The sequence below is a fragment of the Leptotrichia trevisanii DSM 22070 genome (genome assembly GCF_000482505.1).
GTDB lineage: Bacteria > Fusobacteriota > Fusobacteriia > Fusobacteriales > Leptotrichiaceae > Leptotrichia > Leptotrichia trevisanii.
This window is the reverse complement of record NZ_AXVL01000018.1, coordinates 1-55541: the sequence shown is the minus strand read 5'-3', so window position 1 is coordinate 55541 and position 55541 is coordinate 1. Positions and strand designations below refer to the sequence as shown.

The window sequence follows — 55541 nt, the reverse complement described above, 5'->3', positions numbered from 1 at the left end:
AATCATTGTAGAAGCTCTTACAGATAACAAAAACAGAACTGCTTCATCTGTAAAAATGGCTTTTGATAGAAATGGCGGAAACCTTGGAGTTTCTGGATCAGTTTCATATATGTTCGGAAGAAAAGGCGAAATCATTATTGAAAAAACTGATGATATTGATGAAGAAGCACTAATGGAAGTGGCACTTGAAGCTGGAATGGAAGATATGGAAACTCTAGAAGATAGTTATTATATCACAACTGAAACAGCGAACTTTGACGCAGTAGCAGATGCTTTAAGAAACGCAGGATACACTTTGCTTGAAGCAGATATTCAATATTTGCCATCTATCGAAGTTGACACTCTTGGTGAAGAAGACTTGCAAAAATTAAGAAAATTAATTGACACTCTGGAAAATGACGATGATGTCCAAAAAGTTCATCACAACTACGCTGGAGAACTATAAAAAATATTTATAAATTTTAATTGCGGAATTAATTTCCGCATTTATTTTTATCATAAATTGGAATATTAAAAATGCAACATTTAAAAAAATTTAGTATAAAAAAAGGAGCTACATTTTATGAAAAAAACTGGAGAAGAAACAATCACTCCAATAAAAAATATGAAAATCATTCAGCGAAACGACTTTCAAAACTTCACGCTTGATTCTGTTTTACTTTCTGATTTTGTAAAAATTAACCGGAAAACTAAAAAAATTCTTGATATTGGCACTGGCAGCGGAATTATCGCATTACTTCTGGCACAACGCTCAAAAGCACAAATCACAGGTATAGAATTACAAGAAACAATGGCAGAAATTGCAAAAAGAAATATTGAAAATAACAACTTTGAAAATCAGATTCAGATAATAAATGAGGATGTTAAAAATTACAAAAATATTTTTTCTCGTGATGAATTTGATACAATCATTACAAACCCTCCGTATTTTGAATTTACTGGCGACATTTCCCAGACAAACGATTTAGAGCAGCTAGCAAATGCAAGGCATAATATCAATTTGACACTTGAAGAAATAATAAAAATTTCTTCTTACTTATTAAAAAATATGGGTAGTTTCTCAATCGTATTCCGAAGTAAACGCCTAGCAGAAGTTCTATCACTTTTACAAAAATACAATTTAGAACCAAAACGAATGAAAAACTGCTATACAAAATGGAATGAAAATTCAAAAATTTGCCTTTTAGAAGCAATAAAAGACGCAAAGAAAGGATTTTCTATTGAAATGCCAATTTTTGTTTATGATGAAAATGGAAGAAGAAGTGAATATGTTGAGAATTTGTATAAATAAAAAACATCAAAATATATTTTTTTATTTTCTTTAATATTTAGATAAACAATTATTTTTTAGTTTTATAAAATGAATTATTATTAATGAATATTTTTCCAATAATTTATATATTTTTTCTTTTTTTTAAGCAAAGGGGAACAGTCGCCATCCCCTTTGCAAACCCGGCTTGTCTAAGCATTTTTTGAAAACAAAAATTAAACTCGCTTCGCTCAAACAGTAATTTTTATTTCCAAAAAATCACGACGTTGATAATTTAATTATAATAATTTCTTATACAATTCTTTTATATCTTCTAAATTTGTATCTCGTGGATTTCCACCTGTACAAACGTCATTTAATGCAGATTCAGCAATAAAGTCCAAATCCTTTATATCCATAATTCCTTTTAAGTTGTCTGGGATTCCAACATCGTTTGCCAGTTCCCTTACTTTATCAATCGCAGCTTTTCTATATTCTTCTGGCGACATTTTTCTTGTATGTTTTACACCAAATGCTTTTGCAATATCTCTAAATTTTTCTCCAGTAAATTCAGCATTGTATTCCATTACAGTTGGAAGAATTATCGCATTTGCAATTCCATGCGGAGTTCCATAAAATGCTCCCAATGGATGAGCCATAGAATGTACAATTCCAAGTCCCACATTTGAAAATCCCATTCCAGCTATATATGAAGCCAGTGCCATTTTTTCACGTCCTTCAGGTTCATTATTCACAGCACTTCTCAAATATTTTGCAATTAGTTCGATAGCTTTCAAATGGAACATATCCGTCATTTCCCAAGCCGCTTTTGTCGTAAAGCCTTCAATTGCATGAGTTAAAGCATCCAGTCCAGTCGCAGCAGTCAGTTCTTTTGGCATGCTCATCATCATCGCTGGATCAACAATTGCTATAATTGGTAAATCGTGGGGATCTACACAGACAAATTTTCTGTCTTTTTCAACATCTGTGATTACATAGTTAATTGTAACTTCTGCAGCAGTTCCCGCTGTTGTCGCAACAGCGATAATTGGTACGCATCTATTTTTAGTATCAGCAACACCCTCAAGGCTTCGTACATCTGCAAATTCAGGATTATTTATAATAATGGCAATCGCCTTTGCAGTATCCATTGGTGAACCTCCACCAATCGCAATAATATAGTCAGCACCTGAAGATTTGTATTTTTCAACACCATCTTTTACATTTTCAATAGTCGGATTCGGCTGAATATCAGAAAAAACTTCATATTCTAAATTTTCCTTATCCAGCAAATCTGTAATTTTTGACACTCCACCAAATTTTAAAAGCCCCTTATCTGTACATATAAACGCTTTTTTGAATTTATTTTTCTTCACTTCATCTCCAATATGGTTTATTGCTCCGAAACCATGATATGAAATTTCATTTAAAATAATTCTTTGTGCCATTTTTTCTACCTCTTTTCAAATTTATATTTTTTTAATAAACATTTCTACTTTAATTATACGACACTTTTTTCACTTTTCAAGTCTAAATGATGTATTTTATTTTAAATAATAGAAATTCTGGGTTGATACTAAACTCTATTTAAAAAATAGAAACAAAAAAAGTCCTCATAACTTTAAGGACTTTTAATGATTTTAAAATATTATATTCTATTAAATATCTAGTTTAACTCTTTCAATTTGAGCACCAACTGTATTTAATTTTAGTTCCAATTTATCATATCCTCTGTCTATATGGTAAACTCTGTTTACAATTGTTTCACCATCTGCTGCAAGTGCTGCTAAAACCAGTGCCGCTCCCGCTCTCAAGTCTGAAGACATCACTTCTGCACCTGTTAACGGAAGCCCTCCATTTATAAAGGCTACTCCATGTCTTATGGTAATATCTGCTCCCATTCTGTTAAATTCAGGCACGTGCATGAATCTATTTTCAAATACAGTTTCTTCCATTGAGCTTCCACCATTTACAAGGGTTTGAAGCAGCATCATTTGAGGCTGCATATCTGTTGGGAATCCAGGATGTGGCAATGTTTTTATTTTTGATGGTTTCAAGTCTTTTGCTTTTCCTATTACAGTCAAAATATCTCCATTTTGCTCAAATTTTACTCCCATAGCTTCCAATTCTGATTTGAAAACTCCCAAATCTTCAAGTCTTGCGTCCTGTATTTTTAAATCCCCTTCTGTTACTAATGAAGCAATTACATAAGTTCCTGCCTCAATTCTATCTGGCATAATTGAATATTCCACAGCGTGAAGTTCTTCAACTCCTTCAATTTCAATATTTGGTGTACCAAGTCCTGTAATTTTAGCTCCCATTTTATTCAAGAAGTTTCCTAAATCAACAATTTCAGGCTCTCTTGCCGCATTTGAAATAACAGTTTTTCCAGGTGTTTTTACCGCTGCCATCATAATATTCTGTGTAGCTCCAACACTTGGGAAACCTAAAGGAATTTCAGCACCTTTTAAATTATCTGATTTTGCGTGAATATATCCGTGAACCCTTGTAATCTCAGCACCTAACATTTCAAAACCTTTTAAATGTAAATCAACTGGACGTGAACCAATCGCACATCCTCCAGGCAACGAAACGACAGTTTCATCCAAATTCGCAATCATAGGCCCCATTACTAAAAATGATGCTCTCATTTGCTTTACAATTTCATAACTTGCTTCGTTTCTTTTAAATCCATTGTTTATTATTCTGTAAGTGTTATCATCTAGTTTTTCAGTTTGCATTCCCAAATCTTCAAGTAATCTCATTGTTACTCTTATATCACGTAAATTTGGAACATTTCTTAAAATATATTCTCCTTTGGCAACAAGTGTTGCGATAATTATTGGAAGGGCTGCATTTTTTGCTCCACTTACTTTAATTACACCGTTCAAAGGTGTCTTTCCTTTTATTCTAAATCCATCAACCACGTTTTTTTCCTCCTAATTTCTGACATATCGGACATCTTGATCCAAATAGTTTATCCATAAAAGTTAATTCTTTATAATTTTTTGCATATTCTGGCATTTCTTTATTTATAATATCCATATGAAAATCACAAATTGCACTTTCCATCGCCTCATAATATACATCCGGCAAATGTTTCAGATGGCACATCTCCAATTTTGATGTTACCACAATTTCATCTCCAGCTTCATGTGTAATTGCGTCCTTTGCCACCACTACAAGTGCTATTTGCCCTGAACAGACTAGATTATCTATCATTTTATATGGTATCTTCTTCTTTTTAGCTATTTCAATATATTTTTTTATATCATCAAAGTCTGCGTGACGTGAAATTACCATTTTTGCCACATCTTTATTTTCCAAAGCCTCTTCTATTTCATAATAAATCCCTTTTTCCTTTATCTCATCAAAAGTAAGAGCCTTTATAATTCGTTCTTTATATTCTCCAAGGAATAAACTTTTTTCAGCTTGTGCATTTACAGCTCTATCAGTTGCATCTTCCATACATTTCATAACGTCATCTGTTCCATAATTTCTATTAACGCTAATTTCCATTCTATTTCTCCAATTCTAAATATTCAAAATCTTTTTTTTAAATTCATTATATTTTGTCATTATACTACTTTTTTTTACATTTCTCAACTATTTTTTCTAACTTTTACATATTTTTAATAAAATAGTTTAAAAATGCTATTTCTAATGGTTTTTTTAGTGTTTTTTCAAAGAAATTTTTGTATAAGAAAAATTAAAAAATTAACATAGTCAATACAAAAACTACCTTAAATATAAGAAATATCTGAATAAATTTAGTTATTTTAGGTATTTCTTCTCTTCCTTCATCTTTTCTTACAGAAAAAAATAAAAGCGAAAAGAGGATTGCATATAAAACAGCACCTATAATAGAAATGTTAAATGTATACAAATAAATTACTTCCATTAAAAGAAAGGCATATATTTTAAAGGTTGTTCTTTTACTTGTAAAAAACATATTTATCAAATTATAGTTTGCATACATATATAATAAAATTAACATAATAATTCCTAAATATTCTGTTATTATATCCATTTTTTTTATTACTAGAAATACAAAATATGTTACTATTGTAATTAATAATACTCGTAATTTTTCATCCTTGTGTCGTTTTAATTCACGATTTTCCTTCATTTTGTCTAGTCATCTCCTAACTTTATGTTATCATAAATCATTTTCAGTTTGGACTTTTCCACATGTGTATAGATTTCAGTTGTTGTAATGTTGGCATGTCCTAATATTTCCTGAACGATACGCACGTCTGCACCATTTCCAAGTAAAATTGTCGCAAGTGAATGTCTAAAAATATGCGGATAAACATTTTTTTCAATTTTTGCATTTTTCGCAATCGTCTTCAAATCCTTCCAGAACTTTTCCCGTCGTGTATTTGGAAAAATCTTAAAACTTTCACTCGCATTTTTCAATTTTGGCCTGTAAATAGTCAAATAATTTTTTATTTCATTTTCAAGACTGTCATAAATCGGTATTATCCGGTATTTTGAACCTTTTCCAAGCACCTTTATAAATTCATAGTCCTGATTTTCCACATCCTTTACTTCCAGATTCAATGTTTCTGAAATTCTTGCTCCAGTTGCAATCAGAATTTTAATAATCAGCTTATTTTGCATTCCTTCAGGTGTATGTGGACAGTTATCCACGATTTGCTTCATTTCCTTTAATGTTAAAATTTCAGGAAGTCTCTGCTCACGTTTCAAAGTTTTTACCATTCCCGTCGGATCTTTTTCCACATCCTTATTCAAATAGCAGAATTTATAAAATGTCTTTAGTGCCGAAACTTTTCTCAAAACCGAATTTCTTCTCAATTTTTCATTCAATTTTTCTATATATTCAAAAATATCCCTTTCTTCAATTTCAAAAAAATTTTTTTGAACAAACAGAAAAAACTGTATCAAATCCCGATTATATCCAGTAACAGTGTTTTGGGAACTTCCCTTTTCAAATTCCAGAAAATCAAGAAATTCCCTGATCTGCATTTTATTTTCACGTGATATTTTTTTCTTTTTCCCTTTTATTTTTTCTTCTGAATTAGTTTCATTATTTTTTTCCTCAGTATTGGAAATGCTTTTGATTAAATCTAAATTTCCATTTTCCACATTTTCTATATCAATACTTTTTTGTCCCATAGCCCCATTATCTCCTTAGCGTGATTAACAGACGCTTCCGTAATGTTATCTCCTGAAATGATTCTTGCAATTTCCCTTACTCTTTCTTCTGTATTTAATTCCCGTACTTTTGTTTCTGTAAAGTTATTTTCAATTTCCTTTTTAATGAAAAACTGCTGCTGTGCCTTTCCAGCAATCTGTGGCGAATGCGTTACACAGATAATTTGCGTATTTCTTGAAAGCTCCCGTAATTTTTCAGCAACTCTTCTGACAGTTTCCCCAGAAATTCCAGTATCAATTTCATCAAAAATCAGGACAGAAATATTGTCAACCGTAGAAAATACCGTTTTAAGAGCCAGCATTATACGCGAAATTTCTCCGCCAGATGCTATTTTGGCAAGCGGCTTAAACGTTTCCCCAACATTTGTCGTGATTAGAAATTCCGCATTATTTATCCCATGAGCTGTAATTTCCTCCGTCTTTGTAATTTCCACTTTAAATTTTGCATTTTCCATATTTAAGTCGCTTAACTGAATGTCAATTGTATTCTGAAGGCTTTCTGAAATTTCCATACGAATCTCACTAAGTCTTTCGCTATCGACAAAATATTGGCTTACCAGATCTTTTTTCTGTGCTTTTAAGTCTTCCAGCTCCTCATTTTCAAATTCTACAAGTGATAAATCCTTTTCAATTTTATCCCGATATTCAAGAATCTCCGTAATTGTCGAACCATATTTCAATTTCAGTTTATTTATCGCATTAATTCTTTCTACAACTTTTTCCAACCTGTCATCATCCAACTCAACATCTCCAGCCAGATTGTCCACAGAATATGAAATATCTTCCACTTCATACAAAACTGACTCAATTTTATCATACAGTTCGCTATACGACTCAGACAAGTCTGAAAGCTGCTCCAGATTTCTTCTCGCTCTACCAAGTGCCGTTAAAATCGAAAATTCACCTTCTTTTAACAATTGTGAAGTTTCATCCAGCTTTTCATTTATTTTTCCGGCATTAAATAATATTTTATACTCTTCTTCCAGTTCCTCATCTTCATTTTCCTCTAATTCCAAACTCTCAATTTCATTGAACTGAAATTCCAAAATATCCTTCTTTTCAGCAATTTTTGCCTTTTCATCTTCGATATTTTTTATTTTTGCATTCAATTTTTTTATTTCACTTACATTTTCACGTATTTTTTTAGAAAGTTCCCTTCCTTCGTCATCCAGAAATCTGTCCAGAAGATGCAGATGATACTCATCATTTAATAAGAACTGATGTTCATGCTGTCCGACTAAATCAATAATATTTACCATAAGTTCCTTTAATCTTGATAAAGTCAACCTTGCCCCGTTCACTGTTATTTTCGACTTTGCATTCCTGTCAAAATATCTAGTTATAATAAGCTCGTCATCTTCAATTTCAAATCCAAGCTCATTCAGCCTTCTCTTCTGATTCTCATTCAACTCAAAGACACCTTCTGCAAAAAGGCTGTCTTCCCCATTTCTAATCATATCAGCATGACTTCTTTCACCGATTAATAGTGAAATTCCATCCAAAATAATTGATTTCCCGGCTCCTGTTTCTCCAGTCAACGCAATAAATTTCTCATTAAATTCCAAATCCAGATTTTTTATTATTGCTAGATTATTTAATCTTAATTCCCTTAGCATTTCTTTCCTTTCACTATTTTATTTTTTTTAACTTTATTTCCTAATTATTTCAGACAAATAATATTATAAATTTTAAAAAATTAACAAATAATTACAATACAGAATCTCCCCATTTTAGTTTTTGTCTTAAAATACTGTAATAATCGCTATTTGTCGGTTTTACTATTTTAATTTTTTTCTTTGATAATCTTGCAGACACTAAATCATTGGGCTGTATCTGAAACCACTGATTCCCGTCAATATTCAAATGAACTGAATCATCTCTTGAAGTTGCCTTAAAACTAAGAACTTCGCATCCGTCTACGATAATTGGACGGGCTGTCAAACTTTGTGGAGCCAGCGGCGTTATTGAAAGAGCATTTAGTCCAGGATGAACAATTGAGCCTCCCGCTGAAAGTGAATAGGCTGTTGAGCCTGTGGGAGTTGCCACAATTATTCCATCAGCCCTGTATTTGTTCACAAAAACATCATTTGAATACACCTCCACCTGTATCAGATGTGCCTCATGTCCGCCCTTTGTTATTACAAGTTCATTTAACGCATAAAAAGTATTATCCTCGTATTTTACTTCAAGAAAAGCCCTTTCTTCCAGCTTATAATTTCCATTTTCATAATCCTGCAACATTTTAACCGCATCCTGTGGTTTCACTTCCGCAAGATAACCAAGAGAGCCCATATTTATCGCAAGAACCGGGATATTTGTCGTAATTGCCTCTTTTGCCGCAACTAGCATTGTTCCATCTCCACCAAGTGAAATTATCAAATCTGCCTTCTCCACACCAAAAACTTCCTGAATCTCCCTTTCCTGTAAATAATCATAAAAATTTTTCAATAATTCTTCATTACCATATCCACTTTTTATAATTCTTACCTTTTTTACTTTATTTTTTTTATCCAAATTATCATTATTCTCCGTTTTTTCAAAATTTTCCATAATAAACCTTCTTTTTCTTTAATTAAAACATTCTAAAATTAAATACTAAATTTTAACATTTAAAAATTTTTACCTTTGTGAGTTATTGTATCATTTTTAAAGATTTTTTTCCATCAGTTTTAAAAAATATTTTTATTTTACATCAAAAAAATTATGAGTCAATATCATAAAAAATAAAAACTCATAATTTATAATCTTATATATTCTAAATAAACTTAATATTTATGTTATTTTAAAATTAAGTGTGTAAATTGCTATAATTACTCTCAACTCCTAATTTTTCTATAAATGTATACTTAATTATAAATATTATTTCAATTATTTTAAATAGAAATATTCATTTGGATTGTAATTTTTATGAGAAGATTTATAATACCCCAGTTTCTCTCCAAAAAACGTACTTTTTCCTTTTTTCAAATCATTTAAAAGAGATTTTGAATATTCCTTTCCTAAAATATGAATTGTTTTGATTTCGGCATTATCAGGTATTTGAGGATGATCCCAATTGATTTTCTTCTGCGGATTCACTTCTATGCAAGCTGCATAAATGTTTATATGGCTGAGATTAGAATCTTTATAAAAGGTTCTATAAGTTGATATAAGACATTGCTGATTTTTGATATAATTCATACTTCCATTTTTCATATCCTGTTCTATATTTTCCGGTAATTTCTCAAATGGAATTTTTTTTGTAAATAAAATACTATCAGCTTTAAATGAAGTGCTTTTAGCAAAAATATTAAACGAAACAAAAAACACACAAAGAGTAAATAACAGTTTTATACTATTTTTCTTCATAACCTCTCTCCTTACTTTATATAAAAAATATTTTAACACATATCAAACTACTTTAAAACCAAATTTGTATATGAATTTAGTTTATTTGGATATATTTTATCATTCCGTATTCATTTTTTCAATATATTTTCCTTTTATTCTCATGTGTGTTTTTGAAACTTTCTAACGTTTTTATAATATACACTGAAATCTCCTTAAAATAAAAACTATTATATTGATAATAAAAAAATTTGTAAATCAAATATTTTCACTTTACAAATAAAAGAATAAAAAGTATAATTGTATAACAAATTATAAACTAGGAGGAATTTTTTTATGAAAAAAATGGGAGTATTATTACTTATTGGAGCATTAGTGCTGATAAGTTGCGGAAAAAGCAATGGAGCAAAAGAAGATAACAAAGCTGGAACAACAGCTGGGCAGACTACTAATCAGGAAAAAACCGATTTGAGCAAAGAAACTGCTGAGTATAAGAAATATGTTGAAAATCAGATTGACATGCTTTTAAAGGACACAGAAAACTTTGCACAATTATTGAAGGATGGAAAATTGGATGAAGCTAAGAAAGTTTATCCATTAATTCGTATGGCTTATGAAAGATCTGAACCTATTGCTGAAAGTTTTGGAGAATCTGACATTAAGATAGATTACCGTCTTGTAGACTTCAAAGAGGAATTTAAAAAGGAAGACGGATGGAAAGGGTTCCACAGAATTGAAAAAATATTATGGGAACAAAATACTACAAAAGGTACTGAAAAATATGCAGATGATCTTGTAAACGACATTAAGGAACTAAAGGCAAAAATTGCTACAATTGAAGTAACGCCTGATTTAATGGTTACAGGAGCAATCGACTTATTAAATGAAGTTTCAACTCAAAAAATCACTGGAGAGGAAGAAGTATTCTCACATACTGATTTATACGACTTTAGAGCAAATATTGAAGGAGCTCAAAAGATATTTGAACTATTCAAACCTAAACTGGAGAAAAAAGATGCTAAACTTGTAGCAACTTTAGATTCTGAATTTAAAACAGTAAACGAACTTCTTGATAAATACATGACAGATGACAAGCATTACAAACTGTACACAGAATTGACAAAAGAAGATACAAAAGCTCTAGCAGAAGCTGTTACTAAACTTGGAGAACCTTTATCGCAAATGGGAATCGTAATAGACGCAACTCCTAAGAAATAATGTACTTATTCGGTAACTAATATGTTTAAGTATTATTAGATAAGGAGTTAATTCTCTTTGTTAAAATTAACGTTTAGATTATCGAACACATCTTAAAATAACTTACAGTATAAAAGAGGTAAAATAATGAGTGACGAAAATGATAAAAAATGGTTTGATAAAAAAATATCACGTCGTGATTTTCTTAAAAAAGCTGGAATGGTAGGAGCTGGAGCCGCAATTGGAGCAAGTGGAGCTGGTGCAATTTTTGCAAATATGTTTAGTGGCAAGACAAATCAAATTGTTGGAAATGAAGAGATTTCATTTTATGGAAAACATCAGCCAGGAATTGCTACCCCTGTTCAGAAAAATGTCTATTTTGCGGTATTAGATTTACATTCCACGGATAAGGAAGAGATAAAGCAGATGTTCAAGGACTGGACTGATTATTCTGAAAAACTTATGAAAGGTGAACTTATCGCACCCGAACTGAAAAATCACCTTGTCCCTCCTATTGATACAGGAGAAACAGTAGGATTAAATCCATATCGGCTAACAGTAACTTTTGGAATAAGTCCTTCTTTTCTTGATAAATTAAAGCTGGATAATAAAAAATTAGATGAATTTAAGGATTTACCACATTTTCCAAGAGATCAGATAAAAGATAAATATAAAGGTGGGGACATCTGTATTCAGGCATGTGCCGATGATGCACAAGTGGCATTTCATGCTGTGAGAAATCTCGTAAGAAAAGGACGTGCGTTGATTAACTTGAAATGGACTCAGGCTGGATTTCTACCCATTGGAAATGGAAGGGAAACTCCAAGAAATCTTTTTGGATTTAAAGATGGAACGGAAAATCCAAAAAATAATGACGATTTCAAGAATGTTGTATGGTATGATAAAAATAACTGGCTCAAAAACGGAACTTTCATGATAGTAAGACGTATTCAGATGCACCTTGAAACGTGGGACAGAACTAATTTACAAGAACAAGAAAACACATTTGGAAGATATAAGGAAAGCGGAGCTCCATTTGGAGAAACAGATGAATTTGCTACAATTGATATAAATAAAAAAGGCTCTGATGGAAAGCCAATTCTTCCGATTGATTCACACGTTTACCTTGCCAAAAAAGCTGATGTTAAAATAGCACGACGTGCTTTTTCATATTCTAACGGTATAGACGAAGTAAGCGGACAGTTTGATGCGGGACTTTTATTTATATGTTTTCAAAAACATCCTGAGCAATTTATAAAAATTCAAAACAGTCTTGGAAATGAGGACAAATTGAATGAGTATATTACTCACGTTGGAACAGGTATTTTTGCATGTTTCGGCGGAATAAAGAAAGGAGAATACATTGGGCAGAAATTATTTGAATAAAATAAGCATAATGCTATTTTTGTGCTTTATGATATTCTTCACAAATGCTATTGCAAAGGAAAATTATAGTGAACTTTACATAAAAATTACAGATACAACAACTGCAATAAGAAATAATAATCAGAACGAAGCAAAAAAACTTTTTTCTGAAATCAAGGAAGAATTTAAAAAAGCAAAAAATTCTGATTCAACGCAAGGAAAAAAAGTACAAGAACTTTTAAATAGAGAAAAATCAGCATTGTCAGAAGATGACTTGAAAGAAGTTACAACGGCATTATTAGCTTTTGAAAAGGAACAGAATCCCGTTAACGATAACGAGGAAAAGAAAAAATTTCAGTCAAGAATGTATCCTGCTTTGGAGGTACTGGAAAAGGCAATCCAGTCTAAAGATGTAGAACTGATGAAAAAGGAATATCTAAAATTTAATGGGGTATGGACTAGAAATGAAAGTTTTATAAGAAGCAGAAGCATATCTTACTATGGAAAAGTGGAAACTGCGATGTCGTTTCTTAGAAGTTCAATGGAAGTAGAGCCTTTTGACTATGATAGTACTGTGAATTCTTTTAATGAACTGAAGTCAGCTATACAGGATTATCTGGATGGAAAAAAAATAGAAAATAATATTTCAAGTACAATCACATTGAAGGAAACCGTGGATATGCTAAAGGATGCCTTAGATGCTTTTAAAACAGGAGATAAAGCCAAAGGGCAATTAAAAGTTAAGCAATTTATTCAAGTATGGCCAACAGTTGAAGGCGATGTAAGTACAAGAAATTCAGCATTATACACAAAAGTGGAAACACAAACACCTATAATTATGGTAAAAGGTGCTGAAAAAAAATATCAGGAACAATTACAAGGTTTAATAACAGAATTGTCACAAATTGATACAAAAGCACAATATACCTTTGTTGACGCAATGTTTATACTCCTTCGTGAAGGTGTGGAAGCACTTCTTATCGTTTTAGCATTAGTAAGCAGTCTGAAAGCTGCTAATCAGAAAAAAGGATTACGTTGGGTATATACAGGAGCTGCTACAGGAATTTTAGCAAGTATCATTATAGCATTTGTACTTCAAGCACTATTCCCTGCCGTATCTTCAGGAACGAACCGTGAAATTCTGGAAGGATTTGTAGGAATATTTGCAGTTATAATGATGATTGGTATTGGATTCTGGCTACATAGCAAGTCATCCCTTAAATCTTGGAAAAACTACATTGACAGAAAAATGGACATAGTTTTAAGTACAGGAAGTTTTATTTCAATGTTTGTACTTAGTTTTCTTGCGGTATTTAGGGAAGGTGCTGAAACAATTCTATTTTATGCGGGAATTTTACCGTTAATTTCTTTGCAGAGCTTGATTATTGGTATCGTGAGTGCTATACTAATATTAGTTATAATCGCATTTGTACTAATATACGCTTCTTCAAAAATAAAAATACATCAAATATTTCTTGTATTGACATGGACGATATATTTCCTTGCGTTTAAGATGCTTGGAACAAGTATTCATATGCTGCAAGTTGTAGGAATTTTACCACTACATGTAGTAAACTTTATTCCAACGGTAGAGATTTTAGGAATTTATGCAAATATGGAAGTATTTATTTGCCAATTAATTTTAATAACTATAATTACATTTGCAACTTTTAAAAGAAAAGATAAATAGGTTTTAAATATTTTTAACATCGGAAAGGAATAAAAAATGTCTAAAATTGATGAACAGACTATTATAGAACATCTAAGTGAATTTAGGAAAAGACTTATTGTAACAATCATATTTTTTATAATAGCCTTTCTGATAAGCCTAGTATTCTGCTCTAGTATTTACAAACTATTAACAGCTTCTTTTAATCAGAAATTAGTTGTTCTAGGGCCCAATGATATTTTGAGCATTTATTTGATGCTGGCTGGAATATGTGCCTTCAGTCTGACGCTTCCATTTGCAAGCTATCAGATATGGGCATTTGTCCGTCCTGCATTGGAAGAAAGAGAAGCCAAAGTAGTTTTATCCTATGTTCCTGCAACCTTTATACTGTTTATTACTGGTCTATGTTTTGGTTTCTTTTTCATAACGCCTGCATTATTAAACGTGCTTCTTTCATTTGGAGATGATTTGTTTAATATACAGCTTACAGCAAACAGCTATCTGACATTCATAATTCATACTTCCCTTCCACTTGGAATAATATTTGAACTGCCAGTTATTGTAGCCTTTTTAACATCGCTACATATTTTAACTCCGCAATATCTAATAAAAAACAGAAGATATGGATACTTCATTTTACTGGTACTCGCAGTAGTCTTAACGCCTGCCGATTTTATAAGCGACTTGACAATGGCAGCTCCCTTAATTCTGCTGTATGAAGCAAGTATCCTTGTCTGTAAATATATTTATAATAAAAGGAGGAACGACTGAAAATGGGAATTTTTAGAGATATTGGAGCACCAGGGCTTATAGTCCTTATACTCGGTGCATTACTTATTTTTGGACCAAAGCGTCTGCCAGAATTAGGAGAAGCTATTGGAAAAATGATTCGAGAATTTAAAAAATCTGTTTCTGGGATTGATTTGGAAAAAGATGACAAAACTACAGAAGACAAAAAAGAAAATAAATAAAAAATTATGTTTCCATAGTTATTTGTATTTCTAATGTAAGGGCATTACAAACATTACGCCCTTACAATTTTTTTTATTCAAAATATATTAATCTATTTTATTTTTAACGATTTTTTTTGATAGTCAAATTAATTATTATGATTGAATTGAAATATGGTGACTATAAAGAAAGAATGTCTAATCTCATTAGTATAAAAAAATATATCTAAACAAAATAATTTATTTTAAAAAAAAACTCAAAAAATTAATTTTGAGAGTAATATTATTATTTTTGATTAACTTATTTAGAATGGCGCACCTGACAGGAACTAACTAAATCTTTCAGATTTTAACAAGTATCATTTTTATTGTATTTAATAATTACTATTTTTAAATTTTTTCCCAAAAAATAAGTTTTTAATTTTTTTTGTCGCCAATTTGTCGCCAAAATTTAAGCTACATTATAGAATTTCTCAAAGTTAAATTTTATGATTCCATAAATTATTCTTAACTTTGAGAATCTTGTTTTATATTATCAAGTATATTTATCAGTTTATCTTCATTCCCGTCCATTAAGTGGGCATAAGTGTCTAAAGTCATTTTTATGCTTTCATGGCCAAGTCGTTTTGAAATAACAACGATATTTACACCTTCATTTAAAAGTAAACTTGCATGACTATGCCTAAAATCGTGTAGTCTAATATTTTTTAAATTATATTTTTTAACTATAAAATTTTTACAACGATGTATATTGGTTCTACTTGTTGTAAATATTCGTTCTATATTTTTATCATAAATAGAATCTAAATATTTTTTTATAATCTCAGACAGAAAATTTGGAATTTTTATTATACGAATAGATGATTTTGTTTTGGGAGTTGTAATATACTCCTTATTTTCAATTTTCTGATAGCTCTTGTTAATTTTTATGGTGTTGGTATATAAATCTATATCTTTTGAATTTAAAGCCAAAATTTCCCCAATTCTGGCTCCTGTATAGTACAATAAATTAAAGATTGTGTTTAATTCAATATTATGAACATTTTCAATAAAAACATTAAATTCATTTGGAGTCCAGATTTTGATTTCTTCTTTTTCCTGAAGTAAAGGAGAATCATGAACTAATCCAGCTTTAATTAAAGGATTTTCACGAAGATTATAAAATTTTGTTGCATAATTAAAAATAGCACTCAATTCTTTTTGTATTGTTAAAAAATAAGATTTCTTATAGTTATTTTCTAATTCTTTGTTTTGCCAATTTCTTATCATTAATGGAGTAATATCACCAATTAAAATTTCACTAAAATATGGAATTATTTTATCATTTATTATTTTTTCTTTTCTTTTATAAGTGCTTACTTTTATTCTGCTTTTAACATCGCCCATATATAATCTCACAAGTTCTTTAAAAACTATGTTTTCAGCCTTTAAATTAATATTGGCCAAAAAATTTATTTCCCATTCTTTTGCTTGTTTTGCAGTTTTAAATCCTCTTTTTTTCTTCCTTCGGGAAATATTCATCTGATCTCGGTAACGAAATTCACAATAAAATGTTCCACGTTTTTCATCTTTTTTTACACTCATAAGAAAATTTCCCCCCTTTCATTTTAAAACTTTGAGTTAATATATTTCTAAAAGTCTAATTTCTCCAGTTAAATTTTCTCTAATTTCATCAATCGCTTTATTGATTAAAATATCTACATTTTTTGTTCCCATTAAATTATATAGCATTCTTTCATCTGCTAATTTATCTATATCGGCGTTATTAACAACAACCTCTTTTTCGTATGTTTCAAATATCTTTTCAGTTTTTTGAATAGCAATAGAATATGCTTCTAAATCTTTATCGCTTTCTGCAAACTCTTTCCAAATATTATTAAGTTCTCTCTTTTTATTTTCTACTGTTTTTATTTTTAGAGTTAGTCCTATATGATTTATATTTTCTCCCATTGAAATAAGATGTTTTGCATAATAAACAACACTTAGCATAAATGTCATACGTAAGTATTCAATGTTATTAATAGCCTTGATATATTTTCTTCTAACACTTGGTGTTTTTGCATTCCTTGCTGCTCTTAGCAAGTCTTCCATAATAACTAATGAATGTTCAATAATCTCATTTGAAATTTCATTCATAATTTCTTTTATTTCATGTTCGTCTTCCGCTCCCAATACCTGAAGTTTAATATCTTCATCTATTCTATTAATCATTTTGGTGTTTCCTTTGGCATTTCTACCAACACCCCACAATCTAGTTGAATATGCAGTTGGTGCTTTTGGCACATTGTTATCTTTTAATTTCATAAACTTAAATTCTGAAGCTACTCTCATTAAAATGCAAATTCTTTTTTGTTCTTTTGTAAATTGTGATAATGGAATATGTCCAACTAAATTGCTCAAATCCATCTTAATCCTCCTCTATTAAATATTCGTTTGTTAAAAGATTTTCTAATTTCTCTTTATTTTTTTCAAAATTTTTTATTGTTGTTTTTAATGGACGTTTTAATTTTTTTGAAATAATTTCATTTAATGGTTCTAATGCTGTTTCTAAAATAATCATATTTTCTTCTATTACTTTGTTAATTTCTATCAAAGAACGTTGTATAACAGCTATTTTAGAAAATGGGTTTTTTTCCATTCTCATTAATTCATAAGTTTCTATTATTTCTTGTTCCATCTCTTTTAATTCTTGTTTTGTATATTTTTTTTCTTGTGTTGATTTAGCATCTGTTTTTAATTTTTTCTTATTTTTCTTTCTTTCTTTTTTTTCTAAAAAATTATTTATTTTTAATTCTAAAATTTTTGAAGGAATTTTTTTATTCGTTTCAATATTTGAAAGATAAGGAATTGAAACTCCTATATCTTTTGCCATTTCCTTTTGCTTAATTCCTAATTCAGTTCTTTTTTTCTTAATTAATTCTCCATAATTCATATAAAACACCTCTCTATATTGATATTATAAAAAATTAAACTAAGTTTGTCAACTTTTATAAGAAAAGTTTATAAATATTATTTTTAAAGACTTTTTACATATTTTAAACTTAAACTAAAATTATACTAAAATTAAACTTTATATTTTTTTATATTTTGCTGTTAAATTTCAATAAATCTTTAAAAACGTCCAATATCAATTTTTAATTTTTTAGAATGATACAATCTATGGCATTCTGGACACAAAGTTATGATATTATTAATATTTGCTTCTCCAGCTTCACTATAATATATAATATGATGTCCATGATTAGAGTTACAACATTTTAAGCAAAAAAAACACATATATGCATCTAATTTTTTCCCATTTTTTTGTACTTTTATATGAGAATAATTCCTATTTTTTTTCATTTTTATTTTCCAATCTTAATGCTTCTTTTATTTTATTTGGTAATTCGTTTGCATCCCCTCTTGCAAAAGTTCCTCTAGATTTAGGAGCAACTTTACTTTTGGCTGTTATTATTTCACTTAAGAGTTTATCACTTTCAGATGTAGTTAAACTATCAATTTTAAACCATACCGCTTGATTTCTTTCATTAGATTTATTAGGGCAACTTCTTGAATTATGTCCTTTTTTACCACAAATTGAGCAGCTCATATAATCATCTCCTCTAAAATGTTCCAACTTCAACTGAAGATTCATCAGAAGTTTTTACTTTTATAGTTTTATTTCCAAAAGTAATTAAAATTGAATTATCATTAAGTCTAGGAAGTCCATCTTCATCTATATGAAAATTATATATTTGAACTTCTCCATTCTTCTTTTTTATAACAATACTTTGTTCATAAACATTTAAGACAGTATCTCCTTTTTGTAATATTTCAAATTTTATTTCCATAAAAAATCACACTCCATTCTAAATTTTTAATTTTGTAAAAGTATATGGTTAATTTAGTTTCATCAATTATTCTAGGAGGAACAAGATGAAACGAAAAGCTATTTTAATTTTAATGGCAACTTTCCTATTATCTATTGTGAGTTTTCCACATAAGGGAAGAACAAACAGTAAGGGATGCCATATGAACAGAAAAACTGGAGAATATCATTGTCATAAGAAAAAATAATATTCTTCAAAAAATCTAAACTTAAATATTAAAAGGGTTATCTTAAAACATTTAGGATAACTCTTTTTAGACTTAAATTTTTAATTGCAATTACGTTTAAATATTTATTTATAAATTTAAATTATACTAAACTTAAACTACATTATAAATATTTTTCTAATTCTTTTAATAACTTCCTATCTAACTCTGTTAAATTAAGTTTATAAATATCCTTGTTGTTAAATATTAAAGTTGCGGCAAATTCATTTGCTTCTTGTTCAATTTGGCTTGTTTCGGACAGAAGTTTTTCAGTTTCGTAAATATAGATACAGCTTCATTGAATGATTGCTGTCCGTGTCCTAGTTCGTGGCTACATACTATTCGTTTGGATAAGTAGGGAAGTTTGATGTTGATGAAAATTGTTTTTTCATTTCCAATACAGGTGTATAAGCCTAGCCAAGATGAAAAATCGGAATAGATAATTTTTATTCCTTGATGTTCTGCAATTTTAAAAGGATTATCAGTTCCATATTTTTTAATTAAAATTTTTGCCAACTTTTTAAAATTTGTTTTATGCATAAATTCACTTTATCTCTTCTTGTTTGGTTTTTTCAAAAGTTTCTTTTCTTTTTGAATTTCTTTTATACTTTTTTTAGGTGTTGGAAGTTCTTCAGGTTTTGTCCCGCTAATTTCAATCATAACTTCTCTTACTTTTTTTCCTATATTGAAATGAGTATTATTTGCTATTTCTTCTCCTTGAATATCTCCTTTTTTCAATCTTTCTTCTGTCTGAGTTATTCTAAAATAATTAGCTGCCAATTCTGTTGAACCCATATGATCAAGGATATGTTCTTTTTCTTTTAAATTTTTTCTTTTTTTTATATCTCCGGCTGTTTCTCCATTGTACAATCCTTGATAACCAGAATTCTGGAATTTTGCAAAATTCTGAACGCCGACATTTTGAGCTTCAAATGCCAATTTTTTATTAAAGTCCCTTACATCTTCTCTTAGTTTTAATCTTCTGTCATCTTCTGAAAGTTCTTTAAAATCAGTTTCAGCAATTTCTTGTTTTCTTGTTTGAAATGCAAAATATTGTTGTCCTAATGCAATGGCTTTTTTTCTTGGATCTGCATTTTGTACAATAATATAACAAGCGTATCTAGTTAATTTCATATCATTTATAGTTTTTGTCGCATTTTTAGGCATTTGGATCGTTTTGCCGACGTCGGCAATATGTTCGGAATCAATAATTCCAGTACTTTTCATCGATTCTTTTGCCTTATTGATAACTTTAATAAAATTCCCCCACTTTGAATATTCGATAACTTGCATCAACTCTCTTGCATACCAAAATTCAACACCATTTTCATCAATATGTTTTATTTCTTCAAACATTTTTTCAGTATATATTTTTACATTCATACTTAAAATAATCCCCCTATCAATTAAATAATTATTTCTTATTCTCTCTCTGCTTTATTAATATGTCTATTACAGCACGTTTGAATACGGCCATATCATGTTCATCATCAACATCATTGAAAAATAGTTGCTTATTTACTCCAGTAACTTTTTCAAATTCTGCAAGTTCTTCTGGAGTTAAGACTGATGTGTCTACAAAATATGGATCAACTTCTTTTTTTATAGCATCACGTTCCATTGGAACATCATATCCCATTAACCAAACTTCATTTACATCTAATATATTTGCAAATTCTGTAATTCTATTTCTATTTGGTTCATATCTTCCAGATATATATTCGCTAATGGTAGAAGTGTTAATACCTGATATTTCAGAAAGCTTAGTTTGAGACATATTTTTCCGTTTTAGAGCGGCTTTAAGTCGCACTCCAAAATCTATTATATTTTCACTTTCTTTGTATCCCATTAAATATTCGGGAGATACTTTTAAAACTTTTGCAAATTCTTTTAATTTAGAAAGTGTTAAATCAACTTTTCCTTTTTCAATTTTGGTAATAGAGGAACGATCTGAATATCCAGTTAATTTTGATAATTCTTCTTGAGTTATTTTTAATTCAATTCTTCTATTTTTTATTTTTTCTCCCAGATTTGATAATAAATTATTTTTTTTCATTTTCTTTCTCCCTTGAATATATTGTTATTATACCCTTAAAGTGAAAAAAAAGCAACTTTTCTTTTAAAATTTTTAAATTAATGTTGACAATTATTCACTAATGTGGTATAACTTGATTGTGAATATAATTCAACGAAAGTGAGGTGGATTTGTGAATTTAAAAAAAATAATAAAAGAGAAAGGATTAAAAACAGGATATTTAGCAGAAAAATTACACCTAAGTTATACATCATTAAAAAAGAAAATTCGTGGAGAAGTTGAATTTAAGACTACTGAAATAGCTTTACTAAAAGAAGAGTTAGGATTGACAAATGAAGAGATAAGTTCAATTTTTTTTGAAAAAATAGTGAATATAATTCACTTAAATAAGAAGGGAGTGAGAGGATGGGAGAAGAAAATGAAGTAAAATCAAAAACTGCTCAAGAAATGTTTGCAATAGCAATTAAAATATTTGATGAATTGAAAAAAAATAATTGCGTACCTAGACAATCTTATGTGGTTTTAAGACATTGTTTGGAATTAACAGAGTTAATTATAAAAGAAGAAGGGGATTCCCTCCCTCTTTAAAAATACTAAGCACCAATAAAAAGTGCATAATATTTAATATTTATTTTTTGTAAATAAATTAGTGGAAGGAATAGTATGAAAAAATATTATAAGATTTTAGATTTTATTTTTCGTTTATTAGTGTCAATAATCGGAGCTTATTGTGGAATTAAATATTATGCAGTTATTGATAAATTTATAACTAATATTATTAATTATTTTAAATATCTGTTATAAAGAAAACTTGTCAATAAAGCTACTAATATAGGAAATAAAAATGAATTTAAGAACCATATTATTATTTTTTGGGTAGTATCTATTCGTTTATTTCTTGTTTCTCTAATGATGTCTTGAATAAATGAATTACCTAACTGTGTCAAAGAATAAATGTCAAGTTTTCTTATTTGTGTTCGATTATTTTCATTTTTATAAATTTCTGATTTATTTAGGATATAACTAGTATTTGGTATAGGCATTTTAAATTTTGGATGACGTTCAGCTTCTGATAATTTTCCAAGCCTGTAAGATGTGGAGTACTTTTCTTCAGGAAACTTTTCAAGAATTTTATCAAGATGAATTTCACCGTATTTATAAATAAACTTTAAAATTTCTATATCTATTTCATTCATGAATAACCTCCTTTCTGTTGTGGCTTGTTTGGCGATAATATTATAACACAAAAGAGGTTGATTTTTAAAAAAGAAGGAAGTGAGAGGATGGGAGAAATGAAAGATAAAATTATAAGGAAAGGGGAATTAATATGAAATGTAATAATATGTATATTTATGCTGGAATAGCATTTGGAAGTATATTAAATTTAATCTTATTTCCAATTATTACATCTTTAAATGGCAAAAAAATAAATGGCGACTTACTTTATGCCATTTATCTGTTACTAGCTTTTTGGTTTTTTGTGTGTTTAGGCAGGGCTTATTCTAACTAAATCACCAATTTTAATGAATAAAGATTTTTCTAAATTAAAAGAAATATCAGTACTTTTATGAGAAATTTTTAAGGGAGAAATAACTTCGACTTCCTCTGGAATATTATTAAGAAGTGGAAGAGTTTTTGAAAATTGTTCTAGCAATTTGCTTTGTGGATTTTTATAAATTTTTTTTAGAAAGAAATCATTATTAGTCCACAAAGAAACTTTTTGAGAAATCATTTTAGGTTTTATTGTAGCTTTAATAATGTCCAATGTACCATAAAAAGTTTTATCATCCCTAATTTCTGGACCTTTTTCATATATTTCTAGTAGAGTATCATATTTGATACCATCATCAGAACCTAGATTTATAATAATATTATATTCGTCAATAATTTTGACTATTTTACCTTGAATATTTTTCATTTTTACCTCCTGGATATGTTTTAATATGTTCAGTACCTTTTATAGATAATATTTCAAGCATTGATAATTTTTGAGTCAAATTATTTTTATCCTCTTTGAGATCCGAAATTTTTTCTTTCAGATTTTTTATATCATCTGATAATGATTTTATTTCATTATTTAATTTATCTTTTTCATTATTGAAATGTTCTTTTTCAGTTAAAAGCTCCTTTTCATAATGTTCTTTTAAATCTTTAACTGAAGGGGTATAAAATATTTTGTAATAAAGAAATAAAAAACCTAAAGATAAAATAAATGCAAGGAAAAAAATAATAGGATTATTTATCAGATACTTAAAGATTTCATGTATTGTGGCATCTATAAAACATCACCTTCTTTCTTTTGCTATAATTGTTTTATTATAACATAAAAGAAAGTTAGTGTGAATATGAGTACAAGGAAAGGAGAAGGAAGCCAAAAATGAAGTTAAATGTAAAAGAACATTTAAAACAAACTAAAGATATTTCAACTAGATTAGTTGACATAATTGAGGAAGAATTTCCAGAATTTTTTGAAGAAGATATTGAATTTTTAATTCGATTTTTGGAAACGGAATTAAAAATGCTTTTCAAATTTAAAAGATTATAAACTAGGTATCCATCCTTTAATTTCTTTAAGTAGTTTATAGGCTTTTTTCATAGAAGAATTATTTTCTAAATAGTCTAAGCCTTTTAAAGTTAATCTAATGTTATGAAATGTTACTTCATCATTAAAATTTAAGGGAATTAAAATACCTGTAATATATCCGTTTAGTTTAAGTTGTTCTAATAATAAAACTAAACGACGCCTTGAAATGTTTAGTTTACTCAAATCAAGAGTGTTAGAAAAATCAAAATTATCATTTTCAAAAGCTACATCAATAGCTTTTAGTATTTGAAAAATAGTTGTATCTAAAGACACGAGGAATACCTCCTTTCTGTAAAGATTTATTTGGTGATAATATCATAACACAAAAGAGGTTAATATGAATACCAAAGGGAGATAATAACCAGATGTCAGAATTTCATAATAAAAAACTAAAAAAATTTCAATTTAAGTATAAAAATATAAAGAAGGAGAATAGAGTTATGAAAATAATAGAAAAAATAAACACAATTAGAAATGCTTTTCAAACAGGTAGTTGGTGGAAATTCGGAAATCCATATGAAATATTAGATGATATTTCAAAAGATGTTATAGAACTTGAAAAAGAAAACTCAGCTTTAAAGGCAAAATTAGAAGTTTATGAATCTATTCAAAAAGATGTGAAAGTTAATGACAAAAAGTAAAATAAGCGGAGGGAAAACTAGAAAACAAGATGATTAAGATAATCAAAGGAGATGCGTTAGAAAATATAAAATTATTAGAAAATGAAAGTGTGGATTGTATAATGACATCTCCGCCATATTGGCAACTTCGGGATTATGGAGTTGATGGACAGATAGGATTAGAGAATACTGTAGAAGAATTTCTTGAAAAATTAACGAATGTTTTTAATGAATGCTGGAGAGTATTGAAAAATACAGGAACATTGTTTATAAATTTAGGAGACACTTATTCAAATATTAATTCAAAATTTGTAAATGGAAGTAATAATAAGAATTGTAACGTGGATAAACAAATAGTAAAAAAAAGAAATGCAGATGTAAGAAAAAAATCAAAAATAATGATTCCTGAAAGATTTGCAATAAATATGATTGAAAATGGCTGGATTTTGAGGAATGAAATAATATGGCATAAGCCTAATATAGTTCCAGAATCAGTTAGTGATAGATTTACAAATGATTTTGAAAAAATATTTTTCTTTACAAAAAATGAGAGATATTATTTTGAAAAGCAATACGAGCCTTATTCAGACAAGACTATAAGTGGTTTTAAAAATGGAATAATGCCTACTGGGAAAAAGAAATTTTTGGGAGCAGGAGAAAGCAGAACTGGAATGAGGGAAATAAATAAACCTTGGAAAGCAGTTTACAATGAAAAGGGAAGAAATATGAGAACTGTATGGAAAATTGCTGCAAAAGGTATAAAAGAAAATCATTTTGCAACGTTCCCAGAAGAATTGGTAAAAAGATGTATATTAAGTGGCTGTCCAGAAAATGGAGTTGTATTAGATCCTTTTCTTGGTTCAGGAACAACTTTAAAAGTAGCAAAACAGTTGAATCGGAGCGGAATTGGAATTGAATTGAACAAGGAATATGCTGAGATGGCAAAAAATCGAATAGGTGATGATTTGTTTAATAAAGTTGAGATAGTTTAAAAATAAATTGGAAAGGAATGATTATAAAAAATGAAAAAACAAAAAGATTTTTATAAAGTTAATGATGTAAAAGAGATTTTGTCTGTCAGTGCAAATACAGCATATAAAATTATAAGAGAGTTGAACAAGGAATTAAAAGATAAAAATTTTTTTGTTCAACAAGGAAGAGTCAATGCAAAGTATTTTAGAGAAAGATATAAGCTGATAGATATGCAATAATAAAATAAAAATTGGAGGTAATTAAAATGTACAAATTTGAAACTTTGGAATGGAAAAGTAAAGTAAATAATAAAAATAAAAAACAGAAAGGATGGTTTAATTTGAAACATATAGGTGTGATTGCTTTTATAGTCGCTATTGTAGTTAATAATATGGAAATTTATGAATCTAATATTTTTGTAAAGGGTGGAGTAAATATGATTTACATAGTTATATTAATTGTTCTTATGTGCAGATGGAAAGGTGAATAAAGTGAGAACAAAAGAAGAAATTGGAATTGAAATTACAAAGTTGAATGTAAGACTTTATAAGCATTTAAGAATTTCAGGATGGGATTCTGAAGCAGAAAAAATGAATGAAAAAGTAAAAATATTAAAATGGGTATTAGGAGGAAACAGAAAGTGGAATTAAGAGAATTTAATGAAGTTTTTAGAGGGTTTATTGTTTATTATGGAATTAAAGAAATGACACCTGAAAAAATGAGTCTTTATTATCTTGGATTGAAGGATTTAAGTATGGTTCAATTGAATACAGTTTTTTTCAAAATGATTAAAACTAGAACAGAAAAAAGTTTTCCATTAATAGCTGAAATAAGAAAGATGATATTGGAAGAAGATTAATTGCGGGAGGATAAAAATGTATATAAATTTGTATAAAAATTATTACATAAAAAGTTTACCGAGATGTTTTGCGATTGGATATGAACAAAAAAATAAGGAAGGAGAATTACAATTTGTAGCCAAATGGTACTTTACAGCTCTTAGGAGCGGGCTGAGAGCTTGGATTGATGAAAAACTAATATTGTGTAAGGCTAAGAGCTTTAAAGAACTTAGAAACGATGTACGAGCTTTAAATGATGAAATGGATATAATAATCAAAAAAATTAATGAAGGTATTTCAGATGATAAAAATAAATTTAAAGAAACAATAGAAATACTGAATGGATTTGATGATGATGAAGATATGGAATAAAAAATGCCAGTGAAAAGGACACTGACATACAAATTTTCTATATTCTTTAACCTACAACTATTATATCACAAGTAGGGAAAAATGAAAAGGAAAAAATTAATTTTAGAATATGGAAAAGTTTCTGTAACATATACGGGTATTAAAAATTTTGAAATAAAATACCCGTATATTGTCATAGACAACGAAAAAATAAGTTTACTGGATGTACAGTTTGTGAAATACAAAGAGTATATTGCTTGGAGAAATAGAAAAAAGAAATAGAATTAAAAAGGGAGAATAACTATGGCTAAATTTAGACAAATCAGGACAAGTTTTTGGAAAGATGCGTATATACAAGATGAAATGACGGCAGAAGATAAATTTTTTTATCTTTATTTGATGACTAATGATCAGACTTCTCAGATTGGAATATATGAGATTACTAAAAAGAAAATGTCTTTCGATTTAGGATATTCAATGGAAAGTATTAATGCTTTGGTGACTAGGTTTGAAACATATCATAAATTGATTAAATATGATAGTGAAACAAGAGAAATAATACTATTAGATTGGGCAAAAGATAACTTAAATAGAGGTGGAAAACCTTTCATTGATTTAATTATAAGTGAACTAAAAAATGTTAAGCAAAAGAAATTTTTGGAAATTATTTCTCAGCAATGTCAAAATGAGAATATAAAAAAAATAATAGTAACTTATATTAATAAAAATTCGGATAAAAAAGAAATCACATCAAAAAATGATAATGCAACTAATGAAAACGATACGTCTAACGATACGTGTACCAAGCCGAGCAACGACAAGTTAGACGATGAATATATCGAACTGTCAAGCGATACGGATAACGGCACGAAAGAAAATGAGGAAAGAAAAAAAGAAGATGAAAGAAACGAAAATACTGATAAATCCTCTAAAAATAATACTTTTTGCGATACGTCAGACGATATGCTAGACGATACGTATAACGAAAAGGGGGCAATAAATAATAAAGATAATAATAAATATAATTATAATTATAATAATAATTATAATAAAAAGAAAATATTAAAAGAAAAAAGTAATTTCTCTTTTCCGTTTTGTAGTGAAAATTTTTTAGAAGTTTTTAACGAATATAAAAAAACTCGTAAGAAAAAAATGACAGATTATGCTATAAAGCTATTTATGGACAAATTAGTAAAATTATCTAATAACGATGAAGACAAGGCTATAAAAATTATCCAGCAAAGTATTGAAAATGGCTGGGTAGGTATTTTTGAGTTAAAAGAAAATGGCAATAAAAATAAATCATACAAACAACCGCAACAAAATGAAGATGATTTTAAAGTCAGTGCTGAATCATTAAAAGAAGTATTTGGAGGGTTATAATGACAATAGATGAATTTAATAAAGGATTTAAACTTTTACTCGGCTATTATCCTAATACAAAAGCAAATAAAGAACTGACTAATTTATATTTTGCTGGACTTGCAGAATTAACAGCCGAAGAATTTAATTATGCGATTGGAAAAATTGTAAAGGAATATGAATCAGATTTTATTCCTAAAGTTCCGACTATTTTGAAATACGCACAAAAAGGAAATTTAGAAAATCAATTAATTTTAGCCAAAAAAATGTTGCAAACTGCTATCAGACGAAATGGAAGCAGTGGAATGATTGCTTTTGAAGATAAAGGGATTCATGCCGTGATTGACTCAGTGGGATGGAGAAGATTATGTATGATGTCTGTGGAAGAATCAGATAATTTTTTTAACTGGCAATTTGAGGGGATATACAAGAATTTTATGCTAAATCCCTATGAAACAGTAGAATATTATTCAGGAACTAATAGAATTTTTGGACAGACAAAGCCAAAGTTGATAACTTATAAAAGTATTGGGGTAAATAATCAAAATTTAAAATTTATTCCACTTGAATACAATTGCATGAAAAATCAACAAATAGGCTTGAATACTGATATGAAAGAGATAAAAAATAAAATGTTATTAGGAGAAAAATAAAATGAAAATAAGTAATTTAACCGTAGATGAGATAAATTTCTTAAAAAAGTTAAAACATGAATTGAATACACAAAGTAGCAGAATGACAGCCAATCCTCGTATATATCAAATTAGAAGTGAAAAATTTCAAACAAATCCTAATGGAGAAGGGGAATATTTTGAAGCAGTATTTGAAGGCGATTCGTTAGGAATTTTTGAAAATACATCGGAAGGTGTGGAAGAAGTGAAGGCTATTTTGAGGGAAATTACTGATGATGAGAATGTTTTGGAAGAAATTGACAATATTTGTCTGGAAGATCTGGATAGGGAATGGATGTATTTTCATTGTTACATTGGCGATTTTAAATATATTCTCGATAATGCTTTTTTAACAGAAAAAGCGTGTAGACAGCATATAGAAGCTAATAAACATCATTATAGAAATCCAACAGATTATTTAAATTATGCTTTTAGAAATCCAGAAATGGAAAAATTACTGGTAATACTATCAAAAATTGAAATTGAAGAATAAACTGAAAAAAAGAGGGGCGGGAATTACTGTTGATTGAATTACAATATGAATTTACAGAATATTTGCGTAAGAAATATCATAGTGAAAATACAATAAAAACGTATGTTACAAATGTAAAAAAATTTCTAAGCGATATGAAAATAAAAAATGTAGATGATTTAAATAGTCAAACAATGTCCAAATACAAACAAAATTTGGAAAATTCCAAAAATAAGGGACAGACAATTAACACTAAATTTGAATCAATAAGAAGTTTTTTGAAGTTTTTGTACTATGAGAAAAATATTACTGCACCAGTTGTTGAGGTAAAAAATGCTAGAATTAAAATACATTTACCTGAAATCAAGATAAGGATTTATGATCGATTTTATAAAAAAGAGTTGTCAATTCATGAAATAAAAAGAATTTTACGAGTTATTGATAAACAGGAAAATAAATTTTATAAATTCCGAAACACTATTTTGATTCAATTACTAGCAAGTACAGGATTGAGAATATCAGAAGCATTGCAATTAAATATTGATGATGTTATTTCTGGAAAGGTGGAAGTAGTTGGGAAGAGAAGCAAAATTAGGACAGTTCTGATTCCAGCAACCATAGTTAAAATTTGTCGGGAATTTCGGAAATACAGAAAACAGTTATATTTAACAAATGAGAAATTATTTATTACATTGCAAGATAAAACTGTACAGAAAAGGGCATTATCCTCTGTGTTTGAAAAGGTTGGAATAGCTGCAAGGATAAAAAAGAGCAAGCTATTTTTACATAATTTAAGACATTTTTATACAATCGACTGCATAAAAAATGGTATTGATTTAAATACAATAGCACAAAATCTGGGAATTGAAAATATGGAAACATTAAAAATATATCAATCAAGAGATTTGAAAGCAATGCAGGAACAAATAAACAGAAAGGGGAGAAGGTTACTTGTCTAGGGAAAGAAAAATTACTTGTCCAAAATGCGGAGCTGTTTTAGCTATAGAAAAACAAAAGGATAGAAAAATTATACACATAAAAGGCAGTAAATCAGAAATTTATGCAGATGGTGAAGGTATTTGTATAGTATGCAATAGTAAACGGAGAGATAACAGGCACAGAGAAATATGTGGGCAAAAGGTAGTTATAAAACTGAGAAAAGAGGATATTATAGATGGAAATTGTAAATAATTATAACATAACAAACAATTATCAATCTGGAGTAACAATAATAAATAAAAAAAACTATTATGTAGAACATGAAATAAAATATTTAACAATACAGGAATATTTTGAATTAGAAAAAATGATACATAATGATTTTCACAAAATGTTAGTCAGATTTTTGTTTGAAACAGCAGCAAGAATAAGTGAGGCGTTATCATTTGATATAAGAGATATTGATTTGAAATACAATAAGGTTAAACTTGTAAATTCAAAACAAAGAAAAGCAGCGAAAAGAGAATGTATCATAAGTAACGAATTAATGAATATGATGCTCGTACACATCAATAAATATAAACTGGACAAAAAAGATAAGCTCTTTACAAGAGTAACAGCAAAAGGTAAAAAAATATATCAAAGATATGGAGCATACGATATGATAAAAAAATACGGGTTGAACATACTTGGATATGATTGGGTTAAACCACATACCTTTAGACATACTAGGGCCGTTCATTTACTTAGTGAGAATGTGGATATTATAAAAGTACAAAAGTTTTTAGGACATAAGAGTCTGAAAAATACTTTAATTTATTTGCAGTATGTAAATAGGGATATTGATAAAAGTATATTAGAGGCAAATTCAAGTATAGGTATTCATTGATAAACTTTTTTTAGAAAAAGGTAATATTTGAAAAATAAAGTGTGAAATGTAGACTATTGAAACTATTATAAATTATGGCTTTGATAGTCTTTTTTAGTAGTTGCATATATAGTATTATATTATGTGTAATTGTTAAGTTTAGGGATTTTTATAAAAAATATAAACAAAAAAGAGAGTTTTGAAACTTGTTATAAAAAAATTGTATCTCAAAGGAAGTTCTAGAGTGCTTTTATAACAAATGGACAAAGAAAAAAATAAGTTTTATAAACAAATGTACGGATTATTTGCAAGAATCATTAGAATTAGAAATTCTGGTTAATGATGTAGTGAAAAAGTAAAAATACTACGAGGTATATAAACAAAAACTCAAAATAATAATAAACTTGAAACAAAAAACTTCGAGCAATATGTTTACCCCCTATTTTTGGTAAAATTTAATTTTAGAGGATAAGCAAACCCAGTAAAATCAATGGTTTGAGGATATTTCAAAAGTGTCCGAGGTACAACTAAGCCAATAAAATCAGTATCTAGGATACGCTTGTGAAAATTTTTACAAAGTTTAAACTAAGGGAAGAAGAAGCAAAAGTCAAAAATTGAAAAATGATAAAATCCCACATTATATTATTTATAATGTTGGTTTTTGAAAAATAGGAAATTGTAAGCAAGGGAAATTTGGGGAAAATATGAAAATAAAAAAGTGGCAATAATTAACATTTATTCACAAATGTTGGTTTTTGAAAATAAGTAAAAATGGTTGAAAAATGATAAAAATATGATATAATTTAATTAATAAATGTAGAGACCGAGAGTCCTTTGAATTGTGAAACCCTAATTGGGTAATTTTCACGATTTGAAGGGCTATTTTTATTTTAAAGAGGTGAAAAAGGAATGCAGAAGTGGAAGTTGTCAAAGTTAAAACAATATTATCAGACAAAACTTTATGAAGCTGACGGAAATGATAAGGCAATAAATAAACGGCAAATAGCCAAATTATATGGAATATCCCCACAAAACTTAAATAACTATATTAGAAGAAAAAATTGGAATGATTTAAGTGATTTTATTTATGTTCCATTTGAAGTTCCTGCGGGCATAAAAAAGAATCAGCCATTAAATGGCTCACTTACAAAACTGACTGGAGAAATGCTGGAAAAATTATTTGAATTGGCTCGTATGGTAAATGATGTAGGAAAGCCGATCTATTCTAATCAGGAAATAGCAGATAAACTGGGAATCTCTATTTCAACGTTCTATAAATATAATCAGGAAAATATACATTTCTACAAGGCATTGAAAAAAGGACGAATGCTGGGGGAAGTAGAAGATGCAATGTATAAAAGTGCAGTGGGATATAGAACGGTAGAGGAACGGGAAGAGGATATTGTAGTTACCAAAACTGGAGAAAAGACAGGAGAAACAAAAAAGACTAAGATTGCCAAAGATATACAAGGTGATGTAAGGGCTCAAAAATATTTGATGTCAAATATAGTTCCTGATGAATATACGGAAAATAAAAAAGTGGAACAGAAAGTAACTATATCAGAAGACTTAAATTTATCAGAATTAAGTGATGAGCAATTAAACAAATTGCTGAAGGATATGGAAAATGGAAATCAAGGATAAAATTCAACAGGAACTGTTAAAGCGGAAAATACAAAAGGAAAAAGCACGGCGTAATCTTCTTGAATTTCTTATTTATGATGGGGAAGGCAATTATAAAAGAGCAAGACACATAGAATTTTTAACAGCTAAGGTTCAGGAATTTGTAGAAAAAGTTAAAAATGGCCAATCACCAAGAATGTATATTTGTATGCCGCCACGACATTCAAAATCTGAAACCACAACTAAAAAAATGCCAGCTTGGGTAGTTGGAAGTAATCCAGATTTTGAAATAATCATTGCAGCATACAATGCAGATCTTGCCAGTGACTTTGGGAAAATAGCAAGAGATACGTATAAAAGGCATAGCAAAACAGGAACAGGAGTATTTAACAATGAAATTGACAAAGATAAATCAGCGGGGGCAAACTGGGGAATAAACCTAAAGCGTGGTTCAGTAGTATCAACTGGAGTAGGCGGTTCAGCAACTGGAAAAGGTGCACATATAGCAATTATAGATGATCCATTTAAAAATAGAGAAGATGCCAACTCAAAAGTCCAAAGGGATAAAGTTTGGTCCTGGTACCAATCAACAATCCGTACAAGGCTAGCACCTGGAGGCGGAATAATAATTATTCAGACAAGATGGCATGATGATGATTTGGTTGGAAGAATTGAAAAGGAAATGCGGGATGGAACTGGAGAAATATTTGAACCAATTGTACTGCCTGCAATTGCAGAAGAAGAGGATATTTTAGGAAGAGAACCAGGAGAAGCATTATGGCCAGAAAGATATGGCATTGAGGAATTAAAGGCAATAAGAAAAGCAGTAGGTGAGCGGGAATTTATATCGTTATATCAACAACGTCCACAGGCAGAAGACGGCGGATTATTTAAGCGGCAATACTTCAAATATTTTAAAGTAATTGAAAATAGATATATTGAGATTGAATCTGAAGCTGGATTGAAAAGAATTGATACAAAAGAATGTTTTGCATTTCAAACCATAGACACAGCTTTGACTGTCAAAAAGAGCAGTGATTCAACGGCAATAGCTACTTGGATTTGTGACAAAGAATATAATTTATATTTAACAGATTTATTCTTAGATAAAATAGAAGTTCCTGATCAGTGGGCCACTATAAAACAATATAGAGTGAAATATGATGGATTCTTGAAATTTCAGGCAATAGAAACAAAATCATCTGGAATAGGAATAAAACAGCAGGCAGAGCGGGAAGGCATAGCATTAAAGGAATTAATAGCCGATGTTGACAAAACAACTAGAGCATTGGCAATATCAGTAATGTTTGAAACTGGGAAAGTATACTTTTATAAAAATTTGCCAAAGTTGTATGAATTAGAGGAACAATTATTGAAGTTTCCGAATGCTGCACATGATGACGCTGTTGATGTGTGTTCTTATGCTGGAATAGTTATAAATGAGTTGAATAAGATGTTTGTAAGATATGAAAGGAAGTTTATTGGAGTATGAGTATAAGACAAAATGTTACAAGTAAATTAGTTCAGGAAATAATTAGCTTAGGAACAGGCAGTGGTTCAAGTGAATTAACAGATGAACTATTAAAAAGAATGCAAAAAGATATTGATATAAGTGCAGCTTTGGAATTGATGAATGAATCAATTGTATCAAGGGAATGGATGATTGCAACAGATATAACAGATTTGGAACAGCAGGCACTAGAAATACAAAAAAGATTTAATAATCTAAATATGTCAACTATATTATCAAATATGTTAAAAGCAACGATAAATAAAAAAAGTATTTTTGAAATTTCATATGAAAATATGATAATTACAGATTTAATACTGTTGCCAAATAGATATATTTCATACAATAAAGATACTGGATGGAAAGTTAAAACAAGGAATAACGAAATAATAATTGATAATGAAAAAAATAGATTCCTGCTTTGTGTAAATAATGAATCACTTGAAAATTTACAAGGAGAAAGTGATTTAGAGCCGCTTGTAAAAGTGTATCAGGCTAAAGAGAATTTAGATAATAAATTAAATGCAATTATTGAAAAATATGGAGATATAATCACAGTATTTGCTTACGAGCCGCCACTTGAAACAGCGTCAAGGGAAGAAAAAGAGGCAAGGTTTAAAAGCGTGGAACAGCAGGCCAAAGATTTAAAAAAGGCTAAAGGTAAGGATATTTTGGCAATTCCTACTTCGGGTGATAAGCCACTACGAGATTTTGTTGAATTTATAAAACTGGATGATTTAAAACCAGAAATATATGAGCAGTTAAGACAGGAAAAAACCAAAGCCATTAAGCAATATATACTGGGAAGTACGCTTGTAAGTGGAATAGATGGAAGTAGTGGAAACAGAGCATTGGGAGAAGTTCACGATAGGCAAAAGGACTTTAAAATAAATGCAAAGATAAAGAAAATCAGGGACTGGTTTCAAAAAATTATTGAAATTGATGCGGAACTGTACGGTTATGAAAGTAGAAATTTTTATTTCAAATTTGTGGAAGAAATTGATGAAAATGAAACGTTGGAATTAGAAAATAAAAAGGCGGAAGTTTTGTCAAAAAAAATGGATACAATATCAAAATTATCTGCTTCCGGATACAAATTGACAATAGAAAAACTGGCAGAATTTCTGGGAATGGAAGCAACAGATCTTGTAGAAGTTGAAACTTCAGTAAATTCTGATAATCTTGGAATAAATACCTTTAATAAGTCCAGCATTGAATTTTCCAAAAAAAAAATTTATGAAAAGCGTGTAAAAATAGAAAAAAATCAGGAACAATTTGATAAATTCATTGAAAATAATTTCAAAAAATGGCACAAAAATGTGTTAAGGGCCGTACGGGAAAAATTGGAAAAAGCAAACGATGTATCAGATTTATTTGATTTGGAGTTTGATTATGACAATACTTTGGAAGACTTGTTATTGATGTCAACAATGAAAGGATTTGACAATGCTATTATGGTTGACGATGGAATTATAGAATTTTCAAGCACTAGAACTCAGACAAGAAATGCAGCACTTGATAATTTTTTGAAAAAACATCCTGCTCTTTACAGCAACATTGAAAATGAAATTGAGTATGCACGACATAAAAACTTTTGGATTAAGAAAGTTACTGATGTGAATGTTACAGAAAAGATATTTAAACAAATGTCAAATACGCTTGAGAATGGCGGAACATTCAAAGAATGGAAAAAAGACGTGGATAATATTTTATCGCAAAGTGGATTGGCATTGAATGAGGGATATTTAAAAACAGTATTTAGAACTAATATGAATCACGCCTACAATACTGGAATATATATGAAAATGGATAAATACAAAGAACGTTATCCATATTATCAGTATTGCGGAACATTAGACGGAAGGGAACAAGAGCATACACGAGAACTTAATGGAAAAATATTTAAGATAGGAACGCTTGAAGCTGATAAATATTTTCCACCAAATGGATATAACTGTAGGTGTTATACAGTATCTTTGACAGCAGATGAGGTAAATCCCGATGAAGTTGTGGGTGGCGATGATATTAGCCAAGATGTAGGAAGTTTTGCGGGGAATGTCGGAAATGAAAAGTATATAGAAATGCTTCAGGAAAAGTATGAGAAAAAAGTAAAAGCATTTGCTGACAAATATGATATTCCTGATTTTGTGCTTACTAAACCATTGAAAAAAGACGGTAACAGGAGTATAATTGATTCAATAAAGACAGTAAAAGAAGCAAATAACTATGCTGAAAAAGTAGTGGGAGTTAAAGCTGACTATGCTGGTATTGATGTACGTTGTGCTAACGAGTGGAATCGTGGACTTGCGGCTATGAAGAGTAAATATCCAGAAGTTGTAGAGCAAATTAAATTTGTTGGAAGTATGCAAAAGAGAAATGAATTGCTTGAAGCGGAATTGAAAAATTATGCTAAGAATAATAAATTGACAAAAGGAACTAAAGAATTAGTAGATTATATTTTAGGTAAATTGAATATAAAAAACAATCGAACAGCGGAATCATTTCATGTTGCTAGGTTAGGAAATAATCCAGATGAAAATGAAATTATAAAAATAGTAAACAAATACGCTGGAATATCATTGAACTCAAATTACTACAATAATTATAATAATGTTATTGCTGAAAGAAAAAGGCAAGTGGCTAATGGATGGAAACCTGTTGGCTGTGATACAATGAAATCTATTTTTGATCATGAATTTGGACATCAGATAGACAAGCTGTTAAATATTTCTAAAAGTGATAATGTAAGAGAATTCTATGAGCAAAACAAAACTGAAATACAAAATGAATTATCTAGGTATGCAACGAATCAACGGGAAGAATTTATAGCTGAAGCTTGGAGTGAGTATAATAACAATCCAAAACCACGAAAAATTTCAAAAATGATAGGAAAGTTTATTGAAAGGAAGTGGAAAGAATGGAAGAAAAAAAATCGTTAGATGAATGGCTAAAAATATTTGAAGAAGGCGGTTCTGATGATGAAGACGATGAGTTTGAAAGAATACAAGAAGAAATAAAAAAAGAAAACGAAGAAAGAGATGCAAGGCTTGCAAAGATGACACCAAAAGAGAGAGCAAAAGCAATTGTTGATGAAATATTTAAAGATGCTTCCGATGCTTAAATATTTAATTTTAATAAAAGGGAAAATATGAGAGAAAGGAATAAATAAAAATGGATAACTTCAAAATAATATATAAAATACTGATAGCTTTAGAGCAGGCTATGGATTATGAAATTTTTGACAATGAAATAATATCGCACGAAAGATTTGGAATATCCTATGAACGTTGGGCAAATCTGATGATACAGTTGGATGAAAATGGATATATAAGTGGAATTAGAATTATAAAAGCAATAGGAGGCTCAGGCATTAAATTAGTTAATCCTAAAATAACTTTAAAAGGCTTGGAATATTTAGAAGAAAATACTATGATGAAAAAGGCTTATAGATTAGTGAAAGGTACAAAGGATTTATTGACTTAAAAATTTTTTTTAAGTTATTGATTTTTGAGAAAGGAAAATATTATGAAAATTAATATAAAGACAAATATTGATAGTTTTAGTTTAAGTTTCAAGGAAAAATTAAGAAGTATCAACAAAGAGGAAACGTTGGATGAAGTGGCATTTTATATGGAGGATGAAATGCGGAAAAGATTTAATACTGAAACTGATTATCAGGGAAATAAATGGGCTAGGTTAAAACATAGAAATGGAAAGCCCCTAAGTGATACTGGAGTTTTAAAAGGCTCGTTAGGAGTAGCTGAAATATCAGGAAATAGTGTATCAGTATTTTCAAATTTAATTTATGCACGATTGCAGGATCAAGGTGGGGAAATAACTCCTAAAGATAATAAGATTTTTGGTAAAATATCATTTTCAAAAAAAATTGTAGTACCGGCAAGGAAATTTTCTGGAGCTTCAGATAAGAATAGAAAAGATATTGAAAAAATTGTAGAAGAATATGTAATAAATAAATTAAAATAGCTTGAAAAATATCAAAAATGTGATATAATTTGAGAAGATAAAACACAGAGACCGAGAGTCCAGTTTTACGCTAATTTTAGCGTAGGCTGGGCTTTTTTCTTTTTCAGGAAGGAGGGGAAAATGAGTTATGTATTATTTAAAGCAGGAGATTATGGGAAAAAAGGAAACTGGACTGGAGAAAATTTTAAAAAGTTAGTTAGCAATGTGCAAAGTCTGGATATTATTCCTTTTCATACTTCTGAATTTATGAATAAAGGGCTTTTGCGTAATGAAATTCCAGTAATTGGTAAATTTAAAAACATCGAGATTAAAGATGATGCTATTGTTGCTAATAATGTTGAAATTTTTAATAAGGAGCATTTTAAGAATCGTAAAGTTGACAGATTATCAGTAGAAATAGAGAATGGATTAATTACAAGAGTTGGAGCATTGCCAGAAGGAGTAGAACCAGCAGTGTCAAATTCAGGTTCTTTAAAAGGGCTGGAATTTCAAAAAGATATTGTGGAAATGGATTGGATAGAAAATAAAATAATAAATTTTGATAGAGGTGAGGAAATGAATTTAGATGAAATATTAGGAAAACTAAATGACTTATCATTGGATGATAAGATTAAATTGGTAAATGGTACTTTAAAATCGCTTCAAGAGCATGAAATTGAAGTGGCCAAAAAAGGAATTGATTTATCAATTTTTGAAGAGAAAAAAGAACCAAAAACAGAAGATGAAATTAAGGAAGAAGCAAAAAAAGAATTTCAAAAAGAATTGGAAGTGCAGGAATTTATGAAAGCAAATGCTGCAAAAATAACGCCAGCTATGAAATCATTAGGAATTGAAAGTTTGATTGATAAGGTTATTAAAGAAAATAACGGAATTATTGAATTTTCAGAAAACGGAGCAAAAAAACAGTCTAATTCTAAAGAAATTTTGGAAAAAATGTTTGAAAATATGAGGGCTTATGAAAGAGGGGGAACATTGGAATTTGGAAATGATGAAAGAAATAAAACTTATGCACAAATAGAAGTGGAAAAATATCAAAAAAGACATAACAAAGGGGGAAAATAACAAATGGGAGCTAATAGAGTAGTAACAAGGGAAACTATACGAAAAGATTTGGTTTTAAATGAATTTATACCAAGAATGAATGTTACTTTAAAAGCTGGAGAAACAATAGAATATGGACAAGCATTATCATTGGATGCATCAACTGGAAAATATATAAAATATGCTGGTAGTGGAGTGCTTCCAAAAACTTTCTATTGTGGAATGGATGATCAGGTAGTAGCTTCTGGTGATACAGAAATACAGGTTATTAGAAGTGCTGATATAGATGGTGATATTGCCAAAGGGATAACTAAAGATTCTTTTGAGGCAATTGATAATTTAGAAAAATATGGAATTTATATAAAATATTAAGAGGGGGAAAATAATAAATGGCATTAACACAAATACAAACTAAACTAACGGCATTATTTGCAGTAGTGGAGAAAACAGTACAAACACATTATTTAGATAGATTTACAGCAGTAAATCCAGAGTTTTTAAGTGAAAATGAAACAATCAATATTAAAGATTTGAATGATTTTTTGGTGGAAGCGTCAATAATTGAACGTGGAAGTGAAATAGACTATATAAAAATTAATGGTATAGATACAACAACAGTAACGCCTGACATTGTAGCGGCATCATATCCATTAAAACCAATAATGCCTACTTCAACGGTAACTTTAATTAATGGCCAAGAAATTTCAGAACAGGATTTTGAAGAGGACAGATTGTTGCTTAAATTGAAAAATGCAATGTTGAGAACCAAAGAAAAGCAAGCGGCCAATATGTTCTTGACAGGTAAATATTTACAAAAGAAATCAGGAACAGAAATTAATTATAATTTTAAAGCAGCTGAAAAATTAGATGCTAGAGAAGTAAATAACTGGGTAACATTATTCTTTGACTTGATAGAAAAATATGAAATTAAAAATGGAATTTATCCAGATAGAATAGAACTTGGAAAAACATTATTTGAAAAAATTATAAAGAATAATGAATTTATAAATATTGCTAAGTCTTATTCAAACAGTATTGGATTGAGTTCTGCTGAAAGACAAATCTATTTAGATCTGTTGGGCCAAAAAATTTCAAAATTAAAAGGGGCAATGGATTTTAACGATAAAGAAATCAATGTAAATAATTATATTTATTTATCACATGATGCGGCCTTAGTAGCTGGTTATGCAGCATTAGAAGCAGTAGACGAAGCTGGAAATCCTTATGTGTTAAGAGGAACGGAAATTATTGATCAGACGAAAGCAAATAAGGAAACAGCACGAGCAAAAATGTTTGGAAAATCAGGATTTACACCAATTGTTGCTCTAAAAGACTTGATTGTGAGATATGAAGTAATAAATGTAGAGGCAATAAAAATTGTTGGTGAACATTCAGAACTTGGTGCAGTCGCAGATTATTTCTTAAGTTTGTCAGTAGAAGCGATGACTAAGGCAATTAGCAAAATAGATGATAAAAACTTGTTAAGTCTTATGTTATCAAAAGAGAATAGAACAACAGGTAAACAGGCAATAGAAGACAGATTAGGTGCATTATAATGCTGGAAAAACATAATAAAAGTGATGAAAAGAATGAATTGAATGAGGATAAACTTGAAACAATTAAGTTTATCCCCAAAGTAGTGGCAATAGAACTGTGCAGAATTTCAAAGCAAAGTGCTGAAGAACTAATCAAAGAAATCAATGAACGCCTTATTCCAGACAGCAAAATATTTATAAAAATATTTATTGGAACTGAAAAATATAGCAGTCTGGACAAAGATAACGAAAGAATTTTAGAAGAGCTGTATGTAGCTTGGAAGTTGTACGAATCACTTGAAAATGAAAAGGTGTCTGAAGATAAAAGGGACACCTTGTATAAGTTACTTGAGCAACTAAAAGGAAGTTCATTGGACGGTAACGCTGGAAATTCACTAGCAACAGATGGGAGATACGGAAAAATTATGGTATTTACAGGAGATTAAAAATGTTCGATTTGATTTTTGAAAAATTTGAAAAGGATCTGTTAAAAGATTATCCAGATTATTCTTTTTACATTACGGATGAAATGGAAGAAGAGGACTTTGCAATAAATACTGTTGTTTGTGAAATTGGTGCAATAAATGTTGTAAATAGTAAAAATTATTCAGCACAGTTAAGTTTTTACATAACAAAACCAAAAATTCAAGATGATTTAGGTAATTTTATTGTTCAAACATTGGATATAATGCGAAAAATACAGAATTTAGATAGAAATAAAACATTTCATTCTAAAAAATTAACAATGGAATATGGGGAATTAAGATCCAAAGAGGTAAGAGAAACTTTTAGAGTATGCAGAATAGCTGGAGAATTTGAAATAACTAATCCAGTTGAAAATATAATGAAATCTAAAGAAGAGTACAAACCTTTGACTAGGTTATTTATAAATAAAAAAGAGGTGAAAGAATAATGAATGGAAGTCCAAAATTTGTTTTGGAAATTGAAGAAAGAGCAGGAACAGCAATAGCAAGAAGTGAACAGGGTGTTGTTGGCGTGGTACTGTTTGATAGTACAAAAGACACAGAAAAATACATTTATGTCAGTAGAGGAGACGTATTGCAGACAGACTGGGATAATGACAATTACAATCTTTTAAAAGATTTGGCGTTTGTAGGAAGTCCATATAAGGTTATAGTTCGTAGAGTGAAAGAAGACGCTAGAGATAGCGTAAAAATAACTGACATATTAAGTGATTTAGAAAATGATGTTGACAGCATTGTTATACCAAAAGCTACTGAAAGTGATACAGATGATTTAATTAGCTATGCAAAAAGTCGGCATAATACAGAACTTGGTAAATTGGCATTAGACTTTAATCAGGCACATTTTTTTACCTTTGTGGCAAGTGATAAAGTGCCAGATCATCATGCAATTATAAATAATGGAATAACAGGAGCAGTTGTAAATGGACATGAATACAATGATAAGGAATTTGCGTTGGCTATAGCAAGTCTAGAGGCAGGATGTCCTATTTCAAGAAGTATTACAAATATGAAAATGGGATTCTTGGATAAATGTGATATTCCAGCAGAACCAGGTAAAATTACAAAAAAAGGTAAAATTGCGGTTAGCGTTCAACGTGACGACAGCGGTATTAGCTACTATGTAATTAATCGTGGAGTTACTTCATTTATAACACCTGACACAAAAAAACAGCGTAGATTTAGTAAAGTTAAAGTTGTAAGAAGTTTATTTATAATTACTGAAGACTTGAAAAAATCTTGGAATGATTATAAAGGTGCGAGATTAAATGGTTATTTAAATAAAATGGCTTTTTTGAATGCGGTTAATGCCTACACTCAAAGTCTTATGAATCAAGGAATACTTGATCCAGATTATTCAAATACTTTTGATATTGATATAGAGCAACACAAACTTTATTTAATGACAGAAAAAGGTATATCAAGAGATGAAGTGGACAAAATGAGTGAAGCAAGATTGCGTAGAATTAATACGGTTGATGGTGTTTATGCGAAATGCGATGAACTTATGCCACTTGATTGTATGGAAGACTTTTATGGAAAGGCGATAATCCAAAGTTAGAAAAGGAGTGATTAAAAAATGGATATATTTAAGGCTAATCAGGTAATATCTGGCTCACACGGAACACTTATGATTGATGGTGAAGTATTTGCGGAAGTATCTGAAATAAAAATTGAAACGAAAATAGAAAGAAAAGAAGTCTGGCTTCCTGGAGGACAAAAAGGTGAAAAAATTGTTGGAGCAAGTGGAGAAGGCACGATTAAAAGATATAAATTAAACTCAAACTGGTTTAAAAAGTTTACGAAATTAGCTAAAGGAAATGAGGTATATTTTGAATTATATTTCCAAATAGATGATCCTGATGTAGCAGGAGCAGAAGCCATAAGAATTACTGATTGCTGGAATAAGGATGGATTTTCTTTGGAAGCTAAGCGTGGAGAAGAAATGAATGAAGAGCTAAAAATTGGATATCTTCCAATCAATCTTAAAGCTGTTGAGTTAATTTAGAAAGAAAGGAGTAAATTATGGATTTAAAAGAATTGCTGAAAAAACGTGAAGAAGCAAGTAAATACAGAGAAGAAAAATCAACAATAGAATTTACTTTAAAAAGTTACAAAGATACTAAATTTAAGTTAAAAGTTCCTGATTTTCAGGAATTTGTAAATTTATGCACCAAAATGGGTATTACTGATTTTAGCATCGCTAAAAAGGAAATGCAGCGGATATTTACCGAAAAAATTACAAAATCAAATTCTGTTATATGTGAATATTTATTCGATACTTTTATAGAGCCGAACTTTACAGAACTTTCTGGAGAATTGATGGCGGAATTAAATGCTCAAAGCCGAGTATCAGTATTCAAAGATTTTTTTAATAACGAAGAAATTTTAGAAATATTTATGCTGGTTGTGAATAAACAAACTGAATTATTTAATGAAAACAAAAATCCTAATGTTGTTGCACTAAAAAAAAAATAGATGAAAATAAGACGGATGTTGAACTTAGTGCAATAATTTATTATATGCAAAAAGGCTGGACACCAAAGGATTTTTCAGATATAGAGAATGAAAATATGTGGCATTATTATGTAGTCGCTTATGAAATTGCACAGGAACAGAAACGTGAGGAATTTAACGAATATGCAAGGTTGGGAGTGATGGGATATGGCGGATAATGTTATAGCAATACAGGTAAATGTAGACGGAATAGAAAGTGCTATATCTCATTTTAATTCGTTATCTGAAAGTTTTGGGAAACTTGCACAGGGAGCACAGGAAGGTACAAGTGGAAACGAAACTCTGCAAAATAGCTTGGAAAATGTGGCGAGTGCTGTTAAGGAAGCAACTAGCGGAAATGATGAACTAGAAAATAGCTTAAGTGAAGTTGCGAACGCTGCAAATGAAGCTGGGGATGATGTAAAAAAATTAGGTGACAGTAATACCAAGGCTTCTGAAAGTGCTGATAAATTATCTGAAAGTTCTAAAAAGGCGGCAGATGGTGCTGAGGATTTAGGTAAGAGTAGTGATAAAACAGCAGAAGCCTTTGAGAAATTGAACACGCTTGGAAAAGATGTGGGGGAAACACTATCAAAATCTTTAGGCAATAAAATACCAGATACTATAAGTAAAATTGGGAGTAAATTTAGTGGATTGCTTAGTCCATTGAAAAAAGTGGGAGAGGCTGGTAAAAAGGCTTTTTCATTTTTGGGAAGTAGTATAGGTGGAAAAATCAGTGATTTGGGCTCTAAATTGAAAAATCTTTTTAATGTTGTATCCTCAGCCAGTGTTACTGGTGGCGGACTTGGTGCTATTAGTAGTGCAATCAGTGGACTTGCAGGACTTGCAACTGGTCCTGTTGGAGCGGTTATTCTTGCTATTGGTGCACTTACTGCGGCTACAGCTGCATTTGGTGTAAAGGCATTGAAAGCCTCGGCTGAATTTCAACAGGGAATGAATAAAGTTTTTACAATGCTTCCAGGAATTTCAAAGCAAGCAATGAACTCGATGAGTAACGATGTTATAGACTTATCAAACAAATATGGTAAAAGTGCAAACGAAATATCTGAAGCAATGTATCAGGCATTGTCTGCTGGAGTATCACAGGAAAAGGTTAAGGGATTTTTAGAAGTTGCTCAAAAAGGGGCAATTGCTGGGGTAACTGACATTACAACAGCAGTAGATGGACTTAGTTCGGTTGTAAATGCTTGGGGAGAGGACGCTATAAGTGCGGCACAGGCGAGTGATTTAATCTTTACGGCAGTAAAAAATGGTAAAACGAGTTTTGAAGAAGTGGCAGGCAGTATTGCTCAAGTATCACCTATTGCCAGTGCATTAGGAGTTAATTTCAGTGATGTATCAGCTGCAATTGGAACATTAACGGCAAAAGGAACACCAACAAACGTCGTTATGACACAGATGAAAGCAGCATTTAGTGAATTTTCAAAAGGATCGACAACAGCTTCTAAAGAATTTAAGAAAGCAACAGGGCAATCGTTTCAGGAGTTTATAGCGAAAGGCGGAAATTTACAGACTGCGATGCAGGCATTGGAAACTCACGCTAAAAAGACGGGTAAAAACATTAATGAATTTTTTGGAAGTGTGGAAGCTGGATCTTTTGCATTATCATTAACAGGTGAAAATACAGAATCATTTACAAAAAATATGCAGGATATGAAAAATTCAAAAGGAGCTACTGATACAGCGTTTGCACAAATGGATCAAGGGATAACGGCAAATATGGGAAAAATAAAAGAAAAAATGCACAACACTATGATTCAAGCAGGGCAAGCTCTTACTCCGATGGCTTCTCAAATGCTTCAAGGATTTACGGGGATAATGCCTATGATAATAGAATCATTTTCAACCTTAGGTGCTGCATTAATGCCGTTTATAAGTGGTTGGGTTAGCACATTTAATGGATTTAATCAAACAATACAATCTAACTCTAGTCAATTTAAAGCGGTTTTTCAAGGAGTCGGGAATATAGTTACGGCTGTTTCGGCTGCAATAGGTGCTGCACTATCAATTACAGGGGCTATTTCTAATGCTGTTTTTGGACTTATAATTAATTTATTGAGCAGTTTTATGACTTCTGCTGGGCTTGCTGGCTCTCAGGGGCAAAGTTTTGCAAGTACAATGTCAAGTGCTTTTAGTGCAATTGCCAGTATTGTAGGAGGTGCATTGCAATTCATAATGCCACTTTTAGTAGGATTAGCGCAAATAATTGGAACAGTGCTTGGTTTTGCTGTAAAAGGACTTGTAGAAGGGTTTATGAAGCTAGGCAATGTGTTATCTAAAGTTGGTGGTTTTTTCAAAAAATTATTTGGTAAAGGTGATGCTGAAAATGCCAAAAAAGATATGGAAGAGCTAAAAAAAGGAATGGAAGAACTAAATGCTGAAGCGGCAAAACCAGCAGAAAAGCAAGTTGATATAAACGCACAAGTTAATACCCAAATCGCTCAAGCAGGAGCTAATGGACAAATTGTAGGTATGAGTGTACAACAGGTGCCACAAACAGCAACTCCAGCACAACCCCAAACTATAAAACTAGATCCAACGGCAAAAGTTCCTATTGATCCAGCTAGTCTTTCAAATACTCAAATGAAAATAGATCCGACAGCGTTTAGCAATGTTCAGCAGGCAGTCCAACAAGTGAGTAGTGACATCAAAGGAAATCCACAAGATGCTACTAGAAATAGTTTACTTAGTGAGTTAAAGGCTGAAATGAGTGCATTGAAAGCTGAAATGTCTGCTACTAAAAGTGCGATTGTTGGAAAACTTGGAGAAGTGGTGGCTGCAATACACGCTATAAAAATTAACGTAAATGTTCCCGCTGGTCCGAGTGAATCTGATATTGCTAATAAAATTGCAGCGAGTTTACAGAAAGGATAGATTATGGGGTTATTGGACTATAAAGTGTATATAAAATTTGATGAGAGTGTAAATTATAAGGATTTGAATTTTTTAGGAAGCAATTCCTTTAATACAGTTGATTTTTTAAATCAAAAATTAGGAGATAACAATTTTATCGAAAAAGCCAAAAAGATGCTATCAGATAAGATGAACAGCGTGAGTGAGCAAAATCCTATTTTTTCTCAAATAAATGATAAAATGACAGAACTAAAAGAGTTTTATTTATTCCCTGTTCCGCCGAGTGAATTAAAATTTAAAAGTATTGGTGGCTGGGAAAGCATTGATACAGTAAATGGCATTTTAAAGTTGAAAAATAGGAATAAATTGCAGTCTTTGGCTTTTTCTTCTATTATTCCGGAACAGAAATATAATTTTGCAACACACCATTTGTTAGATCCTTTTACTACTTTTTTACTGTTTAAATCACTAGAGATGTCAGATAAGCCTATACGACTAATTTTAGTTGGAAAATTGGGTAAAGGAACATTAACATCAATCTTAAATCCTGTGGACTTAAATTTTTTGGCAACTGTAAATAAATTTGAAGCCAATTTTGACGTTACAGGAACATTGAACTTTGAAATTGAATTTGAGGAATATCTAGAGTTTAGTGATATTACAGAAGCCGATAACCCAGAAGAAAAATTGTTTTATAAGGTGAGTGGATAGAACGTGAAAATAATTGTAACAGATCCTGATGAGAAAAGATATGATTTGACAAGTATTGTAAAGGATAATATTCAGCTTTCAAGCAGTATTGACAACATCACGGCACAAATGGAATTTGAACTGGCTTACAATTATAGGGAGAATATGCCGTATCATACGATTGATTTGGATAAGGGAGCTTATTTTGTAGAACTTTATGATGATGCCGATACTTTGATATTTCAAGGAATTATCCCTAAAATAAGTGTTAATAATAAAGGTCCTAAGTTTACAGCGTATGATCCAAGTTTTTATATATCACGTATTTCTGAAATATTTCAGTTTGATAAACTTCCAGCAGGAGAATGCGTAAAAAAAATGCTCAAAGAATTTGATATGCCTGTCGGAACTATAGAAAACTGTGATGTGAAAATAGATGAGTATTATTACAAGGAAACTATTGCGGATATAATAAAAAAAATTATAGAAACGATAAAAGAGGATAAAGGCGAAAACTGGCATTTTTATTTTAAGGATAATGCTTTTCATTTTGTCAAAAGAAATAGTGATAAATACTTGGATGGGCAAACACAGCCTAAAGAATATCAAATATATGTTGGAAATGGGTATGTGAATATTTTCAATTTTATCAAAGACGCAAGTTATACATCAAGTTTTGAAAATATGAAAAATAGCATAATTGTAGTTGATGGTGATGATGAAAAAATGAATAAAGTTGATACAGCGAAAGATAACGAAAATATTAAGAAATACGGATTATTGCAGTATGTTGTCAAGCAGGAGAAAAATAATCAAGATAAATCAGCTAAAAAAGGTAGAAGCAAGGATAAGAATAATAAAAAAGATGGAAAAGGTAAGAAAGAAGATAAAAATAATAAAGGTAAAAAAACAAAAAATTCAAAACGCAACAAAAATACAGCTAAGAAAGGCAAAAAATAATGGCTGGAAAAACTAGAAATTCAAAACGTAACAGAAAAAGTGAAAAAGATGATAAAGATCCAAAAAATAACAAAGGTAAAAAGACTGAAAATTCTAAAACATCTAAAAAAAGTAAAAAAAAGCAAAAAGAGAAAAAACCGATAAAAGCGTCAAATGTCTTAAAAGAGAAAAATAAACTTGAGAAAACTTTTACTTTAACTGTTCCAGGAATACCTATTTTACGTGCTGGAGATTTAGTAAGCATTCCTAAAAACAGCACAGGAATTGCTGGAATATTTGAGGTTAAAAGCGTTAATCATAATTTTAGTCAAAAATATAGCTTTTATGGGATAAATATTTATTTTATGAGTTTAACTTTGGAATTAGTAAAAGAATTGGAAAGTGAGGAATAAATATGGATAACAAAGTATTACAGGCTGATGAAGCAAAACACTCTGAACCTGATAAAGCCTTTGATAATTTAGCAAAAATTTTTGAACAAAGATTTGGGAATCCCGATTGGAATGGTCCTTTTTTAGGAAAAGTTGTAAAAGCACCTCCAAATTTGGAAGTTCAAATTGACGAAAGGATTGTGTTAAAAGCAGATAGAATTGTTGTAGCTTGGGAGAAAGTGGCTGGATATACTAGGGAATTTGAAGTTAAGGGAAATATTGAAATAGATGTAACTGATAGCGAAAATCAAGATTCTGGCGGAAATATTCATAACAAAATAAAGGCAAAAGGAACATATAAAGCCAGCGGAACGAATAAATGGACTGACGAATTAAAGGTTGGCGATGAAGTCATATTAAACGAATTTAAGAATCAGAAAAAGTTTTATTTGGTAGACAAGGCTTATTATTATAAGGCAGGTGAGTAGAAATGTTACCTAATTCAGCAATTACAGCACTTGATACATATTCTAGCAATAAAAATATTGAGTATGATAATTCTGACATTTATTTTGACTTGAAATGGGATTTTAAAAAAGGCGATTTTGTTTATGAAAAAGGTACACCTGTTCTTTTGACTACAAGAAAAGAAATTGTAAAGCAATGGATTATAAAGTGCCTAATTGTTACTAAAAATGCTTGGAGAGTTTACTACAAGGATGTATTTCCTTTTGGAGTCGGAATAAATAAATATCGTGGAATAAATCCGCTTTATCAGGATTATGCACAAAGTGAAATAAAACGTGAAATTTTGACTGCATTAAAAGAACACGAATATATTAAATCTATAAATAACTATTATTCAGATTTCAAAGAAGATAGGCTGACGTTTGAGTTTGATGTAATTCTAAAAGATGATGAAGGAACTCTAAATATTAGTGAAACTTTTGAATTTGACAATCTTTTATAGTGAAAGGGGGTATTTATGGTTACAAGGGAAGATATAGATGTCTATGAGGAAGAAGTAAACGAACTTGTTAATAACATTTTTAACGGAAGTTTTATGAGCAAATATAGTGATGTTGTTGGAAGTTTTACAGCAGATATTGTGAGAGCATTTTCAACAGAATTAATTGTACAGCAGAAACTATATGATGAAATGTCAAAAAAATACAATGTTACAACTGCTGAAAGCATTTATCTTGACAGTATTTGTAGTGAAGATTATATTTTTAGAAAAAAAGCAACTGTTGCAACTGGGACTGTTAGGATTTACGGGACAAGTGGAACGTTAATTGAAACTGGAATGACTGTTGCGAGCAATAATTGTACATATACTATAACTGAAACAAAAATAGTTGCGTATAAATCGACTGGAACAGTTGGTTATAGTGATGTTAGGGTGGTTGCAAATATTGCGGGAGAAGTTGGAAACTGTGGAATTGGAGAAATAAATAAATTTTCAGAAAATTATGCAGGACTTGAAAGAGTAGAAAATCTTAGTAATATTTCAAACGGATCAGATGAGGAAAACGACACAGAACTGCGGGAACGTAGGAGAAAGATATTATCTAGTCCGAGTGTAAATTATAACGCAAATATGATTAGGGAAATGATATTAAATAATTTTGAGAATATAAAAAAATTAAGAATAATTCCGAGATGGAATGGTAAAGGAACGGCTAAGATTATTGGAATTGGTAAATCGGATATAAAACTAAAAGATGAAGAACTGAATGCAATAAAAACATATTTAGATAATGAAATTATAACAGATGCCGAATTTACTATAAAGACAATTAAGGAAAAAAGTATAAATCTTACATTTGAAGCTGTATTAAATAAAGAATATAACGAAGAAAGTGCAATTAAACTTACAAAAAGTACATTAAATCAAGTATTTTTGGATAAATTATTTGAGGAAAATAGAATTTATTATGCAGAAATAATTGATAAATTGCTGGAAGTAAAAGCGTTTAAGAAAATATCAAATATAGACATCAATAACACAAAAGAGGATGTTGTATTGGATGACGAGGATTTGGTAAGTGTTTTGAATGTAACGTTAAAAACTTTGGATTAGGAGGAAAAAATGAGTGGATTTACAATGGCTGCAAAAGCAAAAATATTAAACAATTTATTTGAAGGCAAAACATATTATGCGGGGCTTTTGACGGCTATAACAACGGGAGCAAATGGAAAAGAGAATGCAACAGAACTTGTATCAGCTTCATATGCCAGAAGAGCTATAAACTTTGCTTCAACTTCATCAAACGAAACAAGCAATATAGCTTCTGTGAAATTTCCTGAAGCAAGGGAAGATTGGGGACGTATTATAGGAATCGGAATATATGATTCATTGACTGGTGGAAATTTAATAAATTTTGCTACTTTTGACGCAAGAGATGAAGTAATAATTTACGCTTTAATGCAGTATGAAATAGCAAAAAACTTTTATGTGATAGGATTTAGAAATTAATGGCAAAAAATGTACACCAGAAGTCAATTGAATATATAAAAAATAATTTTAATATAAATGAATTATCAAATTTCTATGTAAAAGATTTTGTAAATGATGGTAGAAATAATGATTTTTCTTCGATTAAAAGTAATCCTAAAGCAATGAACTTTGTAAAACATACAAATAAATTGTCCGAAATGACAGTATCAGAATTGTTAAATTATAAAGTGAGTGATTTTTCATTTTTTGTTGGTTTGGATGATTACGTAAACTTTACACAAAAAATTACTGAGAAAAGGTTTCCATTGCTTTTTTCGTATGATAACGATTATGCTGATGTTATATATAATCTTGCTAAAAACGATTATTACAACAGTATGATAAAGTCCCTTCCGGGAATATTCAGAAATTCAAATCTTATACAAGATGTATTTCATTTTGCGGATCTTGAATTAAAGTCACTGGAATTTGTAATAGGAACATTGGTAAAAAACAGAAGATTTATAACAGCAAGAAATGAAGTTTTAGAAGAATTTGAAGAACATTATAAATTAATATCAAGCAAAAATTTATCAACAATTTTTAAAATAAACAGAATCATTTCCAAACGTATTTTAAGACGTGCAAACACTTTACAGAATTTCAAAGATACAATGAAACTATATTTTATCTATAACGACAATGTAACAATAACGAATGATAAAAATAACTTTCAGTATATTGTAGATTTTCATTCTAGCACTGTAGATAAAGAATATTTAGATTACTGGCTGGAATTGATTTATGAAGTTATACCAATTTGGTACGACATAAAAATTGTATATTAAATGAAGGGAGAAAAAATGAAACAAACAACACTAGATTTAATAAAAAATATAAATGAAAATACCTTTATACCTGCAACTACTCAAAATGAATTATTTGAACTGTTTCAATTAGATACAGTCGCTGATTTAAGAAAAGTTTCAAGGAATTTTATGAAAGTGTATGAACTGTTGGAACACTTTGATAATCAGACTTCCAACGCAACAAAGGAAAAAGAGGGAATTGTAAAATTGGGTACAGAAACAGGAAATGCAATAGATGCTGAAACTTGGAAACAAGCGATAGGGCAAACATTAGGTGGGTATATAAGTAAAGTTGAAAATAAAGAAGCTGGAAAATGGTATATAAATGATTTGACAGATGGGAAAATATACAAGTGTATACAAAATCACTCAAGTACGAGTTTTGATATTACTAAATTTGTGGATATTACGAATATTGGACTTTCGGACAAATTGGAAAATTTGTTCAGTTCTGAAAACAACTTCGTGAAAATAGGAAATATCATAATCCAATGTGGAAGAAACGAAGTTCCTGAAAATTCAAACGAAAATGGAGCTTCATTTAAATTTCCTAAACCTTTTCCAAACGCTTGCTGGGCTATAACAGCTAACGATGTCGGAGGTGGAGTTAGAAGCGTAGCAGTTAGTCCAACCTCGAACTCAGAGTTCAAGGCTTGGGCAAGATTCGGAAAAGATTTTGCTGGGAGCATTTTCTGCTGGATTGCAATAGGATTTTAAGCACAAATTATAGATTGTAAAATAAAAAAGTTCGTGTTATCAGAGTTTAACTTAATAAAATTTTCTATTTTGCATAAATGTAAGCATAGTTATCATTTACATTTGTATTCGATACTATTTGAAAATACAAAAACTGAGAATCTTCTTTCACGTAAGCTAGGGTATGTTCGGTACTTACTAACTTAAAATTGTTTTTGGATAAAGTATATTCTTCATAGCCGTATGCAGCATTATTAACATTTCTTTGTGCTGTATATGCAATCTTAATTTTAGTGAATTTCTTTGAAAAAGGAATGTATACCCCTTGTTCTGTCCATTCTTCCAATTTTCCGAAGAAAATAAGATTCCAAATTTCAGATAAATTTTCCATTCTATAATATTAGAAAAAATATTATAGGAGAGTGAAAAAATGGAATTAGAAGTAATCACTGGAAGAAATGCACAAATTTATGTGGAGTATCTGAACAGCTGTATAGCAAAGAACGAGGCAACAAAAAACACTACTTACAAGACATACTTCAACAATATGAAACAGTTTGTTGAGTATATCAAGAAGTATGAAAATAATCGTTACTTGCTTAGTAAAGATACGCTGAAAATCATTGTGAGTGTGCTGGAGCGGTATATAAGATATTGCAGGGAAGTGAGTGGGAATAATGCACAGACAATCAATAATAAATTGACGGCTATATCTAGCTTCTATATTTGGGCAGTCAAAAGGAATTTAATATCAGTTCATCCGTTCCGGGACAAATTGGACAGACTGAAAGTAACCGATACAGAAAAGCGGAGAAATAGTTATTATTTGAGTAACAAAGAAGTAATTGAAATAAATATCAAAATGGATATGGAAAAGAAATTTGATTTGCAGGACAGAATAATTTTTAATCTGATTATTGATACAGCTTGTAGAATTAGTGCGTTACAGTCAATAAAGTTGGAAAATATCGACTTGGAAAATGGGATAATCACGGGAATTGTGGAAAAGGAACAGAAAATTGTGGAATTTGTAATATTTGAAGACACAGTAAATTTAATAAGGGAGTGGTTAAAATGTAGGAAAGACAACATAGAATACTTATTTGTTACTAGATACAGCGGAGTGTTTAAGCAAATGAGTAAATCAACTATACGAGATCGAGTTAGAAAAATAGGAAAACTTGTAGGAATAGATAATCTATATCCACACAGTTTGAGAAAAACATCAATAAATCTTATTGCAAATAGTGCTGGAATTGACTTGGCAAGTGAATTTGCAAATCATTCTGGAATAGATGTTACAAAGAAACATTACATCAAGAAAACTACTGCAAAAGATAGAAAAAATAAACTACTAGAAATCCGTAAAAAAGCAGGATTTTAGCATAAAAATTAAGATAAATTTGGGAATTTGTACAGATTTTGAAAATTTATTTGCTAATTTTATTGACTTAAAGCATTTTGTTGATTTCAACAATTTGGTAAAAAATTAAAGTTGTCCCAAAATAAAATTGACTCAAAGTCCCTAAAAATGGGCATTGAATTTTTTGAAATGCAATAACAATTCGTACAAATTCCCAAATTAGTACAGAATTAAAATCGAAAGGAGAAACAGAAATGAAAGGATTTAAAATATATTTATATGATAAAAATGGAAAGTTGATGGGAATATATTTAGCACCATCACAAGAAGAGTTTGAAGCTGATAAATTAAAATATTGTAGCGAATATATAGAGGGAGAAAATTATATTTCTTATACCGAAATAAAGAATCCTATTGTCGAAGATGGACAAGTAAGAGAGATGACTATATCAGAGCAGGTTCAAGCTGGAATTATAGTTTTGACAGATGGTCAATATTTGGAACATGGAGAGATAAAAACCATTGAAAAGCCAAATCCATATAGCACTTGGGACAATAAGAATAACACCTGGATTGAGGATAAGGCTGAGAAATTACAATATTTAAAAGATACAAGATATAAAAAACAGCAGGAGTATATCAAATTAAAAAAAGAACTGGAAAATAAGGAGGAAGAAAAGGAAGAATTTGAAAATTTAGGTTTTGACATAACTGAAACGGAGGAAAGGATAACAGAAATAAAGTCTGAAATGGATTTGTTGAAAACTGAAATAGCAAAATTAACAAAAGAAATAAAAAAAGTAGAAAAGGAAGTGGTATAGATGAATAGATTTGACAAGATTTTCAGCTTTATGTTGGCTGTTGAGGGTGGTTATACTAACGATAAGAATGATAAGGGTGGAGAAACAACTTGGGGGGTTACAAAAGAGGAAGCAAGAAGAAACGGATACAATGGCTCTATGAAAAATTTAACACAAGATTTTGCAAAAAGAATACTTGAAAAAGACTATTACCTGAAAAATCGTTTGAATGAAGTAAAAAATGACAAGGTTGCATTATCAATATGTGACTGGAGTTTTAACTCAGGAAAATGGGCAACTAAAAAGGCACAGGTAACATTAAACAGATATTTTGGCTATAATCTAGTTGTGGACGGTATTTTTGGAAGCAAGACTATAAAAGCCTTGAATGAAGTGGAAGAACAAGGAAAATCAGAAGAATTTTTGAGAGATTACCATAGCATACAGAGAAAATTTTATCATTCTATAGTTGAATATAATCCAACTCAGAAAGATTTTTTGACTGGGTGGTTGAATCGGGTTGACAGAAAAGAAAAATATTTAAAGGAGATGGTATAAATGAAAGTAATATTGAATGTAGGACACGGTGGAGTGAAAAAGGATCCAGGAGCTTGCGGAAATGGATTTGAGGAACATGCTTGGAATAAGGATTTTGTAAATAACTATATTGTTCCTGAGTGCAAAGAGCAAGGTGTAGATTATGTCGTAGTGTATCAGGATTATTATTCTAAGTTGCCAGACAAAATTAATAATTTAGCAAACAAAGGGGATATAACTTTGTCATTTCATCTTAATGCAGCTGAGAAAATGGCTAACGGAGTTGAAATGCTATTCTGGCATACTTCCAAAAAAAGCAAGGAATTGGCAGAATATATGCAGGAGGCTAATATTGAAGCAACGCATTTGAAAGACAGAAAAATCTTACCACGTGTAAGAGGAGATAGAGGTTGGACATTGTTATATAAAACAGTAACCCCTTGTCTTATCGTTGAAAGTGGATTTATAACAAATAAAAATGATATGGAAGTATTAGAAGCAACAAAAAAGGAACTGGCAAAATATTATGTAGCGGCGGTAAAAAA

The 55541-nt window shown here is 29.9% G+C and carries 75 protein-coding genes (1 of these 75 running past the window's edge); 54 read left to right on the top strand and 21 right to left on the bottom strand.

Features of this window, described 5'->3' with window-relative positions; genetic code table 11:
- Both K324_RS0105340 and K324_RS0105335 read left to right on the top strand, forming a co-directional pair.
- Positions 1-445: the 3' portion of a YebC/PmpR family DNA-binding transcriptional regulator gene (locus tag K324_RS0105340; RefSeq protein WP_026748243.1), read on the top strand. The gene continues 275 nt to the left of window position 1, outside the view; 445 of the gene's 720 nt are visible here — the last part of the coding sequence; the start codon falls outside the window, past its left edge; it ends in the stop codon at positions 443-445.
- 117 nt (positions 446-562) lie between these two features.
- Positions 563-1291 carry a tRNA1(Val) (adenine(37)-N6)-methyltransferase gene (locus K324_RS0105335; protein WP_026748242.1) on the top strand — a complete coding sequence of 243 codons (729 nt, stop codon included), beginning with the start codon at positions 563-565 and terminating at the stop codon, positions 1289-1291.
- Positions 1292-1548: 257 nt separating this feature from the next.
- On the opposite strand, the gene fucO is transcribed toward K324_RS0105335, so the two are convergent.
- From fucO to K324_RS0105295, 8 genes are all read right to left on the bottom strand, one after another.
- Positions 1549-2697 (bottom strand): lactaldehyde reductase, encoded by a 1149-nt coding sequence (fucO, locus tag K324_RS0105330; RefSeq protein WP_026748241.1) that lies wholly within the window; start codon positions 2695-2697, stop codon positions 1549-1551.
- Positions 2698-2907: 210 nt separating this feature from the next.
- Positions 2908-4176 carry a UDP-N-acetylglucosamine 1-carboxyvinyltransferase gene (murA, locus tag K324_RS0105325; protein WP_026748240.1) on the bottom strand — a complete coding sequence of 423 codons (1269 nt, stop codon included), beginning with the start codon at positions 4174-4176 and terminating at the stop codon, positions 2908-2910.
- Positions 4169-4768 (bottom strand): DUF1694 domain-containing protein, encoded by a 600-nt coding sequence (locus K324_RS0105320; RefSeq protein WP_026748239.1) that lies wholly within the window; start codon positions 4766-4768, stop codon positions 4169-4171. The genes murA and K324_RS0105320 overlap by 8 nt, the downstream gene beginning before the upstream one ends.
- 190 nt (positions 4769-4958) lie before the next feature.
- The gene (locus K324_RS0105315) at positions 4959-5378 is read right to left on the bottom strand and encodes a hypothetical protein (protein ID WP_026748238.1); all 420 of its coding nucleotides are present in this window, start codon (positions 5376-5378) and stop codon (positions 4959-4961) included.
- 5 nt (positions 5379-5383) lie between these two features.
- Positions 5384-6388 carry a tyrosine-type recombinase/integrase gene (locus K324_RS0105310; RefSeq protein ID WP_026748237.1) on the bottom strand — a complete coding sequence of 335 codons (1005 nt, stop codon included), beginning with the start codon at positions 6386-6388 and terminating at the stop codon, positions 5384-5386.
- Positions 6364-8043, bottom strand: a complete 1680-nt coding sequence (recN, locus tag K324_RS0105305) for a DNA repair protein RecN (RefSeq protein WP_026748236.1) — start codon at positions 8041-8043, stop codon at positions 6364-6366. The genes K324_RS0105310 and recN overlap by 25 nt, the downstream gene beginning before the upstream one ends.
- 91 nt (positions 8044-8134) lie before the next feature.
- Positions 8135-8977: an NAD(+)/NADH kinase gene (locus tag K324_RS0105300; RefSeq protein ID WP_026748235.1), complete on the bottom strand. Its 843-nt coding sequence runs from the start codon at positions 8975-8977 to the stop codon at positions 8135-8137.
- A 318-nt stretch (positions 8978-9295) separates the two neighbouring features.
- Positions 9296-9775 carry a hypothetical protein gene (locus K324_RS0105295; RefSeq protein ID WP_026748234.1) on the bottom strand — a complete coding sequence of 160 codons (480 nt, stop codon included), beginning with the start codon at positions 9773-9775 and terminating at the stop codon, positions 9296-9298.
- 315 nt (positions 9776-10090) lie between these two features.
- On the opposite strand from K324_RS0105295, the gene efeO reads away from it, so the two are divergent.
- From efeO to K324_RS0105270, 5 genes are all read left to right on the top strand, one after another.
- A complete protein-coding gene (gene efeO, locus K324_RS0105290; RefSeq protein ID WP_026748233.1) occupies positions 10091-10972 on the top strand; it encodes an iron uptake system protein EfeO in 882 nt (293 codons plus the stop codon).
- A 126-nt stretch (positions 10973-11098) separates the two neighbouring features.
- Entirely contained in the window at positions 11099-12337 is a 1239-nt protein-coding gene (gene efeB, locus K324_RS0105285; RefSeq protein WP_026748232.1) for an iron uptake transporter deferrochelatase/peroxidase subunit, read from the top strand.
- Positions 12315-14006 (top strand): FTR1 family protein, encoded by a 1692-nt coding sequence (locus K324_RS0105280; RefSeq protein ID WP_026748231.1) that lies wholly within the window; start codon positions 12315-12317, stop codon positions 14004-14006. The genes efeB and K324_RS0105280 overlap by 23 nt, the downstream gene beginning before the upstream one ends.
- 36 nt (positions 14007-14042) lie before the next feature.
- Positions 14043-14756, top strand: coding sequence for a twin-arginine translocase subunit TatC (tatC, locus tag K324_RS0105275; RefSeq protein WP_026748230.1), 714 nt, complete (start codon positions 14043-14045; stop codon positions 14754-14756).
- Positions 14757-14758: 2 nt separating this feature from the next.
- The gene (locus K324_RS0105270) at positions 14759-14956 is read left to right on the top strand and encodes a twin-arginine translocase TatA/TatE family subunit (protein ID WP_026748229.1); all 198 of its coding nucleotides are present in this window, start codon (positions 14759-14761) and stop codon (positions 14954-14956) included.
- Positions 14957-15442: 486 nt separating this feature from the next.
- On the opposite strand, the gene K324_RS0105265 is transcribed toward K324_RS0105270, so the two are convergent.
- The 6 genes from K324_RS0105265 to K324_RS0105240 form a co-directional block, all read right to left on the bottom strand.
- Positions 15443-16519 (bottom strand): site-specific integrase, encoded by a 1077-nt coding sequence (locus K324_RS0105265; protein ID WP_026748228.1) that lies wholly within the window; start codon positions 16517-16519, stop codon positions 15443-15445.
- 36 nt (positions 16520-16555) lie between these two features.
- On the bottom strand, positions 16556-17341 hold the full coding sequence (locus tag K324_RS0105260) for a hypothetical protein (protein ID WP_026748227.1): 786 nt from the start codon (positions 17339-17341) through the stop codon (positions 16556-16558).
- A 1-nt stretch (position 17342) separates the two neighbouring features.
- Positions 17343-17867, bottom strand: coding sequence for a helix-turn-helix domain-containing protein (locus K324_RS14355; RefSeq protein ID WP_036095191.1), 525 nt, complete (start codon positions 17865-17867; stop codon positions 17343-17345).
- Between the two features lie 179 nt (positions 17868-18046).
- Positions 18047-18277 carry an HNH endonuclease gene (locus K324_RS0105250; RefSeq protein WP_026748226.1) on the bottom strand — a complete coding sequence of 77 codons (231 nt, stop codon included), beginning with the start codon at positions 18275-18277 and terminating at the stop codon, positions 18047-18049.
- Entirely contained in the window at positions 18264-18524 is a 261-nt protein-coding gene (locus tag K324_RS14350) for a zinc finger CCHC domain-containing protein (protein WP_036095190.1), read from the bottom strand. Before K324_RS14350 ends, K324_RS0105250 begins: the two co-directional genes overlap by 14 nt.
- A 13-nt stretch (positions 18525-18537) precedes the next feature.
- Complete coding sequence (locus tag K324_RS0105240; protein ID WP_026748225.1) at positions 18538-18765, bottom strand: hypothetical protein; 228 nt, start codon at positions 18763-18765, stop codon at positions 18538-18540.
- A gap of 85 nt (positions 18766-18850) precedes the next feature.
- On the opposite strand from K324_RS0105240, the gene K324_RS15730 reads away from it, so the two are divergent.
- Entirely contained in the window at positions 18851-18991 is a 141-nt protein-coding gene (locus K324_RS15730; RefSeq protein ID WP_156906968.1) for a YHYH domain-containing protein, read from the top strand.
- A 225-nt stretch (positions 18992-19216) separates the two neighbouring features.
- Here K324_RS15730 and K324_RS14345 read toward each other — a convergent pair whose 3' ends face one another.
- The 3 genes from K324_RS14345 to K324_RS14340 are packed head-to-tail and all read right to left on the bottom strand — an operon-like array spanning position 19217 to position 21065.
- Positions 19217-19549: an ImmA/IrrE family metallo-endopeptidase gene (locus K324_RS14345; protein WP_051354398.1), complete on the bottom strand. Its 333-nt coding sequence runs from the start codon at positions 19547-19549 to the stop codon at positions 19217-19219.
- A 9-nt stretch (positions 19550-19558) separates the two neighbouring features.
- Entirely contained in the window at positions 19559-20392 is an 834-nt protein-coding gene (gene dinD / locus K324_RS0105225) for a DNA damage-inducible protein D (RefSeq protein WP_026748224.1), read from the bottom strand.
- Between the two features lie 31 nt (positions 20393-20423).
- Positions 20424-21065: a helix-turn-helix domain-containing protein gene (locus tag K324_RS14340; protein WP_051354397.1), complete on the bottom strand. Its 642-nt coding sequence runs from the start codon at positions 21063-21065 to the stop codon at positions 20424-20426.
- A 151-nt stretch (positions 21066-21216) separates the two neighbouring features.
- Between K324_RS14340 and K324_RS14335 the strand changes: the two genes are divergently transcribed.
- Both K324_RS14335 and K324_RS0105210 read left to right on the top strand, forming a co-directional pair.
- Positions 21217-21471 carry a helix-turn-helix domain-containing protein gene (locus K324_RS14335; protein WP_051354396.1) on the top strand — a complete coding sequence of 85 codons (255 nt, stop codon included), beginning with the start codon at positions 21217-21219 and terminating at the stop codon, positions 21469-21471.
- Positions 21450-21632, top strand: coding sequence for a hypothetical protein (locus tag K324_RS0105210; protein WP_026748223.1), 183 nt, complete (start codon positions 21450-21452; stop codon positions 21630-21632). Before K324_RS14335 ends, K324_RS0105210 begins: the two co-directional genes overlap by 22 nt.
- A gap of 194 nt (positions 21633-21826) precedes the next feature.
- On the opposite strand, the gene K324_RS0105200 is transcribed toward K324_RS0105210, so the two are convergent.
- Together K324_RS0105200 and K324_RS0105195 are read right to left on the bottom strand one after the other, a co-directional pair.
- A complete protein-coding gene (locus K324_RS0105200) occupies positions 21827-22240 on the bottom strand; it encodes a hypothetical protein (RefSeq protein WP_026748222.1) in 414 nt (137 codons plus the stop codon).
- Between the two features lie 290 nt (positions 22241-22530).
- Positions 22531-22962 (bottom strand): hypothetical protein, encoded by a 432-nt coding sequence (locus K324_RS0105195; protein WP_026748221.1) that lies wholly within the window; start codon positions 22960-22962, stop codon positions 22531-22533.
- A 459-nt stretch (positions 22963-23421) separates the two neighbouring features.
- Here K324_RS0105195 and K324_RS15725 point away from each other — a divergent pair, with 459 nt between their 5' ends.
- Positions 23422-23589, top strand: coding sequence for a hypothetical protein (locus K324_RS15725; RefSeq protein WP_156906967.1), 168 nt, complete (start codon positions 23422-23424; stop codon positions 23587-23589).
- Here the strand turns inward: K324_RS15725 and K324_RS14330 are convergent.
- Positions 23584-23901 (bottom strand): YjcQ family protein, encoded by a 318-nt coding sequence (locus tag K324_RS14330; RefSeq protein ID WP_051354395.1) that lies wholly within the window; start codon positions 23899-23901, stop codon positions 23584-23586. The genes K324_RS15725 and K324_RS14330 overlap by 6 nt on opposite strands.
- A 167-nt stretch (positions 23902-24068) precedes the next feature.
- On the opposite strand from K324_RS14330, the gene K324_RS0105175 reads away from it, so the two are divergent.
- From K324_RS0105175 to K324_RS0104985, 39 genes are all read left to right on the top strand, one after another.
- Positions 24069-24269, top strand: a complete 201-nt coding sequence (locus K324_RS0105175) for a hypothetical protein (RefSeq protein WP_156906966.1) — start codon at positions 24069-24071, stop codon at positions 24267-24269.
- A gap of 32 nt (positions 24270-24301) precedes the next feature.
- Complete coding sequence (locus K324_RS15185; RefSeq protein WP_026748219.1) at positions 24302-25240, top strand: DNA-methyltransferase; 939 nt, start codon at positions 24302-24304, stop codon at positions 25238-25240.
- A gap of 30 nt (positions 25241-25270) precedes the next feature.
- On the top strand, positions 25271-25459 hold the full coding sequence (locus K324_RS0105165) for a hypothetical protein (protein ID WP_026748218.1): 189 nt from the start codon (positions 25271-25273) through the stop codon (positions 25457-25459).
- A gap of 26 nt (positions 25460-25485) precedes the next feature.
- Complete coding sequence (locus tag K324_RS0105160; RefSeq protein ID WP_026748217.1) at positions 25486-25710, top strand: hypothetical protein; 225 nt, start codon at positions 25486-25488, stop codon at positions 25708-25710.
- Position 25711: 1 nt separating this feature from the next.
- A complete protein-coding gene (locus K324_RS15720) occupies positions 25712-25870 on the top strand; it encodes a hypothetical protein (protein WP_156906965.1) in 159 nt (52 codons plus the stop codon).
- On the top strand, positions 25861-26079 hold the full coding sequence (locus tag K324_RS0105150; RefSeq protein WP_026748216.1) for a hypothetical protein: 219 nt from the start codon (positions 25861-25863) through the stop codon (positions 26077-26079). The genes K324_RS15720 and K324_RS0105150 overlap by 10 nt, the downstream gene beginning before the upstream one ends.
- 16 nt (positions 26080-26095) lie before the next feature.
- The gene (locus tag K324_RS0105145; protein ID WP_026748215.1) at positions 26096-26431 is read left to right on the top strand and encodes a hypothetical protein; all 336 of its coding nucleotides are present in this window, start codon (positions 26096-26098) and stop codon (positions 26429-26431) included.
- Between the two features lie 81 nt (positions 26432-26512).
- Positions 26513-26692 carry a hypothetical protein gene (locus tag K324_RS0105140; protein WP_026748214.1) on the top strand — a complete coding sequence of 60 codons (180 nt, stop codon included), beginning with the start codon at positions 26513-26515 and terminating at the stop codon, positions 26690-26692.
- Positions 26693-26713: 21 nt separating this feature from the next.
- The gene (locus K324_RS15180; protein WP_051354394.1) at positions 26714-27793 is read left to right on the top strand and encodes a hypothetical protein; all 1080 of its coding nucleotides are present in this window, start codon (positions 26714-26716) and stop codon (positions 27791-27793) included.
- A complete protein-coding gene (locus K324_RS0105130) occupies positions 27793-28425 on the top strand; it encodes a hypothetical protein (protein WP_026748213.1) in 633 nt (210 codons plus the stop codon). The genes K324_RS15180 and K324_RS0105130 overlap by 1 nt, the downstream gene beginning before the upstream one ends.
- A 1-nt stretch (position 28426) precedes the next feature.
- A complete protein-coding gene (locus tag K324_RS0105125) occupies positions 28427-28936 on the top strand; it encodes a hypothetical protein (protein ID WP_026748212.1) in 510 nt (169 codons plus the stop codon).
- A 29-nt stretch (positions 28937-28965) separates the two neighbouring features.
- On the top strand, positions 28966-29874 hold the full coding sequence (locus K324_RS0105120) for a tyrosine-type recombinase/integrase (protein ID WP_026748211.1): 909 nt from the start codon (positions 28966-28968) through the stop codon (positions 29872-29874).
- Positions 29867-30106, top strand: a complete 240-nt coding sequence (locus K324_RS0105115; RefSeq protein WP_026748210.1) for a hypothetical protein — start codon at positions 29867-29869, stop codon at positions 30104-30106. Before K324_RS0105120 ends, K324_RS0105115 begins: the two co-directional genes overlap by 8 nt.
- Entirely contained in the window at positions 30090-30743 is a 654-nt protein-coding gene (locus K324_RS15175; RefSeq protein WP_026748209.1) for a tyrosine-type recombinase/integrase, read from the top strand. The genes K324_RS0105115 and K324_RS15175 overlap by 17 nt, the downstream gene beginning before the upstream one ends.
- An 888-nt stretch (positions 30744-31631) precedes the next feature.
- A complete protein-coding gene (locus K324_RS0105105) occupies positions 31632-32366 on the top strand; it encodes a COG3415 family protein (protein ID WP_026748208.1) in 735 nt (244 codons plus the stop codon).
- Positions 32350-33837 carry a phage terminase large subunit gene (gene terL / locus K324_RS15170; protein ID WP_051354393.1) on the top strand — a complete coding sequence of 496 codons (1488 nt, stop codon included), beginning with the start codon at positions 32350-32352 and terminating at the stop codon, positions 33835-33837. The genes K324_RS0105105 and terL overlap by 17 nt, the downstream gene beginning before the upstream one ends.
- Positions 33834-36794 (top strand): phage head morphogenesis protein, encoded by a 2961-nt coding sequence (locus tag K324_RS0105095; protein WP_026748207.1) that lies wholly within the window; start codon positions 33834-33836, stop codon positions 36792-36794. Before terL ends, K324_RS0105095 begins: the two co-directional genes overlap by 4 nt.
- Positions 36764-36976, top strand: coding sequence for a hypothetical protein (locus tag K324_RS0105090; protein ID WP_156906964.1), 213 nt, complete (start codon positions 36764-36766; stop codon positions 36974-36976). The genes K324_RS0105095 and K324_RS0105090 overlap by 31 nt, the downstream gene beginning before the upstream one ends.
- Before the next feature lie 50 nt (positions 36977-37026).
- On the top strand, positions 37027-37338 hold the full coding sequence (locus K324_RS0105085; protein ID WP_026748205.1) for a YjcQ family protein: 312 nt from the start codon (positions 37027-37029) through the stop codon (positions 37336-37338).
- A gap of 42 nt (positions 37339-37380) precedes the next feature.
- Positions 37381-37839 (top strand): phage virion morphogenesis family protein, encoded by a 459-nt coding sequence (locus tag K324_RS15165; RefSeq protein WP_026748204.1) that lies wholly within the window; start codon positions 37381-37383, stop codon positions 37837-37839.
- Between the two features lie 120 nt (positions 37840-37959).
- The gene (locus K324_RS0105075) at positions 37960-38901 is read left to right on the top strand and encodes a hypothetical protein (RefSeq protein ID WP_026748203.1); all 942 of its coding nucleotides are present in this window, start codon (positions 37960-37962) and stop codon (positions 38899-38901) included.
- A 3-nt stretch (positions 38902-38904) separates the two neighbouring features.
- Positions 38905-39252: a hypothetical protein gene (locus K324_RS0105070; RefSeq protein WP_026748202.1), complete on the top strand. Its 348-nt coding sequence runs from the start codon at positions 38905-38907 to the stop codon at positions 39250-39252.
- 17 nt (positions 39253-39269) lie between these two features.
- Complete coding sequence (locus K324_RS0105065; RefSeq protein WP_026748201.1) at positions 39270-40436, top strand: hypothetical protein; 1167 nt, start codon at positions 39270-39272, stop codon at positions 40434-40436.
- Entirely contained in the window at positions 40436-40861 is a 426-nt protein-coding gene (locus K324_RS0105060; RefSeq protein ID WP_026748200.1) for a hypothetical protein, read from the top strand. The genes K324_RS0105065 and K324_RS0105060 overlap by 1 nt, the downstream gene beginning before the upstream one ends.
- 2 nt (positions 40862-40863) lie before the next feature.
- Positions 40864-41328 carry a hypothetical protein gene (locus K324_RS0105055; protein WP_026748199.1) on the top strand — a complete coding sequence of 155 codons (465 nt, stop codon included), beginning with the start codon at positions 40864-40866 and terminating at the stop codon, positions 41326-41328.
- Positions 41328-42461: a phage tail sheath C-terminal domain-containing protein gene (locus K324_RS0105050; protein ID WP_026748198.1), complete on the top strand. Its 1134-nt coding sequence runs from the start codon at positions 41328-41330 to the stop codon at positions 42459-42461. The genes K324_RS0105055 and K324_RS0105050 overlap by 1 nt, the downstream gene beginning before the upstream one ends.
- Before the next feature lie 18 nt (positions 42462-42479).
- Positions 42480-42908, top strand: coding sequence for a phage tail tube protein (locus K324_RS15160; RefSeq protein WP_051354392.1), 429 nt, complete (start codon positions 42480-42482; stop codon positions 42906-42908).
- A gap of 17 nt (positions 42909-42925) precedes the next feature.
- Positions 42926-43378 (top strand): hypothetical protein, encoded by a 453-nt coding sequence (locus K324_RS0105040; RefSeq protein WP_026748197.1) that lies wholly within the window; start codon positions 42926-42928, stop codon positions 43376-43378.
- Positions 43379-43422: 44 nt separating this feature from the next.
- Positions 43423-43575: a hypothetical protein gene (locus tag K324_RS15715; RefSeq protein ID WP_156906963.1), complete on the top strand. Its 153-nt coding sequence runs from the start codon at positions 43423-43425 to the stop codon at positions 43573-43575.
- The gene (locus K324_RS0105030) at positions 43565-46291 is read left to right on the top strand and encodes a phage tail tape measure protein (protein ID WP_026748196.1); all 2727 of its coding nucleotides are present in this window, start codon (positions 43565-43567) and stop codon (positions 46289-46291) included. The genes K324_RS15715 and K324_RS0105030 overlap by 11 nt, the downstream gene beginning before the upstream one ends.
- Before the next feature lie 3 nt (positions 46292-46294).
- Positions 46295-46981, top strand: a complete 687-nt coding sequence (locus K324_RS0105025; RefSeq protein WP_026748195.1) for a hypothetical protein — start codon at positions 46295-46297, stop codon at positions 46979-46981.
- A gap of 3 nt (positions 46982-46984) precedes the next feature.
- Positions 46985-47920 carry an XkdQ/YqbQ family protein gene (locus K324_RS0105020; RefSeq protein ID WP_026748194.1) on the top strand — a complete coding sequence of 312 codons (936 nt, stop codon included), beginning with the start codon at positions 46985-46987 and terminating at the stop codon, positions 47918-47920.
- Positions 47920-48312: an XkdQ/YqbQ family protein gene (locus K324_RS0105015; RefSeq protein WP_026748193.1), complete on the top strand. Its 393-nt coding sequence runs from the start codon at positions 47920-47922 to the stop codon at positions 48310-48312. The genes K324_RS0105020 and K324_RS0105015 overlap by 1 nt, the downstream gene beginning before the upstream one ends.
- 2 nt (positions 48313-48314) lie before the next feature.
- Entirely contained in the window at positions 48315-48779 is a 465-nt protein-coding gene (locus K324_RS0105010; RefSeq protein ID WP_026748192.1) for a DUF2577 family protein, read from the top strand.
- Positions 48780-48781: 2 nt separating this feature from the next.
- The gene (locus K324_RS0105005; RefSeq protein WP_026748191.1) at positions 48782-49261 is read left to right on the top strand and encodes a DUF2634 domain-containing protein; all 480 of its coding nucleotides are present in this window, start codon (positions 48782-48784) and stop codon (positions 49259-49261) included.
- A gap of 15 nt (positions 49262-49276) precedes the next feature.
- Positions 49277-50374 carry a baseplate J/gp47 family protein gene (locus K324_RS0105000; protein WP_026748190.1) on the top strand — a complete coding sequence of 366 codons (1098 nt, stop codon included), beginning with the start codon at positions 49277-49279 and terminating at the stop codon, positions 50372-50374.
- A 9-nt stretch (positions 50375-50383) separates the two neighbouring features.
- Entirely contained in the window at positions 50384-50770 is a 387-nt protein-coding gene (locus tag K324_RS14295) for a phage tail fiber protein (protein WP_036095189.1), read from the top strand.
- Complete coding sequence (locus K324_RS0104990; protein ID WP_026748189.1) at positions 50770-51579, top strand: DUF2313 domain-containing protein; 810 nt, start codon at positions 50770-50772, stop codon at positions 51577-51579. The genes K324_RS14295 and K324_RS0104990 overlap by 1 nt, the downstream gene beginning before the upstream one ends.
- Positions 51580-51594: 15 nt before the next feature.
- Positions 51595-52317 (top strand): gp53-like domain-containing protein, encoded by a 723-nt coding sequence (locus tag K324_RS0104985; RefSeq protein ID WP_026748188.1) that lies wholly within the window; start codon positions 51595-51597, stop codon positions 52315-52317.
- Positions 52318-52381: 64 nt separating this feature from the next.
- Here K324_RS0104985 and K324_RS0104980 read toward each other — a convergent pair whose 3' ends face one another.
- Positions 52382-52642: a hypothetical protein gene (locus K324_RS0104980; protein ID WP_026748187.1), complete on the bottom strand. Its 261-nt coding sequence runs from the start codon at positions 52640-52642 to the stop codon at positions 52382-52384.
- A gap of 84 nt (positions 52643-52726) precedes the next feature.
- On the opposite strand from K324_RS0104980, the gene K324_RS0104975 reads away from it, so the two are divergent.
- From K324_RS0104975 to K324_RS15710, 4 genes are all read left to right on the top strand, one after another.
- Positions 52727-53680: a tyrosine-type recombinase/integrase gene (locus K324_RS0104975; protein WP_026748186.1), complete on the top strand. Its 954-nt coding sequence runs from the start codon at positions 52727-52729 to the stop codon at positions 53678-53680.
- 233 nt (positions 53681-53913) lie between these two features.
- The gene (locus K324_RS0104970) at positions 53914-54480 is read left to right on the top strand and encodes a hypothetical protein (protein WP_026748185.1); all 567 of its coding nucleotides are present in this window, start codon (positions 53914-53916) and stop codon (positions 54478-54480) included.
- Positions 54481-55017 (top strand): glycoside hydrolase family 108 protein, encoded by a 537-nt coding sequence (locus K324_RS0104965; RefSeq protein ID WP_026748184.1) that lies wholly within the window; start codon positions 54481-54483, stop codon positions 55015-55017.
- A partial coding sequence (locus K324_RS15710; RefSeq protein WP_026748183.1) for an N-acetylmuramoyl-L-alanine amidase family protein occupies positions 55018-55541 on the top strand: 524 nt, incomplete at its 3' end.

Bases quoted from the DNA above. Each gene is read 5' to 3' on its own strand.
- K324_RS0105145 (WP_026748215.1), top strand. From the start codon at position 26,096: ATGTATATAAATTTGTATAAAAATTATTACATAAAAAGTTTACCGAGA.
- K324_RS0105075 (WP_026748203.1), top strand. From the start codon at position 37,960: ATGAGTTATGTATTATTTAAAGCAGGAGATTATGGGAAAAAAGGAAAC.
- efeB (WP_026748232.1), top strand. From the start codon at position 11,099: ATGAGTGACGAAAATGATAAAAAATGGTTTGATAAAAAAATATCACGT.
- K324_RS0104970 (WP_026748185.1), top strand. From the start codon at position 53,914: ATGAAAGGATTTAAAATATATTTATATGATAAAAATGGAAAGTTGATG.
- K324_RS14345 (WP_051354398.1), bottom strand. From the start codon at position 19,549: ATGCATAAAACAAATTTTAAAAAGTTGGCAAAAATTTTAATTAAAAAA.
- K324_RS0105005 (WP_026748191.1), top strand. From the start codon at position 48,782: ATGTTACCTAATTCAGCAATTACAGCACTTGATACATATTCTAGCAAT.
- K324_RS0105125 (WP_026748212.1), top strand. From the start codon at position 28,427: ATGAAAATAAGTAATTTAACCGTAGATGAGATAAATTTCTTAAAAAAG.
- K324_RS0105265 (WP_026748228.1), bottom strand. From the start codon at position 16,519: ATGAGTGTAAAAAAAGATGAAAAACGTGGAACATTTTATTGTGAATTT.
- K324_RS0105260 (WP_026748227.1), bottom strand. From the start codon at position 17,341: ATGGATTTGAGCAATTTAGTTGGACATATTCCATTATCACAATTTACA.
- K324_RS0105320 (WP_026748239.1), bottom strand. From the start codon at position 4,768: ATGGAAATTAGCGTTAATAGAAATTATGGAACAGATGACGTTATGAAA.
- K324_RS15180 (WP_051354394.1), top strand. From the start codon at position 26,714: ATGGCTAAATTTAGACAAATCAGGACAAGTTTTTGGAAAGATGCGTAT.
- K324_RS15715 (WP_156906963.1), top strand. From the start codon at position 43,423: ATGCAAAAAGGCTGGACACCAAAGGATTTTTCAGATATAGAGAATGAA.
- K324_RS0105095 (WP_026748207.1), top strand. From the start codon at position 33,834: ATGAGTATAAGACAAAATGTTACAAGTAAATTAGTTCAGGAAATAATT.
- K324_RS0105050 (WP_026748198.1), top strand. From the start codon at position 41,328: ATGAATGGAAGTCCAAAATTTGTTTTGGAAATTGAAGAAAGAGCAGGA.
- efeO (WP_026748233.1), top strand. From the start codon at position 10,091: ATGAAAAAAATGGGAGTATTATTACTTATTGGAGCATTAGTGCTGATA.
- recN (WP_026748236.1), bottom strand. From the start codon at position 8,043: ATGCTAAGGGAATTAAGATTAAATAATCTAGCAATAATAAAAAATCTG.
- K324_RS14355 (WP_036095191.1), bottom strand. From the start codon at position 17,867: ATGAATTATGGAGAATTAATTAAGAAAAAAAGAACTGAATTAGGAATT.
- K324_RS0105300 (WP_026748235.1), bottom strand. From the start codon at position 8,977: ATGGAAAATTTTGAAAAAACGGAGAATAATGATAATTTGGATAAAAAA.
- K324_RS0105270 (WP_026748229.1), top strand. From the start codon at position 14,759: ATGGGAATTTTTAGAGATATTGGAGCACCAGGGCTTATAGTCCTTATA.
- K324_RS15730 (WP_156906968.1), top strand. From the start codon at position 18,851: ATGAAACGAAAAGCTATTTTAATTTTAATGGCAACTTTCCTATTATCT.
- K324_RS0105310 (WP_026748237.1), bottom strand. From the start codon at position 6,388: ATGGGACAAAAAAGTATTGATATAGAAAATGTGGAAAATGGAAATTTA.
- K324_RS0105000 (WP_026748190.1), top strand. From the start codon at position 49,277: ATGGTTACAAGGGAAGATATAGATGTCTATGAGGAAGAAGTAAACGAA.
- K324_RS0105105 (WP_026748208.1), top strand. From the start codon at position 31,632: ATGCAGAAGTGGAAGTTGTCAAAGTTAAAACAATATTATCAGACAAAA.
- K324_RS0105130 (WP_026748213.1), top strand. From the start codon at position 27,793: ATGACAATAGATGAATTTAATAAAGGATTTAAACTTTTACTCGGCTAT.
- tatC (WP_026748230.1), top strand. From the start codon at position 14,043: ATGTCTAAAATTGATGAACAGACTATTATAGAACATCTAAGTGAATTT.
- K324_RS14295 (WP_036095189.1), top strand. From the start codon at position 50,384: ATGAGTGGATTTACAATGGCTGCAAAAGCAAAAATATTAAACAATTTA.
- dinD (WP_026748224.1), bottom strand. From the start codon at position 20,392: ATGAATGTAAAAATATATACTGAAAAAATGTTTGAAGAAATAAAACAT.
- K324_RS0104965 (WP_026748184.1), top strand. From the start codon at position 54,481: ATGAATAGATTTGACAAGATTTTCAGCTTTATGTTGGCTGTTGAGGGT.
- K324_RS0105060 (WP_026748200.1), top strand. From the start codon at position 40,436: ATGCTGGAAAAACATAATAAAAGTGATGAAAAGAATGAATTGAATGAG.
- K324_RS0105140 (WP_026748214.1), top strand. From the start codon at position 26,513: ATGAAAAGGAAAAAATTAATTTTAGAATATGGAAAAGTTTCTGTAACA.
- K324_RS15165 (WP_026748204.1), top strand. From the start codon at position 37,381: ATGAAAATTAATATAAAGACAAATATTGATAGTTTTAGTTTAAGTTTC.
- K324_RS0105175 (WP_156906966.1), top strand. From the start codon at position 24,069: ATGAAAATAATAGAAAAAATAAACACAATTAGAAATGCTTTTCAAACA.
- K324_RS0105200 (WP_026748222.1), bottom strand. From the start codon at position 22,240: ATGAATGAAATAGATATAGAAATTTTAAAGTTTATTTATAAATACGGT.
- K324_RS0105025 (WP_026748195.1), top strand. From the start codon at position 46,295: ATGGGGTTATTGGACTATAAAGTGTATATAAAATTTGATGAGAGTGTA.
- K324_RS0105165 (WP_026748218.1), top strand. From the start codon at position 25,271: ATGAAAAAACAAAAAGATTTTTATAAAGTTAATGATGTAAAAGAGATT.
- K324_RS0104975 (WP_026748186.1), top strand. From the start codon at position 52,727: ATGGAATTAGAAGTAATCACTGGAAGAAATGCACAAATTTATGTGGAG.
- K324_RS0104985 (WP_026748188.1), top strand. From the start codon at position 51,595: ATGAAACAAACAACACTAGATTTAATAAAAAATATAAATGAAAATACC.
- K324_RS0105315 (WP_026748238.1), bottom strand. From the start codon at position 5,378: ATGAAGGAAAATCGTGAATTAAAACGACACAAGGATGAAAAATTACGA.
- K324_RS14350 (WP_036095190.1), bottom strand. From the start codon at position 18,524: ATGAGCTGCTCAATTTGTGGTAAAAAAGGACATAATTCAAGAAGTTGC.
- K324_RS0105055 (WP_026748199.1), top strand. From the start codon at position 40,864: ATGTTCGATTTGATTTTTGAAAAATTTGAAAAGGATCTGTTAAAAGAT.
- K324_RS0105240 (WP_026748225.1), bottom strand. From the start codon at position 18,765: ATGGAAATAAAATTTGAAATATTACAAAAAGGAGATACTGTCTTAAAT.
- terL (WP_051354393.1), top strand. From the start codon at position 32,350: ATGGAAATCAAGGATAAAATTCAACAGGAACTGTTAAAGCGGAAAATA.
- K324_RS0105250 (WP_026748226.1), bottom strand. From the start codon at position 18,277: ATGAAAAAAAATAGGAATTATTCTCATATAAAAGTACAAAAAAATGGG.
- K324_RS15725 (WP_156906967.1), top strand. From the start codon at position 23,422: ATGAAGTTAAATGTAAAAGAACATTTAAAACAAACTAAAGATATTTCA.
- K324_RS0105015 (WP_026748193.1), top strand. From the start codon at position 47,920: ATGGCTGGAAAAACTAGAAATTCAAAACGTAACAGAAAAAGTGAAAAA.
- K324_RS0105195 (WP_026748221.1), bottom strand. From the start codon at position 22,962: ATGAAAAATATTCAAGGTAAAATAGTCAAAATTATTGACGAATATAAT.
- K324_RS0105160 (WP_026748217.1), top strand. From the start codon at position 25,486: ATGTACAAATTTGAAACTTTGGAATGGAAAAGTAAAGTAAATAATAAA.
- K324_RS0105030 (WP_026748196.1), top strand. From the start codon at position 43,565: ATGGCGGATAATGTTATAGCAATACAGGTAAATGTAGACGGAATAGAA.
- K324_RS0105065 (WP_026748201.1), top strand. From the start codon at position 39,270: ATGGCATTAACACAAATACAAACTAAACTAACGGCATTATTTGCAGTA.
- K324_RS15175 (WP_026748209.1), top strand. From the start codon at position 30,090: ATGGAAATTGTAAATAATTATAACATAACAAACAATTATCAATCTGGA.
- K324_RS15160 (WP_051354392.1), top strand. From the start codon at position 42,480: ATGGATATATTTAAGGCTAATCAGGTAATATCTGGCTCACACGGAACA.
- K324_RS0105070 (WP_026748202.1), top strand. From the start codon at position 38,905: ATGGGAGCTAATAGAGTAGTAACAAGGGAAACTATACGAAAAGATTTG.
- K324_RS0105210 (WP_026748223.1), top strand. From the start codon at position 21,450: ATGGGAGAAGAAAATGAAGTAAAATCAAAAACTGCTCAAGAAATGTTT.
- K324_RS14340 (WP_051354397.1), bottom strand. From the start codon at position 21,065: ATGAAAAAAAATAATTTATTATCAAATCTGGGAGAAAAAATAAAAAAT.
- K324_RS0105085 (WP_026748205.1), top strand. From the start codon at position 37,027: ATGGATAACTTCAAAATAATATATAAAATACTGATAGCTTTAGAGCAG.
- K324_RS0105295 (WP_026748234.1), bottom strand. From the start codon at position 9,775: ATGAAGAAAAATAGTATAAAACTGTTATTTACTCTTTGTGTGTTTTTT.
- K324_RS0105040 (WP_026748197.1), top strand. From the start codon at position 42,926: ATGGATTTAAAAGAATTGCTGAAAAAACGTGAAGAAGCAAGTAAATAC.
- K324_RS0104990 (WP_026748189.1), top strand. From the start codon at position 50,770: ATGGCAAAAAATGTACACCAGAAGTCAATTGAATATATAAAAAATAAT.
- K324_RS0105335 (WP_026748242.1), top strand. From the start codon at position 563: ATGAAAAAAACTGGAGAAGAAACAATCACTCCAATAAAAAATATGAAA.
- K324_RS0105010 (WP_026748192.1), top strand. From the start codon at position 48,315: ATGGATAACAAAGTATTACAGGCTGATGAAGCAAAACACTCTGAACCT.
- fucO (WP_026748241.1), bottom strand. From the start codon at position 2,697: ATGGCACAAAGAATTATTTTAAATGAAATTTCATATCATGGTTTCGGA.